Origin of the sequence: Amycolatopsis sp. cg9 (assembly GCF_041346945.1) — a bacterium.
Lineage (GTDB): Bacteria > Actinomycetota > Actinomycetes > Mycobacteriales > Pseudonocardiaceae > Amycolatopsis.
Genome location: NZ_CP166850.1, coordinates 2,588,092 through 2,642,678 on the forward strand (window position 1 = coordinate 2,588,092; position 54,587 = coordinate 2,642,678).

59 protein-coding genes and 3 tRNA genes (2 of these 62 only partly in view) are annotated in these 54,587 nt (G+C 70.4%); 33 read left to right on the plus strand and 29 right to left on the minus strand.

Translation table 11 applies throughout. From position 1 onward, the window contains the following. The 5 genes from gyrB to AB5J73_RS12125 all read left to right on the plus strand — a co-directional run. Nucleotides 1-63: the final stretch of a DNA topoisomerase (ATP-hydrolyzing) subunit B gene (gene gyrB, locus AB5J73_RS12105; protein ID WP_370969784.1), read on the plus strand. The gene continues 1,905 nt to the left of window position 1, outside the view; 63 of the gene's 1,968 nt are visible here — the last part of the coding sequence; its start codon lies beyond the left edge, outside the window; its stop codon occupies nt 61-63. A gap of 51 nt (nt 64-114) precedes the next feature. After that, nucleotides 115-2,691, plus strand: coding sequence for a DNA gyrase subunit A (gene gyrA / locus AB5J73_RS12110; RefSeq protein ID WP_370969785.1), 2,577 nt, complete (start codon nt 115-117; stop codon nt 2,689-2,691). A 49-nt stretch (nt 2,692-2,740) separates the two neighbouring features. After that, nucleotides 2,741-3,424, plus strand: coding sequence for a DUF3566 domain-containing protein (locus AB5J73_RS12115; protein ID WP_370969786.1), 684 nt, complete (start codon nt 2,741-2,743; stop codon nt 3,422-3,424). A gap of 49 nt (nt 3,425-3,473) precedes the next feature. After that, nucleotides 3,474-3,547: transfer RNA gene (locus tag AB5J73_RS12120), tRNA-Ile, on the plus strand. Between the two features lie 126 nt (nt 3,548-3,673). Continuing rightward, on the plus strand, nt 3,674-4,252 hold the full coding sequence (locus AB5J73_RS12125; RefSeq protein WP_370969788.1) for a hypothetical protein: 579 nt from the start codon (nt 3,674-3,676) through the stop codon (nt 4,250-4,252). A gap of 2 nt (nt 4,253-4,254) precedes the next feature. Here the strand turns inward: AB5J73_RS12125 and AB5J73_RS12130 are convergent, their stop codons facing one another. Further along, nucleotides 4,255-4,530 carry a PepSY domain-containing protein gene (locus tag AB5J73_RS12130; RefSeq protein ID WP_370969789.1) on the minus strand — a complete coding sequence of 92 codons (276 nt, stop codon included), beginning with the start codon at nt 4,528-4,530 and terminating at the stop codon, nt 4,255-4,257. 409 nt (nt 4,531-4,939) lie between these two features. Between AB5J73_RS12130 and AB5J73_RS12135 the strand changes: the two genes are divergently transcribed. The 6 genes from AB5J73_RS12135 (at nt 4,940) to AB5J73_RS12160 (ending at nt 7,981) form a co-directional block, all read left to right on the plus strand. Then, a complete protein-coding gene (locus AB5J73_RS12135) occupies nt 4,940-5,107 on the plus strand; it encodes a DLW-39 family protein (protein ID WP_020642567.1) in 168 nt (55 codons plus the stop codon). Nucleotides 5,108-5,139: 32 nt separating this feature from the next. Then, nucleotides 5,140-5,212 (plus strand) — tRNA-Ala (locus AB5J73_RS12140). A gap of 133 nt (nt 5,213-5,345) precedes the next feature. Then, the gene (locus AB5J73_RS12145; RefSeq protein WP_370969790.1) at nt 5,346-5,783 is read left to right on the plus strand and encodes a VOC family protein; all 438 of its coding nucleotides are present in this window, start codon (nt 5,346-5,348) and stop codon (nt 5,781-5,783) included. Between the two features lie 11 nt (nt 5,784-5,794). Continuing rightward, nucleotides 5,795-6,241 (plus strand): nitroreductase family deazaflavin-dependent oxidoreductase, encoded by a 447-nt coding sequence (locus tag AB5J73_RS12150; protein WP_370969791.1) that lies wholly within the window; start codon nt 5,795-5,797, stop codon nt 6,239-6,241. A 64-nt stretch (nt 6,242-6,305) separates the two neighbouring features. After that, nucleotides 6,306-7,241 (plus strand): ATP-binding cassette domain-containing protein, encoded by a 936-nt coding sequence (locus AB5J73_RS12155; protein ID WP_370969792.1) that lies wholly within the window; start codon nt 6,306-6,308, stop codon nt 7,239-7,241. Next, nucleotides 7,238-7,981 carry an ABC transporter permease gene (locus tag AB5J73_RS12160; RefSeq protein WP_370969793.1) on the plus strand — a complete coding sequence of 248 codons (744 nt, stop codon included), beginning with the start codon at nt 7,238-7,240 and terminating at the stop codon, nt 7,979-7,981. Before AB5J73_RS12155 ends, AB5J73_RS12160 begins: the two co-directional genes overlap by 4 nt. On the opposite strand, the gene AB5J73_RS12165 is transcribed toward AB5J73_RS12160, so the two are convergent. Then, nucleotides 7,965-11,081, minus strand: coding sequence for a BTAD domain-containing putative transcriptional regulator (locus AB5J73_RS12165; RefSeq protein ID WP_370969794.1), 3,117 nt, complete (start codon nt 11,079-11,081; stop codon nt 7,965-7,967). The two genes, AB5J73_RS12160 and AB5J73_RS12165, sit on opposite strands and share 17 nt — an antisense overlap. 98 nt (nt 11,082-11,179) lie before the next feature. On the opposite strand from AB5J73_RS12165, the gene AB5J73_RS12170 reads away from it, so the two are divergent. Then, the gene (locus tag AB5J73_RS12170; protein WP_370969795.1) at nt 11,180-12,406 is read left to right on the plus strand and encodes a cytochrome P450; all 1,227 of its coding nucleotides are present in this window, start codon (nt 11,180-11,182) and stop codon (nt 12,404-12,406) included. Here the strand turns inward: AB5J73_RS12170 and AB5J73_RS12175 are convergent. From AB5J73_RS12175 to AB5J73_RS12190, 4 genes are read right to left on the minus strand one after another with little or no spacing between them, the layout of a single operon-like run. Further along, nucleotides 12,390-13,781, minus strand: coding sequence for an alpha/beta fold hydrolase (locus tag AB5J73_RS12175; RefSeq protein ID WP_370969797.1), 1,392 nt, complete (start codon nt 13,779-13,781; stop codon nt 12,390-12,392). The two genes, AB5J73_RS12170 and AB5J73_RS12175, sit on opposite strands and share 17 nt — an antisense overlap. Before the next feature lie 44 nt (nt 13,782-13,825). Beyond that, nucleotides 13,826-14,965, minus strand: a complete 1,140-nt coding sequence (locus AB5J73_RS12180; protein ID WP_370969798.1) for an SMP-30/gluconolactonase/LRE family protein — start codon at nt 14,963-14,965, stop codon at nt 13,826-13,828. Between the two features lie 52 nt (nt 14,966-15,017). Further along, a complete protein-coding gene (locus tag AB5J73_RS12185) occupies nt 15,018-15,656 on the minus strand; it encodes a pyridoxal 5'-phosphate synthase (protein ID WP_370969799.1) in 639 nt (212 codons plus the stop codon). 1 nt (nt 15,657) lies between these two features. Then, a complete protein-coding gene (locus AB5J73_RS12190; protein WP_370969800.1) occupies nt 15,658-16,344 on the minus strand; it encodes a hypothetical protein in 687 nt (228 codons plus the stop codon). A 115-nt stretch (nt 16,345-16,459) separates the two neighbouring features. Between AB5J73_RS12190 and AB5J73_RS12195 the strand changes: the two genes are divergently transcribed. Then, nucleotides 16,460-16,987, plus strand: coding sequence for a DUF2020 domain-containing protein (locus AB5J73_RS12195; RefSeq protein WP_370969801.1), 528 nt, complete (start codon nt 16,460-16,462; stop codon nt 16,985-16,987). Nucleotides 16,988-17,134: 147 nt separating this feature from the next. Then, on the plus strand, nt 17,135-17,587 hold the full coding sequence (locus tag AB5J73_RS12200) for a hypothetical protein (protein WP_370969802.1): 453 nt from the start codon (nt 17,135-17,137) through the stop codon (nt 17,585-17,587). Nucleotides 17,588-17,650: 63 nt separating this feature from the next. Here the strand turns inward: AB5J73_RS12200 and AB5J73_RS12205 are convergent, their stop codons facing one another. Continuing rightward, nucleotides 17,651-18,187 (minus strand): hypothetical protein, encoded by a 537-nt coding sequence (locus tag AB5J73_RS12205; RefSeq protein ID WP_370969803.1) that lies wholly within the window; start codon nt 18,185-18,187, stop codon nt 17,651-17,653. 89 nt (nt 18,188-18,276) lie between these two features. Here AB5J73_RS12205 and AB5J73_RS12210 point away from each other — a divergent pair, with 89 nt between their 5' ends. Continuing rightward, entirely contained in the window at nt 18,277-18,795 is a 519-nt protein-coding gene (locus AB5J73_RS12210; protein ID WP_370969805.1) for a peptidylprolyl isomerase, read from the plus strand. A 197-nt stretch (nt 18,796-18,992) separates the two neighbouring features. Then, nucleotides 18,993-19,787 carry a rhomboid family intramembrane serine protease gene (locus AB5J73_RS12215; protein ID WP_370969806.1) on the plus strand — a complete coding sequence of 265 codons (795 nt, stop codon included), beginning with the start codon at nt 18,993-18,995 and terminating at the stop codon, nt 19,785-19,787. Here AB5J73_RS12215 and AB5J73_RS12220 read toward each other — a convergent pair. Together AB5J73_RS12220 and crgA are read right to left on the minus strand one after the other, a co-directional pair. Next, nucleotides 19,784-20,161 carry a PH domain-containing protein gene (locus tag AB5J73_RS12220; RefSeq protein WP_370969807.1) on the minus strand — a complete coding sequence of 126 codons (378 nt, stop codon included), beginning with the start codon at nt 20,159-20,161 and terminating at the stop codon, nt 19,784-19,786. The genes AB5J73_RS12215 and AB5J73_RS12220 overlap by 4 nt on opposite strands. 112 nt (nt 20,162-20,273) lie before the next feature. After that, the gene (gene crgA, locus AB5J73_RS12225; RefSeq protein ID WP_033261030.1) at nt 20,274-20,540 is read right to left on the minus strand and encodes a cell division protein CrgA; all 267 of its coding nucleotides are present in this window, start codon (nt 20,538-20,540) and stop codon (nt 20,274-20,276) included. A 192-nt stretch (nt 20,541-20,732) separates the two neighbouring features. On the opposite strand from crgA, the gene AB5J73_RS12230 reads away from it, so the two are divergent. The 4 genes from AB5J73_RS12230 to AB5J73_RS12245 all read left to right on the plus strand — a co-directional run bounded on the left by AB5J73_RS12230 (nt 20,733) and on the right by AB5J73_RS12245 (nt 23,444). Continuing rightward, complete coding sequence (locus tag AB5J73_RS12230; RefSeq protein WP_370973108.1) at nt 20,733-21,803, plus strand: class E sortase; 1,071 nt, start codon at nt 20,733-20,735, stop codon at nt 21,801-21,803. Continuing rightward, the gene (locus AB5J73_RS12235) at nt 21,803-21,958 is read left to right on the plus strand and encodes a hypothetical protein (RefSeq protein ID WP_086865498.1); all 156 of its coding nucleotides are present in this window, start codon (nt 21,803-21,805) and stop codon (nt 21,956-21,958) included. Before AB5J73_RS12230 ends, AB5J73_RS12235 begins: the two co-directional genes overlap by 1 nt. Nucleotides 21,959-22,074: 116 nt before the next feature. Next, nucleotides 22,075-22,458 (plus strand): protein phosphatase, encoded by a 384-nt coding sequence (locus AB5J73_RS12240; protein ID WP_370969809.1) that lies wholly within the window; start codon nt 22,075-22,077, stop codon nt 22,456-22,458. Further along, nucleotides 22,455-23,444 (plus strand): LLM class flavin-dependent oxidoreductase, encoded by a 990-nt coding sequence (locus tag AB5J73_RS12245; RefSeq protein ID WP_370969811.1) that lies wholly within the window; start codon nt 22,455-22,457, stop codon nt 23,442-23,444. The genes AB5J73_RS12240 and AB5J73_RS12245 overlap by 4 nt, the downstream gene beginning before the upstream one ends. Here the strand turns inward: AB5J73_RS12245 and AB5J73_RS12250 are convergent. The 3 genes from AB5J73_RS12250 to AB5J73_RS12260 all read right to left on the minus strand — a co-directional run bounded on the left by AB5J73_RS12250 (nt 23,413) and on the right by AB5J73_RS12260 (nt 25,350). After that, nucleotides 23,413-23,805: an SCO5389 family protein gene (locus AB5J73_RS12250; RefSeq protein WP_370969812.1), complete on the minus strand. Its 393-nt coding sequence runs from the start codon at nt 23,803-23,805 to the stop codon at nt 23,413-23,415. The two genes, AB5J73_RS12245 and AB5J73_RS12250, sit on opposite strands and share 32 nt — an antisense overlap. 100 nt (nt 23,806-23,905) lie before the next feature. Further along, a complete protein-coding gene (locus tag AB5J73_RS12255) occupies nt 23,906-24,640 on the minus strand; it encodes an ABC transporter permease (protein ID WP_370969814.1) in 735 nt (244 codons plus the stop codon). After that, complete coding sequence (locus AB5J73_RS12260) at nt 24,637-25,350, minus strand: ABC transporter ATP-binding protein (protein WP_370969815.1); 714 nt, start codon at nt 25,348-25,350, stop codon at nt 24,637-24,639. The genes AB5J73_RS12255 and AB5J73_RS12260 overlap by 4 nt, the downstream gene beginning before the upstream one ends. 170 nt (nt 25,351-25,520) lie before the next feature. Between AB5J73_RS12260 and AB5J73_RS12265 the strand changes: the two genes are divergently transcribed. After that, entirely contained in the window at nt 25,521-27,341 is a 1,821-nt protein-coding gene (locus AB5J73_RS12265; RefSeq protein ID WP_370969816.1) for a histidine kinase, read from the plus strand. Then, nucleotides 27,281-27,940 carry a response regulator gene (locus AB5J73_RS12270; protein WP_370969818.1) on the plus strand — a complete coding sequence of 220 codons (660 nt, stop codon included), beginning with the start codon at nt 27,281-27,283 and terminating at the stop codon, nt 27,938-27,940. The genes AB5J73_RS12265 and AB5J73_RS12270 overlap by 61 nt, the downstream gene beginning before the upstream one ends. On the opposite strand, the gene AB5J73_RS12275 is transcribed toward AB5J73_RS12270, so the two are convergent. Beyond that, complete coding sequence (locus AB5J73_RS12275; RefSeq protein WP_370973111.1) at nt 27,937-29,256, minus strand: FAD-dependent oxidoreductase; 1,320 nt, start codon at nt 29,254-29,256, stop codon at nt 27,937-27,939. The genes AB5J73_RS12270 and AB5J73_RS12275 overlap by 4 nt on opposite strands. 251 nt (nt 29,257-29,507) lie before the next feature. Between AB5J73_RS12275 and AB5J73_RS12280 the strand changes: the two genes are divergently transcribed. The 5 genes from AB5J73_RS12280 (at nt 29,508) to AB5J73_RS12300 (ending at nt 32,346) form a co-directional block, all read left to right on the plus strand. Further along, nucleotides 29,508-29,825 carry a hypothetical protein gene (locus AB5J73_RS12280; protein WP_370969820.1) on the plus strand — a complete coding sequence of 106 codons (318 nt, stop codon included), beginning with the start codon at nt 29,508-29,510 and terminating at the stop codon, nt 29,823-29,825. A gap of 41 nt (nt 29,826-29,866) precedes the next feature. After that, nucleotides 29,867-30,511, plus strand: a complete 645-nt coding sequence (locus AB5J73_RS12285; RefSeq protein WP_370969821.1) for an aminodeoxychorismate/anthranilate synthase component II — start codon at nt 29,867-29,869, stop codon at nt 30,509-30,511. Further along, nucleotides 30,508-31,299, plus strand: coding sequence for an ABC transporter ATP-binding protein (locus AB5J73_RS12290; protein ID WP_370969822.1), 792 nt, complete (start codon nt 30,508-30,510; stop codon nt 31,297-31,299). Before AB5J73_RS12285 ends, AB5J73_RS12290 begins: the two co-directional genes overlap by 4 nt. Continuing rightward, nucleotides 31,287-31,928 (plus strand): hypothetical protein, encoded by a 642-nt coding sequence (locus AB5J73_RS12295; protein ID WP_370969824.1) that lies wholly within the window; start codon nt 31,287-31,289, stop codon nt 31,926-31,928. The genes AB5J73_RS12290 and AB5J73_RS12295 overlap by 13 nt, the downstream gene beginning before the upstream one ends. A 100-nt stretch (nt 31,929-32,028) precedes the next feature. Further along, complete coding sequence (locus tag AB5J73_RS12300; RefSeq protein WP_370969825.1) at nt 32,029-32,346, plus strand: hypothetical protein; 318 nt, start codon at nt 32,029-32,031, stop codon at nt 32,344-32,346. Between the two features lie 53 nt (nt 32,347-32,399). Here the strand turns inward: AB5J73_RS12300 and pknB are convergent, their stop codons facing one another. From pknB to AB5J73_RS12335, 7 genes are all read right to left on the minus strand, one after another. Continuing rightward, complete coding sequence (pknB, locus tag AB5J73_RS12305; protein ID WP_370969826.1) at nt 32,400-34,370, minus strand: Stk1 family PASTA domain-containing Ser/Thr kinase; 1,971 nt, start codon at nt 34,368-34,370, stop codon at nt 32,400-32,402. After that, the gene (locus tag AB5J73_RS12310; protein ID WP_370969827.1) at nt 34,367-35,692 is read right to left on the minus strand and encodes a serine/threonine-protein kinase; all 1,326 of its coding nucleotides are present in this window, start codon (nt 35,690-35,692) and stop codon (nt 34,367-34,369) included. The genes pknB and AB5J73_RS12310 overlap by 4 nt, the downstream gene beginning before the upstream one ends. 3 nt (nt 35,693-35,695) lie before the next feature. After that, entirely contained in the window at nt 35,696-37,165 is a 1,470-nt protein-coding gene (locus tag AB5J73_RS12315) for a peptidoglycan D,D-transpeptidase FtsI family protein (RefSeq protein ID WP_370969829.1), read from the minus strand. Further along, on the minus strand, nt 37,162-38,649 hold the full coding sequence (locus tag AB5J73_RS12320) for an FtsW/RodA/SpoVE family cell cycle protein (RefSeq protein WP_370969830.1): 1,488 nt from the start codon (nt 38,647-38,649) through the stop codon (nt 37,162-37,164). Before AB5J73_RS12320 ends, AB5J73_RS12315 begins: the two co-directional genes overlap by 4 nt. Next, the gene (locus AB5J73_RS12325) at nt 38,649-40,046 is read right to left on the minus strand and encodes a PP2C family serine/threonine-protein phosphatase (RefSeq protein ID WP_370969831.1); all 1,398 of its coding nucleotides are present in this window, start codon (nt 40,044-40,046) and stop codon (nt 38,649-38,651) included. The genes AB5J73_RS12320 and AB5J73_RS12325 overlap by 1 nt, the downstream gene beginning before the upstream one ends. After that, nucleotides 40,043-40,504, minus strand: coding sequence for an FHA domain-containing protein (locus AB5J73_RS12330; RefSeq protein ID WP_003079002.1), 462 nt, complete (start codon nt 40,502-40,504; stop codon nt 40,043-40,045). Before AB5J73_RS12330 ends, AB5J73_RS12325 begins: the two co-directional genes overlap by 4 nt. A 100-nt stretch (nt 40,505-40,604) precedes the next feature. Further along, nucleotides 40,605-41,837, minus strand: a complete 1,233-nt coding sequence (locus tag AB5J73_RS12335; RefSeq protein ID WP_370969833.1) for a DUF3662 and FHA domain-containing protein — start codon at nt 41,835-41,837, stop codon at nt 40,605-40,607. Nucleotides 41,838-41,967: 130 nt separating this feature from the next. On the opposite strand from AB5J73_RS12335, the gene AB5J73_RS12340 reads away from it, so the two are divergent. Then, nucleotides 41,968-42,050: transfer RNA gene (locus tag AB5J73_RS12340), tRNA-Leu, on the plus strand. A 194-nt stretch (nt 42,051-42,244) separates the two neighbouring features. On the opposite strand, the gene AB5J73_RS12345 is transcribed toward AB5J73_RS12340, so the two are convergent. The 7 genes from AB5J73_RS12345 to AB5J73_RS12375 all read right to left on the minus strand — a co-directional run bounded on the left by AB5J73_RS12345 (nt 42,245) and on the right by AB5J73_RS12375 (nt 45,541). Continuing rightward, nucleotides 42,245-42,529, minus strand: a complete 285-nt coding sequence (locus tag AB5J73_RS12345; RefSeq protein WP_370969834.1) for a helix-turn-helix domain-containing protein — start codon at nt 42,527-42,529, stop codon at nt 42,245-42,247. Continuing rightward, entirely contained in the window at nt 42,526-42,876 is a 351-nt protein-coding gene (locus tag AB5J73_RS12350) for a type II toxin-antitoxin system RelE/ParE family toxin (RefSeq protein WP_370969835.1), read from the minus strand. The genes AB5J73_RS12345 and AB5J73_RS12350 overlap by 4 nt, the downstream gene beginning before the upstream one ends. Before the next feature lie 67 nt (nt 42,877-42,943). Beyond that, nucleotides 42,944-43,675, minus strand: coding sequence for a trypsin-like serine protease (locus tag AB5J73_RS12355; protein WP_370969837.1), 732 nt, complete (start codon nt 43,673-43,675; stop codon nt 42,944-42,946). A 105-nt stretch (nt 43,676-43,780) separates the two neighbouring features. Next, nucleotides 43,781-44,533 carry a trypsin-like serine protease gene (locus tag AB5J73_RS12360; protein ID WP_370969838.1) on the minus strand — a complete coding sequence of 251 codons (753 nt, stop codon included), beginning with the start codon at nt 44,531-44,533 and terminating at the stop codon, nt 43,781-43,783. Nucleotides 44,534-44,622: 89 nt separating this feature from the next. Continuing rightward, the gene (locus AB5J73_RS12365) at nt 44,623-44,766 is read right to left on the minus strand and encodes a hypothetical protein (protein ID WP_370969839.1); all 144 of its coding nucleotides are present in this window, start codon (nt 44,764-44,766) and stop codon (nt 44,623-44,625) included. A 32-nt stretch (nt 44,767-44,798) separates the two neighbouring features. Continuing rightward, on the minus strand, nt 44,799-45,095 hold the full coding sequence (locus AB5J73_RS12370; RefSeq protein WP_370969840.1) for a trypsin-like serine protease: 297 nt from the start codon (nt 45,093-45,095) through the stop codon (nt 44,799-44,801). 71 nt (nt 45,096-45,166) lie between these two features. Then, nucleotides 45,167-45,541, minus strand: coding sequence for an FKBP-type peptidyl-prolyl cis-trans isomerase (locus AB5J73_RS12375; protein ID WP_370969841.1), 375 nt, complete (start codon nt 45,539-45,541; stop codon nt 45,167-45,169). 140 nt (nt 45,542-45,681) lie between these two features. Between AB5J73_RS12375 and AB5J73_RS12380 the strand changes: the two genes are divergently transcribed. The 4 genes from AB5J73_RS12380 to AB5J73_RS12395 all read left to right on the plus strand — a co-directional run bounded on the left by AB5J73_RS12380 (nt 45,682) and on the right by AB5J73_RS12395 (nt 51,401). Next, nucleotides 45,682-48,900, plus strand: a complete 3,219-nt coding sequence (locus tag AB5J73_RS12380; protein WP_370969842.1) for a penicillin acylase family protein — start codon at nt 45,682-45,684, stop codon at nt 48,898-48,900. A gap of 73 nt (nt 48,901-48,973) precedes the next feature. Further along, nucleotides 48,974-50,014 (plus strand): PLP-dependent aspartate aminotransferase family protein, encoded by a 1,041-nt coding sequence (locus AB5J73_RS12385; protein WP_370969843.1) that lies wholly within the window; start codon nt 48,974-48,976, stop codon nt 50,012-50,014. A gap of 59 nt (nt 50,015-50,073) precedes the next feature. Continuing rightward, a complete protein-coding gene (locus AB5J73_RS12390; protein ID WP_370969844.1) occupies nt 50,074-50,826 on the plus strand; it encodes a hypothetical protein in 753 nt (250 codons plus the stop codon). Next, nucleotides 50,823-51,401 (plus strand): class F sortase, encoded by a 579-nt coding sequence (locus AB5J73_RS12395; RefSeq protein WP_370969845.1) that lies wholly within the window; start codon nt 50,823-50,825, stop codon nt 51,399-51,401. The genes AB5J73_RS12390 and AB5J73_RS12395 overlap by 4 nt, the downstream gene beginning before the upstream one ends. Here the strand turns inward: AB5J73_RS12395 and AB5J73_RS12400 are convergent. Together AB5J73_RS12400 and AB5J73_RS12405 are read right to left on the minus strand one after the other, a co-directional pair. After that, complete coding sequence (locus AB5J73_RS12400; protein ID WP_370969846.1) at nt 51,387-52,427, minus strand: patatin-like phospholipase family protein; 1,041 nt, start codon at nt 52,425-52,427, stop codon at nt 51,387-51,389. The two genes, AB5J73_RS12395 and AB5J73_RS12400, sit on opposite strands and share 15 nt — an antisense overlap. 10 nt (nt 52,428-52,437) lie before the next feature. Next, a complete protein-coding gene (locus AB5J73_RS12405) occupies nt 52,438-53,184 on the minus strand; it encodes a FadR/GntR family transcriptional regulator (protein ID WP_370969847.1) in 747 nt (248 codons plus the stop codon). A gap of 66 nt (nt 53,185-53,250) precedes the next feature. On the opposite strand from AB5J73_RS12405, the gene AB5J73_RS12410 reads away from it, so the two are divergent. Further along, on the plus strand, nt 53,251-54,587 hold the 5' portion of the coding sequence (locus AB5J73_RS12410; RefSeq protein WP_370969848.1) for an ABC transporter substrate-binding protein. It continues 154 nt past the right edge of the window; 1,337 of the gene's 1,491 nt are visible here — the first part of the coding sequence; it begins with the start codon at nt 53,251-53,253; the stop codon falls past the right edge of the window.

A 54,587-nucleotide genomic window follows, 5' to 3' on the forward strand; every position in this document is an offset into this window, starting at 1 on the left:
GTCGAGGCTCGCCGCTCGTTCATCACGCGCAACGCGAAGGACGTGCGCTTCCTGGACGTGTAGGCGTCCCCCGCTCTCGTCCCGCCAGGACCACCCGCACCCGAGAAGGACCCCATGACGGAAACCCTCCCGCCGGCTCCGGAGAACGACCGGATCGAGCCGGTCGACATCCAGCAGGAGATGCAGCGCTCCTACATCGACTACGCGATGAGCGTGATCGTGTCGCGCGCGCTGCCCGACGTCCGCGACGGCCTCAAGCCGGTCGCCCGCCGGATCCTGTACTCGATGTTCGACTCCGGCTTCCGGCCGGACCGCGGGTACAACAAGTGCTCCCGCGTCGTCGGCGACGTCATGGGCAACTACCACCCGCACGGCGACTCGGCGATCTACGACGCGCTGGTGCGACTCGCCCAGCCGTGGTCGCTGCGCTACCCGCTGATCGACGGCCAGGGCAACTTCGGCTCGTCGGGCAACGACCCCGCGGCCGCCATGCGGTACACGGAGTCCCGGCTCGCGCCGCTGGCCATGCAGATGCTGGCCGACATCGAAGAAGACACCGTCGACTTCTCCGACAACTACGACGGCCGCACGCAGGAGCCCGACGTCCTGCCGTCGCGGTTCCCGAACCTGCTGGTCAACGGTGGTTCCGGGATCGCGGTCGGGATGGCGACGAACATCCCGCCGCACAACCTGCGCGAGGTCTCCGAGGGCGTCGTCTGGGCGCTGGAGAACCCGGAGGCGACCGACGACGAGCTGCTGGCCGCGCTGCTGGTCCGCGTCAAGGGCCCGGACTTCCCGACCAGGGCGATGATCCTCGGCACCTCCGGTATCGAGGACGCCTACCGCACGGGCCGCGGCTCGATCCGGATGCGCGCGGTCGTCGAGGTCGAAGAAGACGCGAAGGGCCGCACGATCCTGGTCGTGTCGGAGCTGCCATACCAGGTCAACCCGGACAACCTGGTCGAGAACATCGCGAACCTGGTCCGCGACGGCAAGCTCACCGGCATCGCCGACATCGCCGACGAGTCCAACAGCCGCTCCGGCATGCGGATCGTCGTCACGATCAAGCGGGACGCGGTCGCGAAGGTCGTGCTGAACAACCTGTTCAAGCACACCCAGCTGCAGCAGAACTTCGGCGTCAACATGCTGGCGCTGGTCGACGGCGTGCCGCGCACGCTGCGGCTCGACCAGATCATCCGGCACTACGTGAAGCACCAGGTCGAGGTCATCGTCCGGCGGACCAAGTTCCGCCTGAAGAAGGCCGAAGAGCGGGCCCACATCCTGCGCGGTTACGTCAAGGCGCTGGACATGCTCGACGAGGTCATCGCCCTCATCCGGCGCTCGCCGTCGGCGGACGAGGCCCGGCCGGCCCTGATGGAGCTGCTGGACGTCGACGAGATCCAGGCCACCGCGATCCTCGACATGCAGCTGCGGCGCCTCGCCGCACTGGAGCGCCAGCGGATCATCGACCAGCTGGCCGAGATCGAGCTCGAGATCGCCGACCTCAAGGACATCCTCGAGAAGCCGGAGCGGCAGCGCGCGCTGATCCGCGACGAGCTGATGGCGATCGTCGAGAAGTACGGCGACGACCGGCGCACGCAGATCGTCGGCTTCGGCGGCGACGTCACCGACGAGGAGCTCATCGCGGTCGAGGACGTCGTCGTCACCATCACCCGCACGGGGTACGCCAAGCGAACGAAAACGGATCTGTACCGCTCGCAGAAGCGCGGCGGCAAGGGCGTGCAGGGCGCGACGCTGAAGCAGGACGACATCGTCCAGCACTTCTTCGTCTGCTCGACGCACGACTGGATCCTGTTCTTCACGAACAAGGGCCGCGTCTACCGGACCAAGACCTACGAGCTGCCCGAGGCCAACCGCAACGCGCGCGGCCAGCACGTGGCGAACCTCATGGCGTTCCAGCCGGACGAGCAGATCGCCCAGGTCATCCAGATCAAGAACTACGAAGTGGCGCCGTACCTGGTGCTCGCGACGAAGCGCGGCCTGGTGAAGAAGACCAAGCTCACCGACTTCGACTCCAACCGCTCCGGCGGTCTGATCGCCATCAACCTGCGCGAAGGCGACGAGCTGGTCGGCGCGGTGCTCGCGGCGGCCGAGGACGACCTGCTGCTGGTGTCGGCCGAGGGCCAGTCGATCCGCTTCCACGCGACCGACGAGGCACTGCGGCCGATGGGCCGCCCGACGTCCGGCGTGATGGGCATGCGCTTCAACGACGGCGACGAGCTGCTCGGCGTCAGCGTCGTCAAGGAGGGCAAGTTCCTGCTGGTGGCGACCGACGGCGGCTACTCCAAGCGCACGCCGATCGAGGACTACCCGGTCCAGGGCCGCGGCGGCAAGGGTGTGCTCACCATTCAGCACGACCGCAAACGTGGCAGGCTGGTGGGAGCGCTCATCGTCGACGCCGAGGACGAGCTCTACGCGATCACCTCGAGCGGCGGCGTGATCCGCACGCCGGCGGGCGACGTGCGCAAGGCAGGACGGCAGACGAAGGGGGTCCGGCTGATGAATCTCGGCGAAGGCACCACTCTTCTCGCCGTCGCACGCAACGCGGACGAGCCCTCGGACGTCGCCAACGGTGACACCCCCGAGGACGCGCCGGAGACGGAAGCGGACGCGCCGGCTTCGGAAGCACCTGACGCGGGTGAGGAAACGACGGCCACGCCGGAGCAGTAAATTGGCTCTCCGACGGCGGCCCCACGGCACGGGTAAGGACTGACTCTTCGTGACACCATCCGAGAAGCCCGAGGCAGCGGGTTCGAACGGGACTCCGGCGAGCCCGCCCTGGCAGCGGGTCGACAAGGAAGGCGACTCCGAAGCGACGGTCAAGCTGGCCACGGAGGACGCCGCGCTGTACAAGCCGGAGGCACCGGCCGGGGAGACCCAGCCGGTCTCCCCGGAGCAGCGCCCGGTGGTGACCGGAAGCGCCGCCCCCCGCCTCTTCGGCGGCGGCGGCGAAACCCCACCGGGCGGCGAGCAGGCGGTCCCGTCGGCGTCGAGCCAGCGAGCCCGCCCGAGCGCGTTGCGCCGCCCCGGCCGCGGCCCGCGTCGCGCCTCGTTGCAGGTCAAGCGGTTCGACCCGTGGTCGGTCCTCAAGCTGAGCCTGGTCCTCGGCGTGGCGATGTTCTTCGTCTGGCTGGTCGCGGTCGGCGTCCTGTACACGGTCCTCGACGGCATGGGCGTCTGGGACAAGCTGAACGGCACGTACTCGTCCCTGGTCGGCGGCGAAGGCGCGAACGCGTCAGCGGAGCCGCTGATCAGCGCGGGCCGCGTCTTCGGCATCGCGGCCATCCTCGGCGCGATCAACATCGTCCTGGTGTCGGCACTGGCCACGGTGAGCGCGTTCATCTACAACGTGTCAGCCGACCTGGCCGGCGGTCTCGAAGTCACGCTGTCGGAACGGGAGTGACCCGGTTGCAGGGCCCCTTCGGGGGTCCTGTAAAGTTCTCCTCGTTCAAGGGCCTATAGCTCAGGCGGTTAGAGCGCTTCGCTGATAACGAAGAGGTCCCAGGTTCAAGTCCTGGTAGGCCCACGCAAGATCAAGCCCGGTTCGCGAGATGCGAGCCGGGCTTTCTTCATGACCTGAGTGACTATCCCCCTGTTCGCACGAGCAAAGACCTCCGTGTCGTTTCGGCAGGTCCGGGCCTAGCTTCAAGCGGTGGCGAACGAACTGACCATCCCGCTCCTGCCCTGTCCCTCCATCGACGAGATCGCGTCGTTCTACGAGATGCTCGGCTTCGAGATCACCTATCGGCAGACGCGGCCGAACCCGCACGTCGCGGTGCGCCGGGAAGACATCAACCTGCACTTCTTCGGAATGGACGGCTACGACCCGGCGCAGTCGTACAGCACGTGTCTGGTCATCGTGCCGGACACCAGTGAGCTGTTCGAGGCTTTCGCGGCGGGAATGCGTTCGGTGCACGGAAAACTGCTCATCTCCGGCATCCCGCGCATGACCCGGCCGCGGCTGCGCAACGACCGGTACACCGGGTTCACCGTCGTCGATCCGGGCGGCAACTGGATCCGGATCACCAAGGCCGCCAAGGAACCCGAGGCGCGGACCAAGCTCGCCAAAGCCCTGGAGAACGCCGCGAGGCAGGCGGACGCCCACGGCGACGAACGCCAGGGGCTGAAGATCTTGGAAGGCGCGTTGAAGCGGGCGAGCGGCGACGAACCGGAGTTCCGGGCGGTGCAGGAGTACCGCGACGAGCTCGTCGAACGGATCGGGGGAGCCTGAGGTCAGTCGCGCTCCATGGTCAGCACCGCGCCGGTCTGCTGGGCGACGTCGACCTCGATGCGGCCCTGGTTGCTGTCCGCGATCTCGACCTCCCAGCTCGGCTGGCCCTGCGCGGTGTCCTGCTCCACGCCCAGCGAGCGCCCGCCGTACTTGTCCGTGGCGATCCGGGCTGCCTGGGCTTGGTCGACCGCGTGAGACGTGGCCGGCGGCGTCGGGGAACTGCACGCGGCGGACACAACAAGCAGGGCAGCGGCACCGGCGATCAACGCGGCACGCATACGAGAACTCCTTCCGTTGACGACTTTCCTCTCCGAGGGTGTCTTGGGTGGCAGGTGACGACATCGGGGCTCGACCCTGAGATGTCCCGGATACAGGTCAGCCCTGCCGGGAAGAGAAGACCGGCAGGGCTGAGCGATCACGGTCGATGCGCGCCACGGTCGCCTCTCGGCGATGAGGCGCATCGCGGCTCCAGCCGAACGGAACTCCGCGAAGGCGGTGGTTGAGGCCCGGGGGACACGGTGGGCGCACCGACCAGTGGGTACAACAGGGCGGCCGCCTTCGGTATTTCCCTGGGCGTGTGACGTCGATTACCGGTGGTTCCACGTGGAACCACCGGCACCCGACGTCGCCTCGGGGCGGTGCAGTAACATCGCGGGGTAAGGGAAGCAAGCTGAGAAGGGGGCTTCGGTGAAGAAGCTGCTGGCACTCGCGGTCATCGCGGGCGGCGTCCTGTTCGTCGTGAAGCGCAACAAGGCGGCCAAGGCGGAAGCCGACCTCTGGCGCGAGGCGACCGCGCCGGTCCCCTCGAGCAACGGCACCACCCCGGCCAAGCCGGCGGGCGCGTCCCACAACTGAGGTTTTCCGCGGGCGGTGCGCCGTCCGCGTCCGGGGCTGTAGCTCAATTGGTAGAGCACCGCCTTTGCAAGGCGGGGGTCAGGGGTTCGATTCCCCTCAGCTCCACATCACCGACGACGAAGGCCAGGTCCGAAAAGACCTGGCCTTCGTCGTACCGGGAACGTGTCGAAAACCCGGAGCCGGCTCCGTCCCAGGCGTACGAGCGGCTGCGGAGGCCGCCTGACACAGGAGGCACATCATGGCGATCCACCGGCTGGACCACACCGGTTACGTGGTCGAGGACCTCGCGGCCGCCGTCGCGTTCTTCGTCGAGCTCGGGATGGAACTCGAAGGTGAAGCCACCGTCGAGGGGGACTGGGCCGACAAGCTCATCGGGCTGGACGACGTCCGGGCGGACATCGCGTTCTTGAAGACGCCCGATGGCCACGGCCGGGTCGAACTGTCGACCTTCGAGAAGCCCACCACCGCCGAGAACGCGCCGTGGGCGCCCGTGAACGTCCCAGGCATTCCGCGGATCACTTTCGTCATCGACGACGTCGACGACGTCGTCAAGCGCCTGCGCGAGCACGGCGGTGAGCTCGTCGGGGAAGTGGCGCGCTACCAGGACTACTGCCGGTACGCGTACGTCCGCGGTCCCGCCGGCGTCATCGTCGGGCTCGTCGAAGAACTCAACTGAAGGGAACTGCCATGGCCGTCGCCGATGACCTCGACCGCGCCAGCGACTCGGCGTGGGACTGGGTTGCCGAGCAAACCCGCACCTACCTGGCCTCCGGGGGTACCGAGGGGCACGAGTCGAACGGTGTCCACACGCTGATCCTCGCCACGACCGGACGTCGGACCGGGACGCCGCGACGCTGTTGCCTGATCTACGGGACGTCGGGGGACGATTTCGTCGTCGTGGCCTCGAAGGCCGGGGCGGACGAGGATCCGGCGTGGTTCAAGAACCTCGAAGCGAACCCGAGCGTCGGCGTCCAGGCCGGTACGCGCCGGTTCACCGCCCGCGCCCGGGTCGCGTCCGCGGCCGAGCGCGAGACGCTCTGGCCGCTGATGGCGGGCATCTTCCCGCTGTACGACGAGTACGCCGGGAAGACCGAGCGGGTGATCCCGATCGTGCTGCTCACGCCACAGGACTGACGTGACAGCGCCCGTGTCAGGTTGAGGTCAGGTCGGTGTCAGGCCGGCCGATGACAGTGCTCCCATGACAGAAATGGCGATCACGGCTTCCGGGCTACGGAAGGCCTACCAGGACAAGGTCGTGCTCGACGGCATCGACTTGCAGGTCCCCGCGGGGACGATCTTCTCCCTCCTCGGCCCGAACGGCGCCGGGAAGACCACGATGGTGAACGTCCTGACCACGTTGCTCAAGGCCGACGGCGGCACGGTCAGCGTCGCCGGGCACGACATCGCGGCCGAGACCAAGAAGGTCCGGTCCGCGATCGGGGTCACCGGGCAGTTCGCCGCCGTCGACGAGCTGCTCACCGGCGAAGAAAACCTCCAGCTGATGGTGGACCTGAGCGGGGTCAAGGACGGCAAGCGGGTCGTTGCCGACCTGCTCGAACGCTTCGAACTCACCGAATCGGCGAAGAAGCCGGCGTCGACGTACTCCGGGGGCATGCGCCGGAAGCTCGACCTGGCGATGACGCTCGTCGGCAACCCGCGGATCATCTTCCTCGACGAGCCGACGACGGGCCTGGACCCGCGCAGCCGCCGGACGATGTGGGCGATCATCCGGGGCCTCGTCGCCGACGGCGTCACCATCTTCCTCACCACGCAGTACCTCGAGGAAGCCGATCAGCTCGCCGACCGGATCGCGGTGCTCGACCAGGGCCGGTTCGTCGCGCAGGGAACCGCCGACGAGCTCAAGCGCCGGCTGCCCGGCACCCACGTCCGGCTCCGGTTCGCCACCGCCGCCGAGCTCGACGCCGCAGCGCGCGTCCTCACCGACGGCACCCGCGACGACGAAGCACTCACCCTGCGCGTGCCCGGCGACGGCAGCTCGAAATCGTTGCGGGCCCTGCTCGACCGGCTCGACGAATACGCGCTCAGCGCCGAAGAGTTCTCCGTCCACACCCCCGATCTCGACGATGTCTTCCTCGCCCTCACCGGCCACGCCACGGAGGTTGTTTCCCGATGAGCACCCACGCCACAGTCATGCTTCGCCGCAATTTCAAGCACATCGCCCGGAATCCGACGTCGGTCTTCAACGCCGTCCTGATGCCGATCGTGATCATGCTGATGTTCGTCTACATGCTCGGAGACGCGTTCGACGTCGGCGTCGATTACGTCGACTACGCCACGCCGGGCTTGATGCTCCTCGCCATCTGCTACGGCCTCGGCGCCACGGCGACATCGGTGAACTCCGACATGACGAAGGGGATCATCAACCGCTTCAAGGTCATGGACGTCTCGCGCGGCGCGGTGCTGACCGGGCACGTCGTCGCGAGCGTGCTCACGAACCTGATCGCCATCGCCGCCCTCGTCGGCGTGGCTTTCCTGCTCGGGTTCAGCCCGTCCGCGAGTTTCCTCGACTGGCTCGGCGTGGTCGGCATGGTCGTGCTGCTCGGTTTCGCGGCCGGCTGGTTCACCGTCGCGCTGGGCCTGGCCGCGAAAACGCCGGAAACGGCGGGAATGGCCGCCGTGCCGCTGGTGATGCTGCCGTTCTTCAGCAGCGCGATCGTGCCCGCCGACAAAATGGGACCCGGTCTCCGGGAATTCGCCGAGTACCAGCCGTTCACGCCGATCATCGAAACCGTGCGCGGGCTGCTGACCGGCACACCGTCCACCGGCTACGCGATCGCCGCGATCGCCTGGTGCGTCGGGATCGCCGTCATCGGCTACGTCTGGGCGCGGGCGAAGTTCACGAAGCGAGCGTGACGCCGACCAGCTCGGCCCAGCTCGCCGCCGTCCCCTCCCGCGTCGCCTCGGTGAACCCCTCGTCACCGAGGCGACGCCGGGTTTCCGCTTCGATCCGGGCGACGTCCGGGTGGGACCGGTCCGGCAGCCCGCGCAGGGCAGCGCTCGCCGCGAGCAGGCGGGCGGCCTGCGCGGGCTCTTCGCTGCGCAGCGCGAGGTCCGCGATCCCCACGATGACCTGCGCGAGCGTGAGCGGGTGGCCCGTTTCGGACGCCGCGCGGAAGGCCTCGGCCCGGTGCTCGCGGGACTCGCCGGCGTCCGTGGCCAGGTAGCCGAGCAGGTCCTCGGTCACCGCGCGGACCGTCGGCAGACCGGCGTCGTCGCCCAGCATCGTGGTCGCGACGTCGAGCTGGCGGCGGGCCTGTTCGACGTCGCCGCGCCAGCGCGCGAGTTCCGCCTTCGACAGCGCCAGCTCGGCCAGCGCGTTCGGCCAGGCGACCCGTTCCGCGGCTCGCTGGGCTTCGGCCAGCGCGGTCGCGCTCGCGTCCTCGTCGCCGAGCAGCCAGTACAGCTGGGCCTGCCGCATCCGCATCCGCACGACGTCTTCGATGGCCCCGACCTCGGTGACCACCACGACCGCTTCCCCGTAGTACGCGCACGCGGCGGCGAACTCGCCGCGCACGGCGATGCGGTCGGCCAGCTCGGTCAGCGCGAACGACGTACCCCACCGCTCGCCGATCGCGCGGAACTCGGCGAGCGCCGTCTCGAGGTGCTCGTCCGCTTCGCGATCGCCGTGGCCCAGCTGGATCCGCATCTTGCCGAGCTGCAGCCGGGCCACCGCGCGGGCCCACGGGTCCTCGTCGGCGAGCAGCGGTTCGAACGCGGTCAGCGCCGCGTCCGGCCCGTGCAGCAGGCGTTCCAGCGCGGGGGCGAACCGCAGTTCCAGCTCGGGGTCCGCCGTCCGCCGTCCGATTTCGTAGGCCTTGCGGATCCAGTCGACCGCCTGGGTTTCGTCGCTCTGCTGCCCGGACGTCACGAACTGGACGACGAACGAGTAGACGGTGCCGCGGAGCTCGTCCGGCACGTCGCCGGGCACGGCCGTGGCGGCCAAGATCAGCTCGTTGCCCTCCGCCCGGTGGCCGCCGAGCCACCAGTACCAGGCGGTGCCGGCCGCCAAGCGCATCGCGGCTTCGGCTTCGGTCGCCGCGAGTGCACCGCGCATCGCCGCCGCGATGTTGTCGTGCTCGGCTTCGAGCTTGGCCAGCCAGTCCAGCTGGCCGGCACCGCGCAGGTGCGGCTTCGCGGTCTCGGCGAGCTCGGTGAAGTACGCGAGGTGCGCGTGCCGCGCCTGCCGCGTTTCGTCCGCTTCCGCGAGCCGCTGCTCGGCGTACTCCTTGATCGTGCCGAGCATCCGGTACCGCTGCGCGCCGTCGCGCTCGCCGACCACCACCAGCGACTTCTCGGTCAGCGCGGTCAGCAGCTCGAGGACTTCCCACTCCTCGACGGCGTCCCCGCCGCACACCCGTTCGGCCGCTTCCAGGCTCGCGCCGCCGGCGAACACCGAGAGCCGCCGCAGCACGACGCGCTCGGCGTCGGTGAGCAGTTCCCAGCTCCAGTCGATGACCGCGCGCAGCGTCCGGTGCCGGGGCAACGCGGTGCGGCTGCCGCCGGTCAGCAGGCGGAAGCGGTCGTCGAGCCGGTGGGCGAGCTGGTCGAGGGACATGGTGCGCAGCCGCGCCGCGGCGAGTTCGATCGCCAGCGGCATCCCGTCGAGCGCCCGGCAGACGCGGGCCAACGTCGGCAGCGCCGTGTCGTCGGTCGCGAGCTCCTTGCGCACCGCACCGGCCCGGTCCCGCAACAGCCGGACGGCCGGGGCGGCCTCGATCTCGGCGGGATCGGCGTCCGGGGCGGGCAGCACGAGCGGCGCGAGCTGCCACAGCGCCTCACCGGTGATGCCGAGCGGTTCCCGGCTGGTCGCGAGGATCCGCAGCCGCCGGCACTCCCCGAGGACGCGGTGGGCGAACGCCGCCGCCGACTCGATGACGTGCTCGCAGTTGTCCAGCACCAGCAGCATCGACCGCTCGCGGAGCGCGGCGATGACCCGGTCCGTCGGCTCCGCGTCCGGTGCCTCGCCGAGCAGCGCGTCCCGCAGCTTGAGCGCGCCCAGCGTGGCCTGCGCGACGTCGCCGTCGGCGCCGATGCCCGCGAGCTCCACCACCCAGGCGCCGTCCGGCAGGTCGCCGAGCAGCTGCCGCGCGGTTTCGGTGGCCAGCCGGGTCTTCCCCGAGCCGCCCGGGCCGATCACGGTGGTGAGCCGGTGGTCGGAGATGAGCTCGGCGACCGCGGTGACGTCGGCGTCCTTGCCGACGTAGCTGGTGAGCTCGGCCCGCAGGTTGGTCTTCCGGTTCTCCTCCGGCCGCACCAGCTCGCCCCGCAGCAGCGCGACGTGCAGGGCCGAGAGCTCCGGCGAGGGGTCGACGCCCAGCGAATCGGCGAGCGCGTCCTTCGTGCGCTGGTACACCAGCAGCGCTTCGGTGTCGCGGCCGCTCGCGACGAGGGCGCGCATCAACGCGGCGACGAGCCGTTCGCGCATCGGGTTCGCGGCCACCAGATCGGTCAGCTCGGTGACCACCTTCGCGCCGTGACCGAGGTTGAGCTCCGCGTCGAAGTACTCCTCCATCGCCGTCAGGCGCAGGGCTTCGAGACGGGTCACCGCCGCCTCGAGCGCGGCGCTTTCCGGCAGGTCGACGTCCTGCATGGCCGAACCGCGCCACAGCTCGAGCGCTTCCCGGAGCCGGTTGGGATCGCCGGCGAGGCGTTCGAACCGCACGGCGTCGACGTCGTCGGGACCGATCAGCAGCCGGTAGCCGGTCGGCTGCCCGTCGACGGACCCGTCCGGCAGCGCTTTCCGCAGCCGGGAAACCAGGCGTTGCAACGCGTTCGCGGCGTCGGCCGGCGGCTGCTCACCCCAGATCCAGTCGACCAGCGTCGCCTTCGGGACGACGTGTCCCGGGTCGAGCGCGAGGGCGGCCAGCAGGCCGCGCAACCGGGCGCCCGGCACGTCGGCCAGTGCGCCGTCGTCCGTCCGGACCTCGAATGGGCCCAGTATCCCGATCTGCACCAGGCAGATCTTGCCACGGGCGCCGGTGTCCGAGCGGTGTCAGGCCCGTGTCAGCCGGTCCGGCGATGGTGGCGGCATCCACCACGAAAGGAAATCCGATGAGCAACCCGGCCGACGTCCCGCACGGTCTGCCCATGGAGCGCGACGCGGGCCCCTTCGACCCGCCTCGCGAGATCAGCCGGCTGCGCGACACGCGCCCGGTCAGCCCGCTCGTGTTCCCCGACGGGCACGAAGGCTGGCTCGTCACCGGCTACGAAGAGGTCCGGCAGATGATGGCCGACACCCGGTTCAGCTCCCGCCTGGACCTCGACGTCGTCCACGTGCCCTACGAGACGGGCATGCCCGCCGCCACCGAGCCGTCGCCGCAGCTCCCGGGCATGTTCATCGCCATGGACCCGCCGGACCACGGCCGGCTGCGGCGCAAGCTCACCGGCGCCTTCACCGTAAAGCGGATGAAGACGCTGGAGGAGCACATCGTCGAGATCGTCGAGCGGCAGCTGGACCACCTGGCGAAGCTGACCCCGCCGATCGACCTGGTCGCGGAGTTCGCGCTCCCGGTGCCGTCGCTGGTCATCTGCGAACTGCTCGGCGTCCCCTACGCGGACCGGGAGAGCTTCCAGGCGAACTCGGCGCAGTTCATGGTCCGCGACCAGCCGCTCGAGAAGAAGATGGGCGCGTACATCGCGCTGAACACGTACCTCACCGAGCTGGTCACGAGCAAGCGCGCCGAGCCGGGCGACGACATCCTGTCCGACCTGGCCCGCCACGAAGACCTGACCGTCGAGGAGCTGACCGGCGCCGCGTTCCTGCTGCTGCTCGCCGGTCACGAGACGACCGCGAACATGCTGTCGCTGGGCACCTTCGCGCTCCTGGAGCACCCGGAGCAGGCCGCCGAGCTGCGCGCGAACCCGGAACTGGTGCCGGGCGCCGTCGAGGAACTCCTGCGCTACCTGTCGGTGGCCGACATCTTCTTCCGCTACGCCACCGAAGACCTGGAGCTGGGCGGCGAAACGATCCCCAAGGGTTCGACGGTCGTGGTCTCGCTGCTGGCCGCCAACCACGACCCCCGCCGCTTCGAAAACCCGGACACCCTGGACGTCCACCGCAACGCCCGTGGCCTCCTCTCCTTCGGCCACGGCGTCCACCAGTGCCTCGGCCAGCAACTGGCCCGCATCGAGATGCGCGCCGGCTTCGAGTCCCTGCTGCGCCGCTTCCCGACGCTGGCGCTCGCGGTGCCCGCGGGGGAGGTGAAGCTGCGGACGGACATGAACATCTACGGCGTTCACGAACTGCCCGTGACCTGGTCGGCTAGCGAAGGAAGCTGAGCACCGCGTCCCGGCCGGCGTGGCCGCGCTCGCGGTTCTGGATCGAGTGGGACTCGCCCGGCACGACCACGAGCCGGCCACGCGGGGCCTGGGCCGCTTCCTCCTGCGCCCACTCCAGCGGCGTCGACAGGTCGCGGTCGCCGTTGAGCAGCAGGACCGGGACGTCCGGCAGTTTCCCGGCCGGGTTCGAGGCGGGGCGTTCGGCCGGCCAGGGGAGGCAGCTCTGGATGAAGCCCTGCCGCGTAGCCACTTCCGTGGTGTACGGCCAAGTCGCGCGAGCCGGCAGCGTGCGGGCGGCCAGCGAAAGCAGCGGCTGCCGAAGTGCCACCGGCGTCGAAGCGGAACCCCACGGGAAGCGCTGGTCCGCGCACAGCGTCGCCGCGTGGAGGCCGGAGCTGAACGACGCCGGGTCGTCGCCGCCGGACTTGTAGGCCTCCAGCAGGCCGTCCAGGTGGGCCGGGGCGCCGCCGCGGGCTTCGTGGAGGGCGCCGATGACGTCGCCTGCCTCCGCGTTGCGGTACGTCGGGTCGACGAACTCGTACGTGACGACCAGGTCGAAGATCCGCACGCCGTCCGCGGCACTGCGGTGGCGGACCACCCACGCCAGGTCGTCGGCCGGGTCGTAGCCGCAGGCCGGGGCCACCGCGCACGCCGCTCGCAGCACGCGGGCCTCGGCCGTCAGCCCGGTCAGGTACAGCGAGGCCGACGCCGTCGCGTGGTGCGGCAGGACCGAATCGAGGACGACCTTGCTGACGTTGGCCGGGTGCGCGATCGCGTACCGCGCCGCCGTGAACGAGCCGTACGAGACGCCGTCCACCACCATCTTCGGTACGTCGAGCGCGCGCCGCAGCTGGTCGAAGTCCGCGACCGTCTGGTCGGTCGAGTACAGCGGTGCCGTGTCGCCGAGGAGCTGCGCGCATTCGAGCACGGCTTCGCGGGAAGGTGTCGCGATGTCCGAGCTGCCCATCTGCTCCTGCAGCCCCGGGCACTTCAGCGCGCCCGACGGCCCGGTGCCGCGCTGGTCGAGCATGACGAACCGGTAGTCCTTCGCGATTTCCGGCAGGCGTTGCTTCGCGATCCGCGTGATGGTGCCGACGCCGCCCTGGCCGGGCCCGCCGGTCAGGAACAGCAGCACGCCCTTGGGTGCGTCGGCGTTGTCGGCGGTCGCCACGGCGAGGTCGAGCGTGCCCGGCCGCCGGCCGGTGTGGTCGAACGGGACGGTCAAGGTCGAGCAGGTGAAGCCCGGTTGGCCCGGGCACGGGTGCGGATCCGTCAGCTTCGGTCGTCCCCCAGGACGCGCGTCGGCCGAGGCCACACCCCCGAGTGCGGCGGTCAGCGCCAGGACCAGCCCGGCGGTCAGGATCTTCGAGCGCATGGCTGCATCATGCGCACAGCCGCCTGCGCGCGGGATACCCCCGATCAGGGCTTGACGCAGGAAACCTTCGCCCGAACCGGACCAACGGGACTGGCTTCGCCCGCCGTGTTCGGCGCGTTGTCGCGGCGGTTGCCGTCGGACTGCGTGACGCACAGGCGGCCGTCCGGCAGCAGCACCGGGCTGGTCGGGAACTCCAGCGGGCCGCCGTTGCGCAGCTTCGACGCCGGGTCGGCCGGGTTGCGGAAGTACTCGGTGACGCGGCCGTCGCGCCGGGCCACGACGATCGCGTTGCGTTCGTTCACGGCCGTCCAGACGCCGCCCGCGCGGTCGAGGACGATCCCGTCGGCGCCTTCGAGGTACGGGTGCTGCACTTCGAGGTCGTCCAGGCAGAGGGTGTTCGCGGGGAACGCGGCGTCGCAGCCGGTCGCGGCACGCGGGTTGCCCGCGCGGTCCATCGGCACCCGCCAGAGCGCGCCGCGGGCGGTGTCGGCGATGAGCAGCGTGCCGTCCGCGGTGAAGGCCAGGCCGTTCGCCACGATGTGCTGCGAGCCCGCGGTGTCCGCGGCCGTGCGGCCGGCCGGCGTGATCGTGACCGTGCCGGGTGGCAGGCCGCGCACGTCCCGGCCGATGCCGCCGACGCCGTTGACCGCGTTGACGTCGCTGACCATCGGCTGCACGCGGAACTGTTCGCGGGCGACACCGTCGGCGCCGGCCCGCCACACGCGGCCTTGGCCGGTGCCGCCGTCGGAGATCCACAGCGCGCCCGCGCGGTCGAAGGCCAGGCCGTTCGCGCCGGGGACGCCGGCGGCGAACACGGTCGCGGCCGGCGGGTTCGCCGCGTCCGGCACGAACGAGACGACGGTGTCGGCGTTGGCCACGTACAGCCGGCCACTGCGGTCGAACACGAGCCCGGCCGGGTTGCACGGCGCCGGGATCGTGCCGACGACCGCGGCCGGGCCGCCGGTGGCCGCGACGCGGTAGACGGGGCAGGGATCGGCGCCGCGGGCCGGTGTGTAGAGGTTGCCCCGCCCGTCGGTGGTCAGGCCTTCGAGACCGAGCGGTGCCGCGAACACCGTCTCGAAGACGGCGGGGTGCCGCGGCGAGGCCACTTCACCGGCGGAAGCGCCGGACAGCAGGCCGGCGGACAAGGCGGCGGTGGCAGCGATGACGACGGTGCGGCGCATGCAGGGCCTCCGATTTGTCGGATTTCCTGCCTACGCCGCCGCGTCCGGCCCGTCAAGGCCAGAGGCGCTCGCGGACCCAGCCGCCGTCGGACTTGCGGTACCGCAGCCGCACGTGCCGCCGGTCGTGGCTGGCCTGCCAGAACTCGACGACGTCCGGGTCGACGAAGTAGCGCGTCCACGTTTCGGGCGCGGTGCCGGGGTTTTCCTCGACCCAGCGTTCCGCTTCCGCGGCCGCGGCGTCGAGGTCCGCGGGGTCCGCCAGCACCTGCGACTGGCGCCCGATGAACGCTTCGACGCGGGAAGCGGGCGGCCGGGCCAGGAAGTCCGCCGCGGAAACCTCGGGCTCGGCGGGGGACACCGGGCCGCGCAGCCGGACCTGACGGCCGCGGCCGGGCCAGAAGAACGTCAGCGCGGCCCGCGGGTCCTTCTGCAGTTGCAGGCCCTTCGGGCTTTCCGAGCTGGTCGCGACCGCCCAGCCGGCCGGCCCGACGTCCTTGAGGATCACGACCCGGGCGTCGGGTGCGCCGTCGGCGTCCACTGTGGACAGTGTGACGGCGTGCGGCGCGAGCACGTGCTCGCCGGCTTCGGTCAGCCACTCCAGGAACAGCGCCCGCGGGTCCGGCGGCGCCGTTTCCGGCGTGAACACGGGGAGTTCTTCGGGGAACGAGGGCCAGCCGCGCAACCGCACCATGTCAGTAACCGTACGGCCCCTGCTGCGGGTGGTGCCCCGGCGGCGGGTAGACCGGCGGCTGCGGACCGGCCGGGCCGACCACCGGCGGCGGCGGGACCTGCGGCATCGGGGGCTGCTGCTGCCAGCCCGGCGGCGGCTGCTGGGCGGGCGGCTGGTGCTGTTGCTGCTGTTGCTGCGCCTGCTGCCACTGCACCTGCTGGTAGACCTCGGCGGGCTGCGGGAAGCAGTACGTCAGCTTGGCGTTGACCGAACCCTGCACCGCGGCGCCCCAGAACTTCCCGCCGACGAACGCGAACATCTGCCCGGCCGAGAGGTCGACCGCGACCATTCGCGTCTCGCCGCCGAACTGGTTGCCCGACTTCGCCGACGCGGCCTGCGCGGCGTCCGGGTACACGCGCTGGCCGACGAGCCCGGCGATGACGACCGAGGCCGCCGTCCAGCCGGCGGTGCCGATCATGTTCGCGCGGGCGTGCTGCGTGGCCCGGCCGGTGAAGTCGTACAACGCGGCGGCGCTGACCTCCGGGACGGCGGCGGCGACCACGCAGTAGTTCATCGTCGAGAGCATCACCGACTCGGTGAACAGGCCGACGACGGCGGTCGCGGGCCCGATCTGCACGGAGTTCAGCCGGCCGCCCGAGCGCTGGATGCGCTCGGCCACCGCGCCGAGGTACTGCTCGGGGGTGAGCACGCCGGGACCTCCTGACCGCGAACTGGACACCTCGCGGCCATCGTCGCACGCCCCGGCGTCTCGGCGACTTCAGCCAGCGGTTTTCACACACGCCTCATGGTTGACTGTGCGCGCTATGCGACGACTCGTACTTCTCGCGCCCGCCGTGGTCCTGCTGGCCGGCTGCGGCCCCACCATCGTGTCCGGTACCGCGACGCCCAGCTCGCCGTCCGCCGCCTCCGCGGCCGGCACCGGCCTGCCGCCGGAACCGCAACCGGGCGCGACCGAGGACTGCCCGTACCTCGGCAGCGAATTCGTGGCCGACTCGAACGGCCAGCACGTCTCGAAGGTGCGCGTGTCCGCCGACCAGCCCCACCCGGCGTGCTTCTTCTATCGCCCGGACGGGAAGGTCCAGCTCACCGTCCGGGTGTACGTCGGGGACGCGAAGACGGCGACGGCGCTGGTCAACCAGGCGGCGCCGGTGGACTCGTCGAACCCGGCGAGCGACCCTTCCGGCTGGAAGGGCGGCTATTTGTCCACCGACGACGGTGCTGTCTACGCTGTCGCCAAGGGCTCGGCGGCGGTCATCGCGACCACCAACCAGAAGCAAAGCGTGAAGGCACGCACAGTGGTCAAGAAGGCTATCGCTGCCCTGAAGCTCTAGGTAGCGGGCTCCACACGGGTGAGTGATGTTGATCTTGTATTACCCTGTGCGTCACGCGCAGGCTTCGTGGACTCGCGCACCGCAGCCACCGGGGCATCCCCACCCCGGGGCGGGGCACCAACTCTGCAACGACAAAGGACAAGATTCGTGGCTGACACCCTCAAGGAAATCCTGCTCGACTCCAGCCGTCGCCCGGCGGTCGTGACCGACTTCGAGACCCTCGTCGACGCCGAGGTCTCGGACAAGGGCGGCGTTTCGGGTGCCGTTGTGAAGACCGGCTTCGCCGCCGTCAAGAAGATCAAGCCGGGCATCATCCCCTCGGCCGTCGACACGCTGCTGCCCGACTTCGTGGTCGCGCTCGAGCCGTTCTACGGCGACTACCGCGCCAAGGGCGGCAACGACTTCGGCGCCTACCTGTCCAGCCGCTCGGACGAGGCTTCCGACGCGCTGCTGAGCGTCACCGACTCGCGCGCGGAGAAGAGCAGCCGCGACAGCATCAAGAAGGTCTACGGCAAGCTGCGCCCGAACGGCAAGAAGAACGTCGAGGAGGCGCTGCCCCGCCTGGGCGCGCTGGTCGACAAGCACGCCGCCAACGCGTGAGCTAGTCCCGAGCAAGACTGAAGAGGCCCCCGGTGCACCCCCGGGGGCCTCTTCGCGTCCCGCTCAGTTCTTCTTTTCGGCGGGCGCCGGCGAGGGCGCCTTGCCGTTCGCCTGCGGGGTCGGCTTCGCCGCTTCGGCGGGCTTCGGCGCGGGCGGGGTGGCCTTCGGCGGCGCGGGCGCGACCGGCGGCTCCTGCTTCGAGCGGAGGGCGTAGGCGGCACCTGCGCCGACCACGACCAGGCCGAGCAGCCACGGCCACTTGCGACGGCTGCGGGTGCCCTTGGCGGCCGACTTGGCCTCGGTCAGAGCGGCGTAGAAGTCCTTCTTCGCCGCCTTGAAGTCCTTCTTGCCGCGGCGCTTCGACTCGCCGGCCGCCTTCGCGGCCTTGATGGCGGCCTTCTTCGCCTTGCGACCCGGCTTGCGCAGCTCGGCCAGGCGCGCGAGCGCCTCCTGACGAGCGGCCTTCGAGCTCTTCTTGAGCTCCTTGCGGGTCAGTTCCGTCTTCTTCGCGAGCTTCTTCTGCGCGCGCCGCCCCTGCTTGACACCCTCGGTGACGAGTTTGTCGGCGGTCTCGACGGCCTGGGCTGTCGCCCGGGACATGGGCTTCACCTCATCATTCGTTTTGACACTGCTCTGTTACCCGTAACCTATCGTGCCCCTTTTTCGAGCCGCCCGCCGCAGATGGCACGATGAGGTACGTGAAAGCTACGCTGCACACCAACCAGGGTGACATCCACCTGAACCTGCTCCCCGACCACGCGCCGAAGACGGTCGCGAACTTCGTCGGGCTGGCGGAAGGCACCAAGGAGTACACCCAGCCGAACGCGGCGGGCACGAACTCCGGGCCCTTCTACGACGGTTCGATCTTCCACCGGGTCATCGACGGCTTCATGCTGCAGGGCGGCGACCCGACCGGCACCGGCCGCGGCGGCCCCGGCTACAAGTTCGGCGACGAGTTCCACCCGGAGCTGCAGTTCAGCAAGCCGTACCTGCTGGCCATGGCGAACGCCGGGCCCGGCACCAACGGCTCGCAGTTCTTCATCACCGTGGCGCCGACCGCCCACCTGAACTTCCGCCACACGATCTTCGGCGAGGTGGCCGACCAGGAGTCGCGCAACGTCGTCGACGCGATCGCGCGCACGGCCACCGGTCCGGCGGACCGCCCGCTGACCGACGTCGTGATCGAGAAGGTCACCGTCGAGCACTGACGGCTGAGTCGGTGAGGTTTCGGTAGGTTGGTTCCATCGTGAACCAACCGCCGAACCCCGCCGCCGAACAAGCCGCGCTCCCCGGGTGCTGGTGGCACCCGAACCGCCCGACCGGACTGAGCTGTTCCCGGTGCGGGCGTCCGGCGTGCCCGGATTGCCTCCGCGAAGCCCCCGTCGGCTTCCAGTGCACCGACTGCGTGCACACCGGGGGCCAGCAGCAGCGCCGTCAGCACCGCGACTACCAGGAAGCCGGCTTCGGCCAGCGGACGGTCTTCGGCGCGCGCCTCTCGCAGTCCGTGCTCGTCACCCAGGTCATCCTCGCGGTGAACGTCCTGGTCTTCCTCTTCACGGTCTTCCAGGCGCAGAGCCTCAACGACAACGACTTCTCGTCGCTGTTCCAGTACGGCAAGCTCTACGGCGACGCGACCCTCGGCCACGGTGAGTGGTGGCGGGTCTTCACCAGCGGTTTCCTCCACTACGGCCCGATCCACGTCGCGGTGAACATGTTCTCGCTGTGGATGATGGGCCGGTCGCTGGAGCAGGTCTGCGGCCGGGGCCGCTACCTCGCGCTCTACTTCATCTCCATGCTCGGCGCGTCCGCGGCCGTACTGCTGTTCGACGACCCGCAGAAGTCGACCGCCGGCGCGTCGGGCGCGCTGTTCGGCCTGATGGGCGCCTACGCGGTGATCGTGCTGAAGCTCCGGCTGAACCCGACCGGGCTGATCATCACCCTCGCCCTCAACGCCTTCATCACCTTCGGCATCCCGGGCATCTCGATCTACGCGCACGTCGGCGGCCTGGTCACCGGCGCGCTGGTGACGGTGGCGCTGCTCTACGCCCCGGAGGCGAACCAGCTGCGCTGGCAGGCGATCGGGCTGGCGATCATCGTGCTCGCCATCGTCGGCCTGCTGGCGTTCCAGGCCGGCCAGTTCGGGCCGGAGACCTGCGGGTTCGTCCAGTACCGCGGGGTGCAGCTCTACAGCTGCGCCTAGCTGCGCGCGCGCAGCGTGCTGAGGACGTCCAGGACGTCCCGCGGGTCCTCGCCGAGGTCCAGCCACCCGAAGACGTACAGCTGCTCGTCGTGCTCGATCTCGAGGGTGACGCCGTCGCGGCCCAGCCGGCGCGTGGTGCGCAGCCGGGTGCGGGTGTGCGCCCACGGCAGCCGGTGCGTGCCGCCCAGCGTGCGGGCCACCAGGCCCTCGGCGTCGGCCGCCAGCCGCGGCCGGACGAGCGTGGCGTGGGCGGCGAACGCGCCGACGGCCACCGCCGCGAGTGCGAACAGCACCAGCCCGCCGCGGTCGCCGAGCAGCACGTCGGTCACCACGCCGGCCAGCAGCAACGCGGTGACCGCCCAGGCCGATACCACAACGGCTTGGCGGGGCGCCCAAGAGGTGGGGTAGTTATCCACAGGGGTTATCCACACTGGGGATGAGTCACACCGGTGTAATTCGGCGTCAAGCCGCCAATCGGAGTAATAATCAGCGCCAGCGCATCGTCATCAGCAGACCCGCGATCATCAACGCGAAACCGCCGGCGAAGTTCCAGTTGCCCAGATCGGCCATCCAGGAGATCTTGTCCCCGGCGATGTAGTTGACCAGCAGCCACACCAGGCCCACGAGCATCAGCCCGAACATGGGGATCTTCCAGGCGAGGCCGGTGGGGCCGGCTGCCCGCACCTTCACCGGCGTGCGCCGGTCGGCAGGCGGGGTGTAAGCGGTCTTCTTGCGGACCTTGGACTTGGGCATCGTGTGTTCCTCGCGGTGCTCTTCGGGCTCGTCTGGTGGCGATGTCCCGCTGAGGGTGCGCAACCAGCGCCACGTGCACACGTTAACGTAAACGACCGCAGGAAAGCAGCGGCCGGACTGGTCGGATTTTCCCGCACCGTGACAACGGCGTCACCCAGGGTTCGGCGCGGCTTGAGAGGAGCTTGCGTGGAGATGCGCGAAGGACCGGATGACGACCGGCGCAGACACCCGGGGCAGCGGCCGGTACCGCCGCGCCGTCCCGCCACGCCCCCTCGCGGCCAGGTGCCGCCCCGGCCGCCCCAGCGCGGCCCCCAGGGCCAGCCGCCCCGGCGCTCGCCGTCGCCGGCGCCCCGCCGCTACGCCAGCCCGCCGCCGCCCGGCGCGAACGAAGAGACCGTCGTGTTCGCCCCGGTCGGGAAGGGTGGCGCCGCGACCAAGGAGAAGCCCGCCCCGGCCCCGCTGGGCAAGGGCGGCGTCGCGATCCGGACCGCCGGGGAGGTCCTCATCACGCTGGGCCTGGTCGTGCTGCTGTTCATGGTCTACGAGCTCTACGTGACCGACCTGTTCTCGGCGGGCAAGCAGTCCGAGGCGAGCGACCAGCTCGACGGCGAGTGGGCGCACGACCGGACGCTGCACCCCGAGCTGATCGACGGCAAGGCGTTCGCCCGGATCCACATCCCGACGTTCGGCGTCGACTACAACTTCACCATCCAGGAGGGCACCGACGAGGCCGCGCTGGAAGTCGGCCCTGGCCACTACAAGGGCACGTCGCTGCCCGGCGAGCCCGGCAACTTCGCCGTGGCCGGGCACCGCGTCGGCAAGGGCGCCCCGTTCAACGACCTGGACAACCTCTCCTCTTGTGACCAGATCGTGATCGAAACCTCGACCGACTTCTACATCTACAAGGTGCTTCCCTACGACGACGAGATCGAGAACTGGGCGGGCGGCAAGGGCGCCGACCCGAAGTGCAAGGGCGTCTCGACGCTGCGCGACGGAGGTGCCGAAGACGGCGGGGCGTACAGCGAGACGTTCGGCCGCAAGGTCGTCCTGCCCAGCCAGGGCACCGCGGTGAACCCGGTCCCGTACAAGGACGCCGACACGCTCCCGAAGGCCCAGCAGGCGGCGCTGCTCACGCTCACCACGTGCCACCCGCAGTTCTCCGCCCGCGAGCGGCTCATCATCACCTCGGTGCTGACCCAGCAGGTGCCGAAGAACCAGGTCAAGGACTACGGCGACCTGCTTTCGAAGATCGGGGAGGCCTGATGTACGCCTGGCTCTGGCGGAAGTTCCCCGGCCCGTTCGCGGTGAAGCTGACGATCGCGGTGGTCCTCGTGCTCGGCGTCGTCGCGCTGCTGATGTTCGTCGTGTTCCCGTGGCTGGAGCCGCGGCTCTGGTTCAACGAGGTCGCGGTCAACTGAAGACACGGGGGAAGCACCGCGACGAGCCACCGCCGGAAGACCCGTGGAACGAGATCGGGCCGCGGCTGTGGCTGGGCGGGCACATCCGGACCGGAGCCGCGGGCGAGGAACCCGTGGTGGTCCGGCGCGAGTTCGACCTCGTGCTGAGCCTTTACCGGCGCGAAGGCCACGGCCCGCCGCCGCACATCGAGCACCACTTCGCCGAGCTGCCGGACGGGCCGCTGACCGCCGCGCAGATCGCCGACGTCGAGCGGTTCGCCGTGCTCGCGGCCGAGGCGGTCCGCGCCGGGCGCCTGACGCTCGTCCGCTGCCACACCGGGCTCAACCGGTCCGGCCTGGTCGGCGCGCAGGCGCTCGTCGAACTCGGGCTCGGCGTGCCGGCGGCGATCGACCGCATCCGGCAGCGGCGCTCGCCGCGGGCGCTGCACAACCGGCTCTTCGTGCAGTACCTGGAGAGCGGGCTGCCGACCGCGCGGCTGCTGGCGGAGCTCGACTCTTGAGGTTCGGGGTCTTCCTGGTCAGCGGCCGCTTCCCCGGCCAGTCGGACGGCGACGTCCTCCGCCGGTCCGTCCGCGCCGCCGAGCTGGCCGAAGAAGCCGGCTTCGACGACGTCTGGTTCGCCGAACACCACTTCATGCCCTACGGCGTCTGCCCGTCGGCGATCACGCTGGCCGCGCACGTGCTCGGGCGGACGTCGCGGATCGGCGTCGGGACCGCCGTGAGCGTCCTGTCGACGACGCACCCGGTGGCGCTGGCCGAGCAGTGGGCGCTGCTCGACGCCGTTTCCGGCGGGCGGCTGCGGCTCGGCGTCGGGCGCGGTGGCCCGTGGCAGGACCTCGAAGTCTTCGGGACCGGGCTGGACCGCTACGAGACGGGCTTCGAGGAGACCCTCGACGTCTTCCTGCGGGCCACCACCGGCCGGGCGCGGGCCGGGGGACGGCACTTCGCGTTCCGGGAGGTGCCCGTGGTGCCGGCGCCGGAGCGGACCCCGGACGTCGTCGTGGCCTGCGGTGGGCCGAAGTCGGAAGCGGTGCGCCAGGCGGCGGACCGGAACCTGCCGCTGCTGCTCGGGCTGCACGCGGACGACGAGGAGAAGGCGGCCACCGTCGCGGCCTACGGGAAGCCGGCGGCCCACGTCTCGACCGTGCTCTGCCAGGTGGGGGACGCCGGCGTCGTCCGAAAAGCGTTGCCCGCGTGGTTGAAGGACGGGCTCGGCGCGCACGTCACGGTCGACGGGCGGCCGGGGCCGTCGCGGCACCCGGGGGAGTACACCGAACGGCTGTGCGCGATCCACCCGGTCGGCGACGCGGACCACTGCGTCCGGACCCTGGAAACGAGCCTCCGGCGCACCGGTGTCTCCCACGTGCTGATGCTCGTGGAAGCGTCGGGTACGCCGGAGGGCACCTACGCGAACATCGCGCGGATCGGCACCGAGGTGCTCCCCGCGCTGCGGGCTAGCAGTCCCGCAGTTCCGGGCTCTGGTTGAGCAGCTGGCCGCGCGGCGAGACGAACGCGCGGTAGCGGTCACCGTCCACTTCGGACTTCTTGAAGACGGCGACCCGGTGGCAGTTCTGGAACGCCAGCTTGACGCCGAAGTGGCGCTCGAGGCCACCGCGGATCGCGTCCGAGGCCAGCGCCCGCAGCAGCTGCCCGCGGGCGGCCTCGCTCGGCGGGGGCGTCTCGTTGTCGGCGAAGCCGTCCGCGGCGCCCTCGGCGTCGGCGATGACGCCGGTGATGACTTCCCAGGCGTACGGCAGGGATTCCTTGACGCAGGTGACGAACTCGGCATCGGTGACCTCCCCGCGCTCGGCCTTCTCCAGCAGCGCGGGTGACACGTCCAGGGACATCGAACCTCCAGTTTGAGCAGGGCCACCCTCTTGGCTACCGGCCGGGTGGCCCCGCCACAAGAGAAAACGATGATCATCACCAATATGGCGGAAGGCCCGGTCACTCCCAGCGGAAGAGCTTCGCCGCCAGCGCCGTCCCGGCCACCGCGAAGGCGGCGAGCACGACCAGCTGCAGCGGCTGCACCCCGGTGCCGACCCAGGCGTCCTGCAGCGGCTGCGAACCCGGCGGCACGTAGTCGCCGATCCGGCGGACGACCTCCGGCAGCAGCGGCCGCGGCAGGTACACGCCGCCGAAGAACATGGTCGGCAGGAACGCGACCATCGCGACGCCGGTCGCGGCCTTCGACGTCCGGGCGACCGCGGCCGCGACCAGGCCCAGCGCGAACATCGAGACGACGCCGAGCAGCAGCGTCAGGACGAACGAGAGCGGGTGCTTCGGCAGCGGGACGTCGTAGACGGCGTTGCCCAGCCCCAGCACCAGCGCGATGCCCGCGAGCGCGACCACGACGTGGATGAGCAGTTGCGCGCCCAGGAGGTTCGCCGGGTGCACCGGCGTCGTGGCCAGCCGGCGCAGCACCCCCTGCTCGCGGTAGGCGGTGACGGCGGCGGGGATCGACTGCAGCGCGAGCATCGCGAGGCTGACGACGATCAGCGACGGCACCCACGCGTCGATGAACCGGAACCCGCCGGTCTTGTCGCTGGGTTCGGTCATGCCGGGGATGGCGCCGATGGCGAGCAGCAGGATCGACGGCAGCAGGACGCCGGCGACCGCCATGAACGGCGAGCGGAGGAAGAGCTTCGTTTCGGTGGCGGTGATCTTGGCGAAGGTGTTCACAGCGCACTCCTGGTCAGCGAGACGAACGCGTCGTCCAAAGTGGACGCATTGACGGATTGGCGGAGCTCGGTCGGGGTGCCGGTGGCGACCACGCGCCCGGCGTCGAAGATCGCGACGCGATCGCAGAGCCGCTCGGCTTCGTCCATGAAGTGGGTGACGAGCAGGACCGTGACGCCGGTGGCGCGCACGCCTTCGACGAGCCGCCACGTTTCGCGGCGGGCGTGCGGGTCGAGGCCGGTGGTCAGCTCGTCGAGGATCGCCAGCTCGGGGCGGCCGACGAGGGCCAGCGCGATCGAGACGCGCTGCTTCTGGCCGCCGGAAAGCTTCCCGAACGCGCTGCGGGCGTGGTCGCGGAGGTCGAGCTGGCCGAGCAGGACGTCGACGTCAGCCGGGTCCGGGTAGAAGGACGCGAACAGCTCCAGCGCCTCGCGCACCCGCAGTTTCGCGGGCAGCTGGCTTTCCTGCAGCTGGACGCCGACGCGGCGGGTCAGCGCCGCGCGGTCGGTCGCCGGGTCGAGGCCGAGCACGGAGAGCGTGCCGCCGTCGGCCCGGCGCAGGCCCTGGAGGCATTCGACGGTGGTGGTCTTCCCGGCGCCGTTCGTGCCGAGGATGCCGAAGATTTCGCCGCGCTCGACGGTGAACGAAACGCCGTCGACCGCGACCCGGGTGCCGTAGCGCTTGCGGAGGTCGGTGACTTCGATGAGTGGCATGCCGCCAAAGCTACGAACCGGCGGCGCCACTCGGAATGACGCTGAAACCCCAGCTCAGGTAGCGTTTTGCTGAAGCGGGGGTGGGGCTGGGCCCACCCCCGTTGTGGGGCTCCGGGCAGTGCGCCCGCGCCGGCGGTTCGGCGAAGATTCCGGGGGAAGGAGGTGCCGGGATGACGTACTCGCGGGCCCTCGGCCGGGCGCTGGCGCTGGCCGCGCGTGCACTGCTGAGCTGGTTCGACGTGCTGGTCGAGCTGATCGCGTTCGCGCTGCTGTGCGTCGGGCTGGTGTTCTTCCTCGGCCCCGCGGTCGAATGGTCCCGCGGCCGCTCGACGACGGCCCGTGTGCTGGCCGGGCGCTGGTGCGGCGTCGAAGTCGAACCGCCGTACCAGCCCGAGCCGCCGGAGCCGGTCCGCGAACGCGACGGCTGGTACCGCGACGGCAACACGCTCTACAAGCGGGCGTTCTGGATCCGCTGGCAGCACCGGCTCACCTGGGCGCTGGAGGACCCGGCGGCCGAGCGCGAGTTCGCGTGGCAGCTGGTGAACCCGCTCGTCACGCTGTTCCTGCCGGTCGCCGTGCTGTTCGGCGGGCCGTCGGTGCTGCGCGGCTACGGCCGGTGGACGCGCTGGTGGCTCGGCCCCCGGCCGGTCGTCGAACGCCGGGGGAACTGGCTGCACCGGCACCTCGAGGCGCTGGGGCACCAGATCGGCATCCTCGTGCTTTCCCTGGTGCAGTTCGTCTTCTCGGCGTGGCAGCTGGTCGTCATCGCTGTCGCGATGCCGGTGGCGGCGCCGGTCGTGCTGTGGAGCCGGACCATCACGGACACCCTGCGCCGCGAAGCCGGGAACTGGACCGGGGTGCGGATCACCCGCCCGTACCTGCCGCCGCCCGGGCTGCCGGTGCCGCGGCCGGACGGGCTCTACCAGGTCGGCAAGCAGCTGTACGAGGAGCCGTTCTGGCCGGTGCAGCACGCCCGGCGGCGGTGGATCCTCGGCGACCGGGCCACTTGGCGCGACCTCGCCGGCGGCGGCCTGATCCCGCTCGTCTCGCTGGCGCTGACCCTGCCCACGGTGGCGCTGCTCGGCTGGGGGTTCGTCGGCCTGGTGACGCTGTGGGGGTGGCGGCCGTTCGTGAGCTCGCCGGTCCGCTGGCTGTTCCTGCCCGAGGTGTCGACGCACCTGGGCGCGCTCGCGCAGACCCCGCTGGCGCTGGCGATGATCGTCGCCGGCCTGGTCCCGACCACCTGGCTCGCCCGGCAGCAGGCCCGCTTCGTCAAGGTGTGGCTGGGGCCGACCGAGTCGTCGCGGCTCGCCCGGCGCGTCGAACGGCTCAAGCAGACGCGCGCCGACGTCACGGTCGCGCAGGCGGCGGAGCTGCGGCGCATCGAGCGCGACCTGCACGACGGCATCCAGTCCCGGCTGGTCGCGATGGGCATGAAGCTCGGCGCGGTGGAAGCGCTGGTGGACACCGACCCGGCCGCGGCGAAACGGCTCGCGGCCGAGCTGCGCGCGTCGTCGTCGGAGGCGCTCACCGAGCTGCGGGTGCTGATCCGCGGCATCCACCCGCCGGTGCTGTCCGAGCGCGGGCTGGCGGACGCGGTCCGCGCGCTGGCACTGGACAGCCCGCTCAAGGTCCAGGTCACCGGCTCGCTGCCGGGCCGGCTCGAGGAGCCGGTGGAGGCGTGCGCGTACTTCACGGTGTCCGAGCTGCTCGGCAACGCGGCGAAGCACGGTGCGAAGCGGGCGGCGATCGAGGTTTCCTTCGACGAGGACCTGCTGACGCTGGTGGTGACCGACGAAGGCCCGGGCGGTGCCAACCCGGCCCTCGGTTCGGGACTCCGCGGAATCGAGCGCAGGCTGGGCGCCTTCGACGGTAGGTTGACGCTGACCAGCCCGATCGGCGGGCCGACAAGGGCGACCGTGGAGCTCCCGTGTCAGATCGACCCAGAACCGTCGTCGCCGAAGACCAGTATCTCCTCCGAGACGGTCTGACGCACTTGCTGGCAGCGCACGGCTTCGACGTCGTCGCCGCGGTCGGCAGCGGTCCCGAACTGGCGGACGCGTTGCGGGAACACCGCCCCGAAGTGTCCATTGTGGACGTCCGGATGCCGCCGACGAACACCGACGAGGGCCTGCAGGTCGCACTGGCGGCCCGCCGCGAAGTCCCGGGGCTGCCGATCCTCGTGCTGTCCCAGCACGTCGAGCAGCTGTACGCGCGCGAGCTGCTGGCCGACGGCACGGGTGCGATCGGCTACCTGCTGAAGGACCGCGTGTTCAACGCGGACCAGTTCATCGACGCGGTCCGCCGGGTCGCCGCCGGCGGCACGGTGATGGACCCCGAGGTGATCGCGAAACTGGTGGCGGGCAACCCGTCCGACCCGCTGGGCGCGTTGACGCCTCGCGAGCGCGAAGTGCTGGGCCTGATGGCGGAAGGCTGCTCGAACGCGGCGATCGCCACGAAGCTGCACTTCAGCGAAGGAGCGGTCGGCAAGCACACGGCGAACATCTTCGCGAAGCTCGGGATCACGGCTTCGGACGACACGAACCGCCGCGTGCTGGCCGTTCTCGCCTACCTCGGCGCGGACGCTTAGCCGCGCGAGACCCGCGTCATCTCGTCGCGCTCGACGACCTTGACCCGCTCCCGGCCCGCGGCCGAACCGAGCGCCTTCTCGTGCGCGTCCAGGCGGCCCCAGCCGTCCCACGTCGTGAACGGGATGCCGCGGGCGGCCAGGAAGTCGAGGATCGCGTCGGGCGACGGGAACTTCGGTGCCGTCAACGTGTCCGCGTCCGCCAGCAGGCTCGCGACGGTTTCCGCCGCGTCGCCCTTCGTGTGGCCGATCAGGCCGACCGGGCCGCGCTTGATCCAGCCCGTCACGTACACGCCGGGGAGCTGGTTCTCGTCCAGGTCGAGCACCCGGCCCGCCTGGTTGGGGACGACGCCCGCCACGTGGTCGAACGGGATCTCCGGCAGGTGCGACGACAGGTAGCCGACCGCGCGGTAGACCGCCTGGACGTCCCAGTCGTGGAACTCGCCCGTGCCGCGCACGTTCCCGTCGCCGGTCAGCTCGGTGCGTTCGGTGCGCAGCCCGGTGACCCGGCCGTCCGCGCCGACGATCTCCGCGGGGGAGTGGAAGAAGTGCAGGTGCAGCCGCCGCGGCCGGGTGCCGGGCTCGCGGATCGCCCACTCCTGCAGCGTCTTCACGACCATGTCGATCTGCTTCGACGCCCGCAGCGCCGCGATGCTGCCCTCGTCGAACTCGATGTCCTCGGGGTACACGATGACCTCGACGTTCGGCGAGTGGTCGAGCTCCCGCAGCTCCAGCGGCGTGAACTTCGCCTGCGCCGGCCCGCGGCGGCCGAACACGTGCACGTCGGTCACCGGGCTGGCCTTCAGGCCCTGGTAGACGTTCTCCGGGATGTCCGTGGTGAGCAGCTCGTCCGCGGTCTTCGCCAGGACGCGCGCGACGTCGAGCGCCACGTTGCCGACGCCGAGGACCGCGACCGAAGACGCGGTCAGCGGCCAGGTGCGCGGCACGTCCGGGTGGCCGTCGTACCAGGACACGAAGTCCGCGGCGCCGTAGCTGCCGTCGAGGTCGGCGCCCGGGACGTCGAGCGCGCGGTCGGCCGACGCGCCGGTGGAGAAGATCACCGCGTCGTAGAACTCGCGCAGCTCGTCGAGCTTGATGTCGGTGCCGTAGTCGATGTTGCCCAGCAGCCGGATGTTCGGCTTCGACAGCACCTTCTCCAGCGCGGTCACGATGCCCTTGATGCGCGGGTGGTCGGGCGCGACGCCGTAGCGGATCAGCCCGAACGGCGCCGGCATCCGCTCGAACAGGTCGATCTGCACGTCGGCGTCGGACTTGTCGAGGATGTCGGCGGCGTAGATCCCGGCGGGACCGGCGCCCACCACGGCTACGCGAAGAGTTCGGCTCACACCCTCCACCGTAAGTTAGGGTCACCTAACTTGAAATGTGACGTGCAGTACGGTCCACCTGGTGGGAGGGGTCGGGCCGGAGCAGTGCCCGATCGGGTGTTGAGGTCATGATCGACTCTTTGTTAGCTTCGGAACAGGGGAGGAACGCCTCCTTTCGACGAGTCGAAAGTGGTGTGGTGACAATGCTTTTCCGACGTATCAGTCGTGCCTTCTTCGTTTTCGCCGTGGCCGCGGGGGTGGTGGTTCCCGGGGTCGCGGGCGCGGCCACGCAGACGACGCCGCACTGCGGGTCGAACATCGTCTGCTGGTACCACGGCATCAACTTCACCCGTGGTGCCGACGCCTGGACCCCGATCGCGTCCGGCGACTGCCTGTCCTTCGCGGAGAAAGGCGCGGGGGTCGGCGAGTCCGCCGGGAACGGCAGCGATTACCCGGCCCGGTTCTGGTCGAACGGCAATTGCACCGGGATCAGCAAGATCGTGAATCCGCAGACCGAGAACCCCAATCTCGGGTTCCAGGCCTTTTCCCTCGGCGGAATCTAACGCGTGGAGGGCGGTCCCGGGTAGCCGGTAAGCTCGGCGCCATGCGCGTCCTCGTCGTCGACAACTACGACAGCTTCGTCTACAACCTGGTCCAGTACCTGGCCCAGCTCGGCGCCGACTGCACGGTCTGGCGCAACGACGTCGTGGACCTCGACCGCGTGCCCGAGTTCGACGCCGTGCTGGTGTCGCCCGGCCCTGGGACGCCCGAACGCGCTGGTCAGAGCATGGACGTCATCCGCAGGTGCGCCGAGACGCGCACGCCGATGCTCGGCGTCTGCCTCGGCCACCAGGCGCTCGGCGTCGTCTACGGCGCGACCGTCGACCGCGCGCCGGAGCTGCTCCACGGCAAGACGAGCCAGGTGCGGCACACCGGCGCCGGCATCCTCAAGGACTTGCCGGAGGAGTTCACGGCCACCCGGTACCACTCCTTGACCGTGCTGCCCGAAACCATCGCCGAAGACGTCTTCGAGGTCACCGGGCGCACCGAGTCCGGCATCGTGATGGGCATGCGCCACCGCGAGCTGCCGCTGGAAGGCGTCCAGTTCCACCCGGAGTCCGTGCTCACCGAGGGCGGCCACCGGATGCTGGCGAACTGGCTGGCCACCGCCGGCCACCCCGTCGACCCCGCCCGGGTGGACGAACTCGAGCGCGCGACCAAGGCGCTCCAGAAGGCCGCTGTTGCGTGATCCGGCTCGAGGGGGTCGGCAAGCGGTACGGGCGCGGTGACTTCGTCCTCCGCGACGTCGACCTGACCGTCGAGCCCGGCCACGTCGTCGGCGTCCTCGGCAGCAACGGCTCCGGCAAGTCGACGCTGCTGCGGATCATGGCCGGCGTCTCGCACCCGACCACCGGGTCCCTCACCGGCACCCCGCGGGTCGGCTACCTGCCGGACCGCTTCCCGGCCGGGCAGCGCATGGGCGCGCGGGCGTACCTGCGGCACATGGCGCGCATCCACGGGCTCACCGACCTCTCGATGATCGACCCGCTGCTCGACCGGCTGGCGCTCGTCGGCGGCCCGGCCGCGCCGCTGCGCACGCTGTCCAAGGGCAACGCGCAGAAGGTCGGGCTCGCGCAGGCCGTCATGGTGCGCCCCGACCTGCTGATCCTCGACGAGCCGTGGTCCGGGCTCGACGTCGGCGCGCACGCGATCCTCGGCGAGCTCGTCGCCGAGACGCGGGCGCGCGGGGCGAGCGTCGTGTTCACCGACCACCGCCCGCAGGTCGTGCACGACCACGCCGACGTCGTCCACCTCATCGACGAGGGCCGGCTGACGGCGGAAAGCACCGAGCCGACCACCCGGATCGTCCTGCGCGGCGGCGGCACCGGCTGGGCCGACGAGCCCGGCGTGCGGCACGCGGTCGTCGAAGGCGCCCAGGTGGTGCTCACGGTCGAGGTCGCTTCGGTGGACGCGGTGCTGCTGCGGGCGTTGAAGGACGGCTGGTCGGTGCGGGAGGTGGCGCCGTGCTCGCCATGACCCGCTACTACCTGGTGCTGCTCGGCCATTCGCAGCGGTACCTGCCCGCGCTGCTCGCCTACCTCGCCCTCTGCGTGATCCTCTACGCCGACCCGAATTCGCCGCCGCTGCCGCTGTTCGGCGTGAGCGCCGGCGGTCTGCTGGTCGTGTCGTGCTGGCTGACGATCGCGCTGCTCGACATCGAAGACCCGGTCCAGCGGCTGGTGACCCTCAGCCACGCCCGCCGGTGGCGGCGGATGATCACCGGTGCCGTCCTCACGGTGCTGGCCTGTTCGCTGGTCCTCACGGTGATCACCGAGGTGTGGTCGGCGCTCAAGTCGTTCAAGGTCCAGCCGTCGGCGCTCGGCATCGGGCTGCTCGCCCACCTCGCGTGCGCGCTGCTGGGCATCGCGATCGCCCTCCCGTGCTCGCGGCTGCTGGTGCAGCGGATCGGCTGGACGGTGCTCGCCGCCGTCGTCACGTTGATCGTCGTGCTGCTGGCGAAGATCCCGCTGGTCCACCCCCTGCTGCACGCCCTGACCGACGAGGAACCGGTCGCCGGCCCGCTGGCGCTCGCGCTCGGGACGTCGGTAGTGGTGCTGGCCGTCAGCTTCTTCGCCGTCTCGACGCTGGTTCGCCGCCGGTCTTGATTGCAAATTGCAGAATTCAATTTCCGGACCGGGCTTCCTGTGGGACCACGTGGCCGACTAAGGTTCGGGGCCTCTCCGGTTCTGGGTGAACGGAGAACGGGTGACGGCTGGGATCGTCGCGATCACCGTGCCAGACTCCGACGGCGAGCTCCCGGAGCTCGCCGCCTGGCTGCGCGGCGAGGACGAACTCCGTGGCCGCGTCCAGCTCTTCGACGCCGTCGTGGTCGGCGTGACGAGCAATTCCGCCGGCGTCTTCTGCAGTTCCCTCTTCGCGTGGCTGCGGCGCTGCCGCGAAGGCCGCGTCTCCCTGAAGGTGAAGCGCTCCGGCGCGGCCGAAGAACTCGAACTCGACTGCGGTCCGGCGAGCGACGCCGAGCAGGTGCTCGGCGCCGTCCGGGGATTCCTCGACAAAGCCTGAAGCACGAAGAAGGCCCGCACGGCGAACCGTGCGGGCCTTCTCGCTGTCTCGCGCTAACGCGTGCTCGTCGGCGGGGTGAACGTGAAGCTCGGGATCCCGTTGCCTTCGGACACGTTGACCGTGACGTTCTGGTCCTTGCTGATCTGCGAACCCGGCGTCGGGTTCTGGCCGGTGATCGTGCCTTCCGGCGCGTTGCTGTTCCGGTCGGCCTTCTCGCTCAGCTTGCCGGTCCAGCCCATGCTCTCCAGCTTGTCCTGCGCCTGCTCCGGGGTCATCCCGACGAGGCTCGGCATCTGGATCTGGTCGCTGTTCTCCGGACCGGTCGAAACCGTCAGCGTGATCGTCGACCCCACGGCCAGCGAGCCGCCGTTCGGGTTCTGCGTGATGACGCTGTCCTTCGGCACCGAGTCCGAAGCCTGCTCGACCTTCTTGGTCTTGAACCCGAGCCCGCGCAGCGCCGAATCGGCCTGCGAGTACGGCTTGCCGGTGAAGTCCTGGACCGTCTTGAGTTCCTTGGACTTCGCGACCGTGATCTGCACGCTGGTGCCCTCGTCGACCTCCGACGACGCCGTCGGCGTCTGCCCCTGCACCAGGCCGGCCTGGTTCGGGTCGTCGACCTCGACTTCCTGGACATCCGGGTTCAGCGTCAGCTTCGCGTCGGTCAGCAGCTTCTCGGCCTGGTCGCGCGTCTTGCCCTTGAGGTCCGGCACGCTGGCTTTACCGGGCGCGACGCCGACGTACAGCGTGATCTTCGTGGAAGTCGCGACCTGGGTACCGACACCGGGGTCGATCTTGATGACGTTGTTGATGTCGTCCTGGGTGCAGGACGGGCTGCCGTCGGTCGGCTGCACGCCGCAGGTGATGTTCTTCGTGTCGAAGGTCTTGAAGCCCTTGCCGATCAACGTTTCCTTGGCCTGCGGGACCCGCTGGTGCAGCACGTCCGGGATGGCCACGGTGGCGTTGTCGTTGCTCTTGAACGAGCCCGACAGCCACATGATCAGCAGCACCGCGCCCAGCACGAACACCGCCGCGAGCGCGGCGAGGATCGTCCGGCGGCGGCGCTTGGCCTTCGGGTCCTCGTCGTCCGGCTCGCTGTACTCCTCGTAGCGCTGCGGCTGCCGCCGGTCGGCGTTCATCACCTGCGTGCGCTCGTCCTCGGACATCACCATCGGCGCGGCCGGGCGCTGGCCCGACAGGGTGCGCACGAGGTCCGAACGCATCTCCGCCGCCGACTGGTAGCGGTTCGCCGGGCCCTTGGCCAGCGCCTTCAGCACGACGGCGTCGAGCTCCGGCGCCACCGCCGGGTTCACCGACGACGGCGGGTTCGGGTCCTCCCGCACGTGCTGGTAGGCGACCGCGACCGGGGAGTCGCCGGTGAACGGCGGCTCGCCGGTGATGAGCTCGTAGAGCACACAGCCCGCGGCGTAGACGTCGGAACGGGCGTCGACGGACTCGCCGCGCGCCTGCTCCGGCGACAGGTACTGCGCCGTGCCGATCACCGCGGCGGTCTGGGTCATGGCGGACTGGCCGTCGTGCATCGCGCGCGCGATGCCGAAGTCCATCACCTTGACCGCGCCGTTCTTCGTGATCATCACGTTGGCCGGCTTGACGTCGCGGTGCACGATGCCGTGGCGGTGCGAGAAGTCCAGCGCCGCGCAGACGTCGGCCATGACCTCCATCGCCCGCTTCTGCGACATCGGGCCTTCGGTCTTGACGATGTCGCGCAGCGTCCGGCCTTCGACGTACTCCATGACGATGTACGGCAGCGGCCCGAACTCGGTGTTGGCCTCACCCGTGTCGTAGACCGCGACGATCGCCGGGTGGTTCAGCGCGGCGGCGTTCTGCGCCTCGCGGCGGAAGCGCTCCTGGAACTGCGGGTCCCTGGCGAGGTCGGCACGGAGGATCTTGATCGCGACTTCCCGGCCGAGGCGCACGTCGTGGCCGTGATGGACCTCGGACATGCCTCCGTAGCCGAGCGTTTCGCCCAGCTCGTACCGGTTGGAGAGCAGTCTGGGTGTGCTCATCTCTGGGTGCCGTTCCATTCCGTCCAAGGTGTGGTCATGATGCCTTGCTGGCCATCGTCGGTCGTGCCGGGAGACTCCGCCGGTAGGACACTCGTAGCGGGCGGCTCTTCCGTGGGCGGCTGTCTGCCCGGGACCACCTGGCTCGTCGTCTGGCCGGTGTGCGGCGGGGAGCCGGAACTGCCGATCATCTTGGCGATCAGCACGATCCCCGCCACCAGGACAACGAGCAGGATCGCCGCGAGGAGCGCCCACCAGCCCCACTGGGACTTCTTCTTCGGGACCGGCATCATGACCGGCCGCACCGCGGGGCGGGACGGCGGGCCGATGACGACCATGGGGTTCACCGCCGGGGACGGCGGGCCGACCGGCATGTGCTGCTGCTGCGGCGGGACCGGCTGCGGCGGAACCTGCTGCTGCTGCGGCGGCTGTTGCTGCGGTTGCTGGCCGGTCGCGTAGGCGGCGTTGACCAGGCCGGACGGCGTCGGCAGCGGCAGCCCGGCGCGGACCGCGGCGACGGCGGCCGCGAACTCGCCGCCGTTGTTGTAGCGCTGCCGCGGGTCCTTGACCAGCGTCGCCTCGATCACCGCGCGCGCCGCGGGCGGCACGTCCGGTGGCAGCGGCGGCGCGATGTCGCGGATGTGCATCATCGCGACCGTGACGGCGTTCTCGGAGAGGAACGGCCGGTGCCCGGCGAGGCATTCGTACCCGCACACCGCGAGCGAGTAGACGTCGGACGCCGGCTCCGCCGGGTGCCCGAGCGCCTGCTCCGGCGCGATGTAGTGCGCGGTGCCCATGACCATGCCGGACCGGGTGACCGGGGCCGCGTCCGCGGCCTTCGCCACCCCGAAGTCGGTGATCTTCACCTGGCCCGCCGACGTCACCAGGATGTTGCCCGGCTTGACGTCGCGGTGGACCAGGCCCTGCTCGTGCGCGGCCTGCAGCGCGTTGCCCGCCTGCTCGAGCATGTCGAGCGTGAACTCCGCCGACAGCCGCCCGTGCTTGGCGAGCAAGCCGGCCAGCGGGTCGCCGTCGACGAGCTCCATCACGAGGTACGCGATCGACAGGTCGCCGTCGAACACGGTCTCGCCGTAGTCGTGCACCGCGGCGATGCCGGGGTGGTTGAGCGACGCCGTCATCCGCGCTTCGGTCCGGAAGCGGTGGAGGAATTCGGCGTCACCGGAGAGCTCGGCCTTGAGGATCTTGACGGCCACGGTCCGGTCCAGCCGGGTGTCGCTGGCCTGCCAGACCTCGCCCATCCCGCCGACGGCGATCCGGCTCGTCAGCTTGTACCTCTCGGCCAGCAGCTGGCCCGAGGACAGCATCCGCTATCCACCCCCGAGCTTGGCGTTGATCGCGGCGCGGCCGATCTCCGCGGCGACCGTGCCGCCGGTGGCCGCGAGCCCGCGGTTGCCGCCGTCTTCGACGATGACGGCGACCGCGATCTGCGGGTCGTTCGCCGGGGCGAAGCCGGTGTACCAGGCGTGCGGCGCGGTGTTCTTGGAGTCCGTGCCGTGCTCGGCGGTGCCGGTCTTCGACGCGATCTGGATGTCGGCGCGCTTGCCGCCGCCCTTGGTGAAGCCCTCGGAAGCGATCATCATGTCCTTGAGGATCGCGGCGTTCGACGACGAAAGTGCCGCCGTGCCGGTGAGCTCGGTGGGGCTGTAGTCCTCGATGGTCGACAGGTCCGGCGCCAGCACCGACTGCACCAGCTGCGGCTTCATCGCCATCCCGCCGTTGGCCACGGTGGCCGCGAGCAGGCAGTCCTGCAGGGGCGTCAGCCGGACGTCGCGCTGGCCGATGCCGCTCTGGTAGAGCGCGTCCTGCGAGTCGAGCGGGCCGACGGTCGAAGCGGCGACCTTCATCGGCACGGTCAGGTCGGTCTGCCCGATGCCGAAGTTCGCCGCCGTCTTCTTCATCTTGTCCGCGCCCAGCTGGCCGGAGAACTGCGCGAACGGCACGTTGCAGGAGTGCGCGAGCGCGTCCTTGAACGTGGTGCCGGGGCACGCCTGGCCCGCGTAGTTCTCCAGGGTCTTGCTGACGCCGGGGACCTTCGTGTTCGGTGCCGAGTCGATCTGGGTGTCCGGGCCCTTGCCGTCTTCGAGCGCCGCCGCCGCGGTGACGAGCTTGAACGTCGAGCCCGGCGGATAGGTCTCCGAGATCGCCCGGTTCAGCATGGGCTTCTTCGGGTCCTTGTTGTTCGCGTTCCAGGCGTCGGTCTGCGCCTTCGACGTGTGCGAGGCCAGCTGGTTCGGGTCGTACGACGGCGTCGAGACCATCGCCAGGATCCGGCCGGTCTTCGGCTCCATCGCGACGACGGCGCCGGTGTAGCCCTTCTGCGTCATCAGGTCGTACGCGGCCTTCTGCACGGCCGGGTCGATGGTCAGCCGGACGTTGCCGCCGCTGGGGTCGCGGCCGGTGACCATGTCCGACAGCCGCCGCACGAACAGCCGCGGGTCGGACCCGTTGAGGACGTCGTCCTCGGCGCGCTCGAGCCCGCCGGCCCCGTAGTTGATCGAGTAGTAGCCGGTGACCGGCGCGTACATCGGGCCGTCGGCGTAGGTCCGGATGTACTTGTACTTGTCGTTCGACGGGTCGACGCTGGCCAGCACCTCGCCGTTGGCCTGCGACACGATCTTGCCGCGCTGGCGGGCGAACTCGTCGTAGAGCACGCGGGCGTTGCGCGAGTCGGTGCGGTAGTCGTCGGCCTTCACCACCTGGATGTAGGTGGCGTTGGCCAGCAGCAGGACGACCATGACGAGCATCGCCATGCCGACCTTGCGGAGCGGGGTGTTCATGCCTGCGCGCCCCCGTCCGCCGGCGGGCGCTGCACGAGCACGGTGTGCGCTTCCGCGATCGGCGCCTGGGGCTGCTGCTGCGGCTTCGGGCGGGTGGCCGGCTTGCGGGCGGCGTCGGAGATCCGGAGCAGCAGCGCGACCAGGATGTAGTTCGCGAGCAGCGACGAGCCGCCCTTGGACAGGAACGGCGCGGTGATACCGGTCTCCGGGATGAGTTTCGTGACCCCGCCGACGACGACGAAGATCTGCATGACCATGGTGAACGCGAGCCCGCCGCCGAGCAGCTTGCCGAACGTGTCGCGCACCGCGAGCGCGCTGCGCATGCCCCGCATCGCGACCAGCAAGTACAGCATCAGGACGGCGGCCAGCCCGATGAAGCCGAGCTCTTCGCCGATCGAGGCGGTGATGAAGTCGGTGTTGGCCTCGGGCACCATGTCCGGCCGCCCGGCGCCGAGCCCGGTGCCGCCGACGCCGCCGGTGCCGAGCCCGAACAGGCCCTGTGCGAGCTGGTAACCGCCGCCCGCCTCGTCGTAGGTGGCCAGCGGGTCCAGCCAGTTCGCGACGCGCTGCTGGACGTGCCCGAAGAGGTTGTAGGCGATGACGCAGCCGACCGCGAAGAAGCTCAGGCCGAGGACGACCCAGATGGCCCGCTCGGTCGCGACGTAGAGCATCACCAGGATGACGCTGAAGAACAGCAGCGACGTGCCGAGGTCCTTCTCGAACACCAGGACGCCGATGCAGACGAACGCGGCGATGAGGATCGGGCCGAGGTCGCGGGCGCGCGGCAGCTCGACGCCGACGAGCTTCTTGCCCGCCACCATGAACAGGTCCCGCTTCGACACCAGGAACGAAGCGAAGAAGATCATCAGCAGGATCTTCGCGAACTCGCCCGGCTGGATCGAGAAGAACGGCAGCTTCAGCCACACCTTGGCGCCATTGACCTCGGAGAGGCTCGACGGCAGCAGCGCGGGCAGCGCCAGCGCGACGATCCCGACCAGGCCCGCGGTGTAGCCGTAGCGGGTCAGCGTGCGGTGGTCGTTGACCACGATCAGCACGACGACGAAGAACACCAGCGAGATCACCGTGAACAGCACCTGCGCGGTGACGGCCGGCGTGTAGTCCTTGCCGTTCTGCACCGCCCGCTCGGCCAGCGCCAGGTCGATCCGGTGGATCATCACCAGGCCGATGCCGTTCAGCAGCGCGACGCAGGGGAGCAGCACCGGGTCCGCGTACGGCGCCCACTTGCGGACGGCGAGGTGCGCACCGGTCAGCACGCCGAGGTAGGCGAGGCCGAGCCAGAGGATCGACGTGGTGAGTTCCTGCTCCTGGTTCGCTTCGACGAGCACCAGTGCGATCGTGACGATGAACGCCGCGAAGCCCAGCAGGACGAGCTCGGTGTTGCGGCGGGTCGGGACCTCGCGCGGCGGGTTCGTCTGGAACTGCGCGGCGAGCGGTTCGGCGGAACGCGCGACGGGCTGGCCCATCAGTTACCGCCTCCCGTCGTCGGTGCCGTCGAACTCGGCGTCGAGCAGTCCCTCCCCGCTGGCTGGTTCGCCGACGATGGAGCAGTGGAACCGGCCGGGACCGACGGCGTCGTCGTCGGCGTGACCGGGTTGGTCGGCGTCGGCGAGGTCTGACCGCCCGTCGGCGCGCAGTTGTTCAGGCGCTTGTGCAGCTGCAGGAAGTCGTCGATGTACTTCCGGGCGTCGTCGAGGCTGTCCTTCTTGACGCCGTTCTGCACGGCGAGCCGCGCGTCCTCCTGGAGCTGGGTGACGCGCAGCTTGTCCGTGCACACCTGGTTGGGCGGGCAGGAGCCCTGCTCGTAGGTGTGCAGGTCGATCCCGAGGATGCTGCCGGGGACGCCGCGGTAGATGACGACTTCCTCGTCCGCACCTTCGCCGACATAGTACTGACTCAGCACGAAGTACCGGGTGGCGATGGCGGCGGCGGCGAGCACCACGAGAACGACCAGCGCTCCGGCCAGCCAGCGGAACCGCTTCCGGCGCTTGGCTTTCGGGTCTTCGGACGGCTGCGGCAGTTCGGGCCGCTGCTGCGGCGGCGGCTGGGTCAGCGCCCTGGCCCGCGCCGCGGGCGAGTCGCCCTGGTGCAGCTCGTCGCTGCCGTCCCCGGCGGCGCCGCCCACGATGGGCGCGTCCTCGCCGAAGTCGACGTCGACCACGTCCGCGATGATCACGGTGACGTTGTCCGTGCCGCCGCCCTTGAGCGCCAGCTCGATCATCCGGTCCGCGCACTGCTGCGGGTCCGGGATCTGCACGGCCTCGGTCAGCGTCTCGTCGCTGACCATGCCGGACAGCCCGTCCGAGCAGATCAGGTACCGGTCGCCGGCGCGGGCCTCGCGCACGGTCAGGCTCGGCTCGACCTCGTGCCCGGTGAGGGCCTTGAGCAGCAGCGACCGCTGCGGGTGCACCGCCGCCTCTTCCGGCGTGATGCGGCCCTGTTCGAGAAGTTCGTTGACGAAGCTGTCGTCGCGCGTGATCTGCGCGAACTGGCCGCCGCGCAGCAGGTAGGCGCGCGAGTCGCCGACGTGCACCAGCCCCAGGCGCGTGCCCGCGAACAGCACCGCGGTGAGCGTCGTGCCCATGCCGTCGAGATCGGGGTCCTGCGAGACGAGTTCGGCGATGGCGGCGTTGCCGTTGGCCACCGCCTCCCGCAGCTGGGCGAGGAGGTCGTCGCGCGGTTCGTCGTCGTCGAGCGGGGCGAGCGAGGCGATGACGACCTTGCTGGCCACCTCACCCGCCGCGTGGCCACCCATACCGTCGGCGAGCGCGAGCAGGCGAGGGCCGGCGTACACGGAGTCCTGGTTGCTCGAACGCACCAGGCCCCGGTCGCTGCGGGCTGCGTAGCGGAGGACGAGAGTCATGGGCGAAGCTCGATCACCGTCTTGCCGATCCGGATGGGGACTCCGAGCGGGACCCGGAGGGGTGCAGTGACCTTAGCCCGGTCGAGGTAGGTCCCGTTCGTCGAGCCCAGATCTTCCACGTACCAGTCCTCACCGCGCTGGGCGATCCGGGCGTGCCGGGTCGACGCGTAGTCGTCGTCGAGCACCAGCGTCGAGTCGTCGGCCCGGCCGATCAGGATCGGCCGGCCGTCCAGCGCGATGCGCGTCCCCGCCAGTGCGCCGTGGGTGACCAGCAGCTGCTGCGGGGACTTGCTGTTGCGCGGCTTCTTCTCCTTCTTGCGCCCGAAGGTCGGCACCTGGACGCGCATGCCCGACGCCGCGTAGAGGTCCGACCGGACGACTCTGAGCGCGGCGAACACGAAGAGCCAGAGCAGCACGAGGAAGCCCACCCTGGTGAGTTGTACGACCAGCTCTGGCACTTGGTGTGTCCGCTCCCGACTCGTCCGTGCAGCCGCGACGCGGGTACGCCGCGGTCCCCCCGCACGTCAATTCTGCGGGAACAGTATTCCGTGCCCCGAGTCAGCCCTGTGTACGGAACACGAGGGACGAATGACCCACCCGGATGACGTCGCCGTCGGCGAGCTGCCAGGTCTGGACCGGCGTGCCGTTCACGGTCGTGCCGTTGGTCGAACCGATGTCGGCGAGCGTCGCGCTCTGGCCGTCCCAGGTGATCTCCAGGTGCCGTCGCGACACCCCGGTGTCCGGGAGACGGAAGTCCGCGTCCTGGCCGCGGCCCACGACGTTCCCGCCCTGCTTCAGCGAGTACGTCCGGTTCGAGCCGTCGTCCAGCTGCAGGCTCGCCGCGAGCTGGCGCCCCGCCGCGGGCTGGCCGTAGCCGCCCTGCTGCTGCGCGTACGGGTCGCCGGCCGGCTGGCCGTACGCCTGCTGCTGGCCGTACTGGTCGTAGCCCGCCTGCTGCTGGCCGCCGTACTGGTCGTACCCGGCCTGCTGCTGACCGCCGTACTGGTCGTAGCCGCCCTGCTGGTAGCCGCCCTGGTCGTAGCCGCCGCCCTGCTGGGGCTGGGCGTAGCCACCCTGGTCGTAGCCACCCTGCTGGTAACCACCTTGGTCGTAGCCACCCTGCTGGGGCTGGGCGTAGCCACCCTGGTCGTAACCGCCCTGCTGGTAGCCGCCCTGGTCGTAGCCGCCGCCCTGCTGGGGCTGGGCGTAGCCGCCTTGGTCGTAACCACCCTGCTGCTGGCCGTAACCCTGGTCGTACCCGGGCTGCTGGCCACCCTGCTGTCCGTAGCCGTACTGGCCCTGCTGGCCGTACGGGTCACCCTGGTCGTATTGGCCGTAGCCGGGGGGCTGGCTCATTGCTGGGTCTCCTGCGTTGCTGGGTCGTGCCGACCGCGGTGAACCGGCGCCTGAGGGGCGGGCGTCGGGATCGACGGACGAACGGGTCTTGAACTGTCCAGTATGCAGCGCCTCGTTGCGCTCGAGTGATACGACGACGTCACCATAGGTGTCCAGGCCTTCGGCGGCGAGGTGTTCCGCCACCGCCTTGGCAAGCACCTGGGTGACCCGTTGCTCGTCACCGGCCATGCGCTCGTGGTCAGCCGTCCCCAAGGACACGATGTAGTGATTCGGGGCGAGCTGCCGACCGCCTGCCAGCTCACGAACGTTCTCCTCACTCTCCCGCTCCAGGGCGATCGCCACTTCCTGCGTGACGACGTTGCCACCGAACATGCGCGCGAAAGTGTTCCCCACCAGGTTCTCGAGTCGCCTGTCGAATCTCTCGGCGCGGCCCACCGGGGAAAACCTCCTCACGCTCGTGCTTCCGCATCGATCCTATCCGGGTGAGCGAGCCTCTACACGGCCCCCGGTGAAACCCGTTCAAACGACCTGCTAGTCTTCTCCTCGCTGTCAGAGAGAAGCACTCGGGCGAGTGGCGGAATGGCAGACGCGCACGGTTCAGGTCCGTGTGTCCGAAAGGACGTGAGGGTTCAACTCCCTCCTCGCCCACGCTGTTCAGGGCCCCGATCGCTAGCGCGATCGGGGCCCTTTCCCGTTGGCCTGGTCTTTCCCGGGGGCCGAGCCCCCGGACCCCCCACGGTGCGGTCGCTTGCGGTCGGTCGCGTTCCGCGTGGTGCGGTGGGGAATGTCACGGGGTTTCGGGGGTGTTCGCTCTGGGAGAAGTTACGCCGTGTGGGTGGCGATCAGGCGGGGCTGAGGGCGATCGACAGTCGCATCTGCAGAGCCGCGGCCACGCGTTCCAGGACTGGCAGGGTCGGGATCGTGCCGCCGGCTTCGAACCTCGCCATCGCCGACTGCGTCATCCCCGCCCGCTCGGCCAGTTCGGTTTGCGTCCAGCCGCGCTCCTCGCGGAGCATCCGAACCTCCGTGCCCAGTTCGAATGCGATCCGAGCTGCCTCGTACGCGTGGTGGGTGCGGTCGACGCCGAGTTCCGCGCGCAGGTCGCCCCCCGAGGTTCGTTCGGTCATGACTCCTCCTCATCCACGGTGTGCCGCTCGTCCCGGCAGCGGCGCATTGCTCGCCTGGCTCGTTCGACCTCGCCGGCTTCGCGCATCTTCGTCTTCCGCCACACCGTCATCAGGATGATCCGCCTTTCCGGCGCGATCGAGCAGCTGATTCGCGTGGCTTGCTCGTCGAGCCAGAAACGGAGTTGGCGGAGCTTCCCGTCCAGCTGCCTCGTGTACGGCTCGCCGAGCAGAGGTCCGCGTTCGGCCAGGAGGTCGATGTAGAAGGCGGCGTGGTTGACCGCCTTCTTGTCCAGGCCTCTAAGCCAGTCGCGAACCTCTGGCTCGAGCTCGATGGTACCCCAATCCATAGCAAGGATGCTATAGGCGAGTGTTACGCTGTGTCACTTTGGGTCTAGTTGTAATAACGGAAAGTGCCTAAGGCGTGTGGGTGGCTATCCAGTCTGCGATCACGTCGGCTCGGCTCGTCGTTTCGATGCCCGCGTGGGGGCAGCCGGGGCCGGTGGCCTCCAGGGCGACCAGTTTGCCGTCCGTGAAGTAGGGGGCTCCCGAGTCGTACGTGCACGCGCTCGTCGTGATCTCCGGGGCCGCGCCGCGGACGCCCAGCGTCGTCGGGTCGACCTTCGCCACCGCGACCGTGCCCTGCTGCAGGCGGATGGCCGGCTTGGGGTCGGTGCCCGTCAGGCTGCCCCAGCCGGCCAGGGTCAGCTGCTGGCCGACCTTCGGGAGCGTGCGGTTCACCGCCAGCGGGGTCACCGCGCTCACCGGGCTGTCCAAGCGGATCAGCGCGACGTCGTTCTCCTTCGCCTGGAGGACCTCGGTCGCCTTGCGGGCGACGCCCGACTCGGTGGCTTCGTCGACCAGGCCGAGCGTCACCGTCGTCGGGTACGGGACCTTGCCCGAGACGCGGTTGCGGTGGGCGTCGTGGAAGCAGTGCCCGGTCGTCAGCACCCAGCCGGGCGCGATCAGGGCGCCGGTGCAGTAGCTGGCGTACGTCGAGCCGTCCGGGCGCGGGATCTTCGTCATCGAGAGCTTCGCGACGAACCCGAACTGCCCCGGTGGGACGTCGGTGCCGTGGGCGACGGCCCAGGCCGTCGGTGCGGTGGTGATGGTCAGGACAGCGGCGGCGAGCAGGGCGCGCAGGCGCATTCTTCCCCTTCGTCGAGCGAGTGGTCGACGTTCGAGGCTATTGCCGCCGCCGCGTGCTGGGAATTCCCTGGCCGGGCGTCACCCGGGTGACGCCCGGCCAAGCGGTCAGCCGACGTGCGAAGCGATCCAGTCCGCGACGACGTCCACCCGGGACGTGGTTTCGAGCTGGTTGTGGGGGCAGTCCGGCCCGGTCGACTCGACCGACACCAGCTGCCCGCCGGTGCCGCTCGCGACGAAGTAGGGCGCGCCCGAGTCGTACACGCACGCGCTCGTGGTCGTCGTCGGCGCGACGCCCTGGACGCCGAGCGTCGAGGCGGCCACCTGGCCGACCTTCACCGTGCCCTGCTGCAGCTTCGTCGACGGCGTGGGGTTGGTGGCGGTGAGGCTGCCCCAGCCGGCGAGCGTCAGCAGCTGCCCGACCGACGGCGTGACGCGGTTGACCGTCAGCGGCGTGATGCCGGTGACGTCCGCGTCGAGGGTCGCGATCGCGATGTCGTTGGCGCTCGCCTGGTACACGGTGACGACGTTGCGCGTCACGCCCGGCGTGCTCTGGCTGACCGTGCCGAGCAGCACCGACGTCGGGTAGGGCACCGGCCCGGAGACGCGGTTGCGGTTGGCGTCGTGGAAGCAGTGGCCCGCGGTGATGATCCACTTCGCGGCGATCAGCGCGCCGGAACACGCGCTGTTGTACTTCGTCCCGTCGGGCTTCGGGATGTTCGTCATGGTCAGCTTCGCGGCGAACTTGAACGTCCCCGCGGGGACGTCGGAACCGTTCGCCACGGCCGAAGCCGGCCCCGCCGTGGCGAGGCCGGCGGCCAGCGTCAAAAGGACAGCAGAGAACACAGCGCGTACGCGCATCGGTGGATCCCCCTTGTCACGCACCGGCGGTCGAAGGCCGGTGATCACTTTCGAGGGTAGTGACGCCACACCGCGCGGAAATACGCCGTTCAGCCCAAGTGCGAAGCGATCCAGTCCGCCACGACGTCGACGCGCGCGGTGGTTTCGGCCTGGTCGTGCGGACAGTCCCGTCCGTCGCTTTCGATGGACACCAGGCGGCCGCCGTTCTTGCCCGTCGGCGCGAAGCCCTTCACGCCCACTTACTGCGGGTCGACGGTGGCGACCTTCATGGTGCCTTGCTGGAGCTTCGTGCCCGGCGTGGGATCGACGGCGGTGAGGCTGCCCCAGCGATGTCGTTGCTCGGCGACTGGTACACCGTCACGACGTTGCGGGTGACGCCCGGCTGGTCCACGGTGGTGGTGCCCAGCAGCACGGACGTCGGGTACGGCACCGGGCCGGAGACCGGGTTGCGGGCCGCGTCGTGGAAGCAGTGGCCGGCGGTGATGATCCACTTCTTGGCGATCAGGGAGCCCGAGCAGGCGCTGTCGTACTTGCTGCCGTCGGGCTTCGGAATGTCCGTCATGTGCGCATCGGATCCCGCCCCCCCCAGTGCGGGTCGGCGGTGGCGAGCTCATCCCGCCACCGCCGGACAACCTAGTTCACGCCGACCAGGTCGACGACGAAGATCAAGGTTTCGCCGGGCTTGATGACGCCGCCGGCGCCGCGGTCGCCGTAGGCCAGGTGCGGCGGGATGACCAGCTTGCGGCGGCCGCCGATCTTCATGCCCGCGACACCCTGGTCCCAGCCGGAGATGACCTGACCGGCGCCGAGGCCGAAGCGCAGCGGCTCACCGCGGTCCCACGAAGCGTCGAACTGCTCGCCCGACGAGTGCGAGACGCCGACGTAGTGCACCGTGACGGTCTTGCCCGCCGTGGCTTCGGCGCCGTCACCGACCGTGATGTCGGTGATCTCGAGGTCGGCCGGGGCAGGTCCGTCCGGGCGGTCGATTTGGGGCTTTTCCAAGGTCATGGGCCTTACCGTACCCACGCGTGAGGGGCTGCGCCGATCGGCCTACGCCCAAGGAGGGAAAAACGCGAAAACTCTTCACACTTGTCCTACTGCTCGGTAGCGTGCGCTTCGTCACTCTTCTGAGCTGAGGGGAGCCCGGTATGCGACGAGGCATCCGAGCCTTGACCTTCACGGCGTTGGGGGCCCTCGTGGCCGGGCTGACCCAAGTCGCCGTCACCGCGCCGGCCGCGCAGGCGGCCGTGTCGCCCGACGACTACTGCGGCGGGCAGTGCAGCGACATCCTGCCGCCCGGCGAGAACGGCAACGCCACCCTCGCGGACATCCTGGCGCACAAGCTGCTGGGTACCCGCCCGGCGCACGCCGCCGACCAGCTCGGGAAGTACTCGTCGCTGGCGAACGGGTACAAGACGCTGACCACGAGCGCGATCAACCAGTACTTCAACGACTCGTCGTTCGGCGTCGCAGCCGACCAGGTCGCGAGCACGACCAAGCCGCGCTCGGACGTGACGATCGTGCGGGACAAGGCCCTCGGCGTCCCGCACATCACCGGCACGACCCGCGCCGGCACCGAGTTCGGCGCCGGGTACGCCGCCGCGCAGGACCGGCTGTGGCTGATGGACGTCCTGCGCCACGCCGCGCGCGGGCAGGTCACCCCGTTCGCCGGCGGCGCGGAAGCCAACCGCGAGCTGGAGCAGCAGTTCTTCGCGAACGCGCCGTACACCGAGGCCGAGCTGCAGCAGCAGATCGACCGCGTCGCGAGCAGCGGCCCGCGCGGGGCGCAGGGGCTCGCCGACGCGCAGGCCTACGTCGACGGCATCAACAAGTACATCAACGACTCCTACAACGGCCGGTACTTCCCGGGCGAGTACGTGCTGACCGGGCACGTCGACTCGATCACCAACGCCGGGTCGATCGACCCGTTCAAGCTGCCCGACCTGGTCGCGCTCGCCTCGCTGGTCGGCGCCGAGTTCGGCGCGGGCGGCGGCGGCGAGGTGCAGAACGCCATCGCGAAGCTCGCGATGCAGGAGAAGTACGGCGTCGTCCAGGGCGAGAAGGTGTGGCAGAGCCTGCGCTCCGAGGACGACCCCGAAGCCGTCAAGACGCTGCACGACGGCCAGACCTTCCCGTACGGCAAGACGCCGGCCAACGCGGTCGGGCAGGCCCTGCCGGACAAGGGTTCGGTGACCGGGCAGCAGCTCGTGTTCGACAAGACCGGCTCGGCTTCGACCGCGACGCCGTCCACTGTGGACGTCGCCGCGCCCGCCGACCAGGAGCCCGCCCGCGGCATGTTCGAAGACGGCGTGCTGCCGGGCAACATGCTGAGCGAAAAGCACGGCATGTCCAACGCGCTGCTCGTCTCCGGCGCGAAGACCGCCAGCGGCCACCCGGTCGCCGTGTTCGGCCCGCAGACCGGTTACTTCGCCCCGCAGCTGCTGCTGTTGCAGGAACTGCAGGGCCCGGGCATCAGCTCGCGCGGCGCGGCCTTCGCCGGCCTGAGCATGTACACGCTCCTCGGGCGCGGCCAGGACTACTCGTGGAGCGCGACGACGTCCGCGCAGGACATCATCGACACCTACGCGCTGACGCTGTGCGACCCGAGCGGCAAGGCGCCGACGAAGGACTCGAACTACTACACCTGGCAAGGCCAGTGCATCCCGATGGAGACCGTCGAGGTCAAGAACGCGTGGAAGCCGACCGTGGCCGACGGGACCGCGGCGGGCTCGTACACCCTGCGCAGCTACCGGACGAAGTACGGGCCGGTGCAGAGCCGGGCGACGGTCGGCGGCAAGCCGGTGGCGTACGCGGCGCTGCGCTCGTCCTACTTCCACGAGGTCGATTCGCTGATCGGCTTCCAGGAGCTGAACGACCCGGGCTTCGTCAAGTCCGCGACGGACTTCCAGAAGGCCGCGGCCGACATCAACTACACGTTCAACTGGTTCTACGCCGACTCCAAGGACATCGCCTACTTCAACTCGGGCAGCAACCCGTCCCGGCAGTCCAATGTGGACCCGAACATGCCGGTGTGGGGCGACCAGGGCCACGACTGGAACGGCTGGAACCCGGCGGGCAACGTCGCGACCTACACGCCGGCGTCGCAGCACCCGCAGTCGGTCAACCAGGACTACTACGTCAGCTGGAACAACGCGCAGGCCAACGGTTACGCGGCGGCGGGCGCGGACAAGTCCGCCGTGCACCGCGTCGACCTGCTCGACTCGCGCGTGAAGAAGCTGATCTCCAGCGGTACCAAGGTCACCCGGGTCAACCTGACCCAGGCGATGGAGGAGGCCGCGCTGGCCGACCTGCGCGCCGAGCGCGTGCTGCCGCTGCTGCTGCAGGTGCTCGACAAGACGCCGACCACCGGCGCCGCGGCGGACGCCGAGGTGAAGCTCAAGACGTGGCTTTCCCACGGCCAGCTGCGTACCGAGACGTCGGCCGGCAGCAAGGCGTACGCGGACGCCGACGCGATCCGCATCTTCGACGCCTGGTGGCCGCTGCTCGTCCAGGCCGAGTTCAAGCCGGGCATGGGCGACGACGCCTACAACGCGATGACCGGCGTGCTGGGCATCAACGAAAGCCCGTCCGGCTGGCAGAACGGCAACGGCCAGCACACCGGCCAGCCCAACAAGGGTTCGTCGTTCCAGTTCGGCTGGTGGGGTTACGTCAGCAAGGACATCCGGCAGGTGCTCGGCCAGCCGGTGGCCGGCCCGCTCGGCCAGACGTTCTGCGGCGGCGGCAACGTCACGACGTGCCGCCAGGCGCTCGTCGACTCGCTGACCACCGCCGCCGGCCAGGCCGCGAACACCGTGTACCCCGGTGACGCGAGCTGCTCCGCGGGCGACCAGTGGTGCGCCGACACGATCGTCCACAACCCGCTGGGCGGCATCACGCAGGACAAGATCAGCTGGCAGAACCGCCCGACGTTCCAGCAGGTCGTCGAGTACGCCGCGCACCGCGGTGACAACATCGCCAACCTCGCGCCGGGGAAGACGGTCAGCGCCACCAGCGCCGAGACCGGCCTCTACAACTCGCCGGCGTCGAACGCGATCGACGGCAACGCCTCGACCCGCTGGGCCAGCGACTGGAGCGACGACCAGGCGATCACCGTCGACCTGGGCTCGGTCCAGCAGGTCAGCCGGGTACTGCTGAGCTGGGAGAAGGCGTACGGGAAGAGCTACAAGATCCAGCTCTCTTCGGACGCGGTGAACTGGACGGACGCGGCTTCGGTCACCGACGGCGACGGCGGGCAGGACAACGTCTCGTTCGCCGCGACCCAGGCCCGGTTCGTCAAGCTGCAGGGCGTCCAGCGCGGCACGAAGTACGGCTACTCGCTGTACGAGTTCGAGGTGTACGCGCACTGAGACCAGGCCGGGCCGTCCGCGGACGCGCGGGCGGCCCGGCCTACCCACCTCGGCGCCGGGTTACCGTGATCGCATGGACGACTGGACGCCCCGCACCAAGGCCATCGCGGCCGGCCGCCCGCACGGCCCCGGCGAACCCCTGAACACTCCGCTTGTCGCCACCAGCACCTACCAGGCCGGTGGCGATTTCGTGTACGCGCGCGGGGACGGCACGCCGACCTGGCTGGCCCTCGAAGAAGCCGTCGGCGCGCTGGAAGGCGGGTACGCGACGGCGTTCGCGTCCGGGGTCGCCACCCTCTCCGCCGTGCTGGACCTGCTGCCGGTCGGGTCGCGGGTCGTCGTGCCGACATTCAGCTACGCCGTGACGCGCGGGGTGCTGGCCCACGCGCAGAAGCTCGGCAAGCTCGCCGTCACCGAGCTCGAGCCGACCGACACCGGCGCCTGGGTGGCCGAGGCCGCGACCGCCGACCTGGTCTGGCTCGAGTCGCCGACCAACCCCACCCTCGACGTGATGGCGATCGAGACCATCGCCGCCGCCGCGCGCGGGCGGGTCGTCGTCGACAACACCTTCGCGACGCCGTTGCTGCAGCGGCCCCTCGAACTGGGCGCGGACGTCGTCGTGCACAGCGCGACCAAGGCCATCGGCGGGCACAGCGACCTGCTGCTCGGCATCACCGTGGCCAAGGACCCGGCGGTGGCCGAGGAGCTGAAGGGTGCGCGGACCCGCGTCGGGTCGACGCCGGGCGCGCTGGAGGCGTGGCTCGCCCTGCGCGGGCTGCGGACCATGCCGGTCCGGCTGGCCGAGCAGTCCCGCACCGCCGCGCTGCTCGCCGAGCGGCTGGCCGGGCACCCCGCCGTCCGGCGCGTGCGCTACCCGGGCTTCGGGATGATGGTCGCGTTCGACCTGGCCGACGCCGAGACGGCCGACGCCTTCTGCGCGGCCGTCCGGTTGATCCGGTCGGCGACCAGTCTCGGCGGCGTCGAAAGCCTGGTCGAACGGCGGGCGTGGCTGGCCGGCGAGGAGCGCGTGCCGCCCGGGCTCATCCGGTTCAGCGTCGGTTTGGAGGATCCCGAGGACCTTTGGCAGGACCTGCGCTTCGCCCTCCCGGAGTAACGCGGACGGGTGACGCCTCGATAGTCCGGCATCGCAGTCCTCGCCGTTGGGAGTCCACCGTGGGTAGAACGCTGAGCCGGGTCGCGGGCATCGCCGCCGCGGGTGCGCTGATCACCGCCGCCACCGCGCCGGCCGCACTGGCCCAGACGGACACCACCACGCCGGAGACGACCACGACGACGTCGTCCGAAACGACGACCACCACGGCGCCGAGCACGACCGGGACCACCACGACGACGGCACCGTCCACGTCGGAGACCACGGGCACCACCACGACACCGTCGGTGACCGGCCCGGTGCAGACCGACGCCCCCGGCACGGCCACCACGACGGTGCCGAGCGAGCCGCCGAAGGACGACTACCAGGACAACGTCGGCCACGGGTTCGTCGGCCTCGGCGGCGAAGGCGTCCTGGTCATCGCCTGCGCGGCCGGACGGCCGGGCGCGGTCGCGACGCAGTACCTGAGCGTCACCGGCGGCCCCGACCAGGACGAGGCCGACGGCCGCTACTGGAACTACTCCGTGCGCGTGGTCGACGCCCCGGCCGGCACCACGACCGCGAAGTTCAGCTGGACCTGCGACGGCGTCGAGGGCAACGGCCTGGTCGAGTTCGAGCAGGAGCAGCCGCCGGTCACCAGCACCAGCACTTCGTCGTCGAGCACCGTGCCGTCCAGCACCGCGCCGGTCACCACGGCGACGTCCGCCACGACTACGCCGACGTCGGCCGCGCCGGGCAACAGCGCCCCGAAGGCCCAGGTCAAGGTCGCGCCCAAGGGCGGGGTCGAGACGGGCTTCGGCGGCACGGCCTGGTGAGCGCCCGGCGGGCGGGTGCCGCACTCGCCCTCGTGCTGGCGCTCGCCGCCTGCAGCACCCCGGAGCAGCCGAAAGCCGCCGCCCCGGTGCCCCCGTCGGCGCCGGTGACGGTGCCGTTCAAGGGACTCCGGCCGACGTCGGTGAAGATCCCCAAGATCGGCGCGGAGTCCAGCCTGCTCGCGGTGGCGGTCAAGCCCGACGGCGCGATCTCCGTCCCGTCGGTGCACACGCCGATGCAGGCGGCCTGGTACAAGCTCTCGCCGGTGCCCGGGGACGTCGGCCCGGCGATCGTGCTCGGGCACGTCGACGGTGACAAGAAGCCCGGCATCTTCTACAAGCTCAAGGACCTCGTCCCGGGCGACGAAGTGGACGTCGACCGCAGCGACGGCAAGAAGCTGAAGTTCGTCGTCGACCGCGTCACGCAGGTCCCGAAGGACACGTTCCCGCGCGACGCCGTCTACGGCAACAGCGACAAGCCCGAGCTGCGGCTGATCACCTGCGGTGGCGCGTTCGACCACGCCGAACACTCCTACCGGGACAACATCGTCGTCTACGCGAACCTAGCCGACGCCTGAGCCGGGGTACGGGAACTCCGGCTGCAGCGTGGTTCCCGGGCAGACCCAGCGGCGCATGCCGGCGTCGCACACCGCGTAGCCCCAGTTGATCAGGTGGTCCTGCGTCTTCTCCGACATCCGGGCGAGCCGCGTCTTCGTCACGGCCAGCGCGCGGGTCCGCTCGACGGGCGCCGGCAGCGCGTCGGGCAGGTCGAAGTGCGAGATGTCGCTGTAGGTCGCCCAGTACGTCCCGGCGAAGAGCTTGTCCTGGTAGGACTTCAGCAGCGAGCCGGTGCGCAGCTCGCGGACCTGGTTGTCCATCACGGTCAGCACGCGGAACAACTGCATCGGCCAGTTGTGCCGCGGCTTTTCCTCGTGCTTCATCTTCTTGCCCGCGTCGCTGACCAGGACGGTCGCGCGCTGGTTCTCGATCGGGTCCAGGCCGAGGTTGTCGTACACGCCGGCGTCGCTGAGCACGATCCTGCGGTCGGGCTGGTGCGGATCCGGGATGACGACCGGCGAGAGCAGCGGCGGGAAGGCCGAGGACGCGGCGACCGCGGTCGCGAGGGGGATCTGCCCGTGCGGCCCGGCTTGGCGGAAGAACCACCACAGCGAACCGTCCTGCAGGCTGGTCGCGGTGAACACGAAGTTCGGTCCGCCCGGGTCGAGGTCCGCGAGGCGCCAGTCGCCGAAGAGGTGTTTCGCGTAGCGGCGCGCGAGTTCTTCGCCCGCGCTGCGCCACGGCATGGCCAGCGCTTTCAGCGTCACCGGGATGTCGAGGTTCGTGCGGGCCAGTTTCCGCAGCGGCTGCACGACTTCCTTGCCGAAGTTCTCCGCGACGCCGTCGTCGCCGAAGTACAGCTTGTGCCACGCGTGCGCCAGCACCCCGGCCGCGATCGACCCGCCGGAGACGCTGGAGACGGTCGTCAGCTTCGGCAGCCAGCCGAGTTCGTTGAGCCGCCAGAGCGCGCCGGCGTGGAAGAGCATCGCCCGGTAACCACCCCCGGAGAGCGCGAGCCCGACACCGTCCCGTTTCGCCGCGTCCACCCGGCCGAGTCTAGGGCCGCAGCAACGGCGCCAGCAGCGGGCGTTGCGGTGCTGGGACGTATTCGGCGTAGTTGTCGTACAACGCCTGTTTGGCCAGGTGCGCCGCACCGGCGCCGTCGGCGGACCGGATCGCGTCGAGCACCTCGGCGTGGTGCGCGAGCCAGGTGCGCATCAGCGACGTCCGGTTGCTGGCGTGCTCGAGCTTGTCCTCGATCAGTTCCAGCACGACCCCGCGGACGACTTCTTCGCTGACCACCAGCAGGGGGTTGCGCGAGATCCGCGCGATGACCTCGTGGAACGCGACGTCGGCGCGGCTGAACTCCGCGTACCCGCGCGAGACGCCTTCGCGCATGGACTCCAGCGCCGTGTCGAGGCCGGCCAGGTCGTCTTCCGTGCGCAGCTCGGCCGCGAGCAGGTGGGCCGAGCCGTCGAGGATCATCCGGAACTGCAGGAGTTCGGCGAGCCCGACGTGGTTCGCCCGCGCGAGCCGGTGCATCGAGCGGTGCAACGCGGCCGGGGACGCGGCCAGCACCTCGGGTCCGCGCGGGTCGCCGGGCCGCGAGCGGATCATCTCGGCGGCCTGCAGCACGCGCAGGGCTTCCCGGATCGTCGAGCGGCCGACGCCGAACTGCGTCATCAGCTCGCGCTCGCTCGGCAGCCGTTCGCCCGGCTTGAGCTCGCCGCTGATCACGGCCTGCTCGATCTGCTCGACGACCCGCTCGTACGCGCGGACCGGAGCCACCGGTTCGAACCGCATCCCTTGACCTCGACGTCCGTCGCGTGCAGGCTACTGGTCAGACCAGTGTACCGACCTGGAGGCCCGATGAAAGCCCGGATTCCCGTGCTGGCAGCGGCGCTGCTGCTCGTGGTGTCCGGCTGCTCGGCCGGCTCGTCCGCCAGCGTTTCCGCTGGTCCGGACACGCTTTCGGTCGGCTTCACGGCGGAACCGGCGAACTTCGACTTCACGCGCACGGACGGCGCCGCGATCCCGCAGGCGTTGCTCTACAACGTCTACGAAGGCCTGGTGAAGCTCGATTCACAGGGTCGCGTGGTGCCGTTGCTCGCGAAGTCGTGGACGATCAGCCCGGACCGGAAGACCTACGACTTCCAGCTGCGACCGGGCGTCAAGTTCAGCAACGGCGCGCCCTTCACCGCCGAGGACGTCAAGTTCTCGCTGCTGCGCGTGAAGACCGACTGGACGATCTCCATCAAGTCCACGATGGACGTCGTCGACCACGTCGACGTCGTGGCGCCGGACCACGCGCGGGTCGTGCTCTCGAAGCCGTCCAACGGCTGGCTGTTCAGCCTCACCAGCCGGCTCGGCGCGATGTTCAGCCCGACCGGGGTGGCCGATCTGGCGACCAAGCCGGTCGGCACCGGGCCGTACGTCGTGGCGGCGCGCAAGCGCGGCGACTCCGTGGTGCTGAAGGCGAATCCCGCGTACTGGGGCCGGAAACCGGCGTACTCGACGGTGGTCCTCAAGTACATCAAGGATCCGACCGCGCTGAACAACGCGTTGTCCAGCAACGGCATCGACGTCATCTCGGCGATCACCGCGCCCGACTCGATCCCGCAGTTCCAGGCCGACGACCGGTTCCAGGTCGTCCAGGGCACCTCGAACTCCGAAGTCACGCTCGCCATGAACAACGCGCGGGCGCCGCTGAACGACGTCCGCGTGCGCCAGGCACTGACGTACGCGATCGACCGCAAGGCGTTGCTGGACACGGCGTGGGCCGGGCGCGGCACGCTGATCGGCAGCATGGTCCCGCCGACCGACCCCTGGTACGAGGACCTTTCGAACGTCTACCCGTTCGACCCCGGCCGCGCCAAGGCGATGCTGACCGAAGCCGGCGCGACGAACCTGAACCTGCGGCTGCGGATCCCGAACCTGCCGTACGCGGTGTCGGCCGCGCAGGTCGTCCAGTCGCAGCTCGCCGACGTCGGCGTGCGGACCACGATCGAGCCGCTCGACTTCCCGGCGGTGTGGCTGAAGCAGGTGTTCACCGACCACGACTACGACCTGTCGATCATCCAGCACGTCGAGGCCCGCGACATCACGACGTTCGGGAAACCGAAGTACTACTGGGGTTACGACAGCAAGCGCGTCCAGCAGCTGCTCGCCGACGCCGACAGCGGCACGCCGGAGCAGCAGGTCGCGGA

Excerpts from the sequence above, each read along its gene's own strand:
- AB5J73_RS12170 (WP_370969795.1), top strand. The coding sequence starts at position 11,180 with ATGAGCAACCCGGCCGACGTCCCGCACGGTCTGCCCATGGAGCGCGAC.
- AB5J73_RS12385 (WP_370969843.1), top strand. The coding sequence starts at position 48,974 with ATGGACGACTGGACGCCCCGCACCAAGGCCATCGCGGCCGGCCGCCCG.
- AB5J73_RS12205 (WP_370969803.1), bottom strand. The coding sequence starts at position 18,187 with ATGTCCCGGGCGACAGCCCAGGCCGTCGAGACCGCCGACAAACTCGTC.
- crgA (WP_033261030.1), bottom strand. The coding sequence starts at position 20,540 with ATGCCCAAGTCCAAGGTCCGCAAGAAGACCGCTTACACCCCGCCTGCC.
- AB5J73_RS12175 (WP_370969797.1), bottom strand. The coding sequence starts at position 13,781 with ATGCGCTCGAAGATCCTGACCGCCGGGCTGGTCCTGGCGCTGACCGCC.
- AB5J73_RS12350 (WP_370969835.1), bottom strand. The coding sequence starts at position 42,876 with ATGGATTGGGGTACCATCGAGCTCGAGCCAGAGGTTCGCGACTGGCTT.
- AB5J73_RS12370 (WP_370969840.1), bottom strand. The coding sequence starts at position 45,095 with ATGACGGACATTCCGAAGCCCGACGGCAGCAAGTACGACAGCGCCTGC.
- AB5J73_RS12380 (WP_370969842.1), top strand. The coding sequence starts at position 45,682 with ATGCGACGAGGCATCCGAGCCTTGACCTTCACGGCGTTGGGGGCCCTC.
- AB5J73_RS12260 (WP_370969815.1), bottom strand. The coding sequence starts at position 25,350 with ATGCCACTCATCGAAGTCACCGACCTCCGCAAGCGCTACGGCACCCGG.
- AB5J73_RS12155 (WP_370969792.1), top strand. The coding sequence starts at position 6,306 with ATGACAGAAATGGCGATCACGGCTTCCGGGCTACGGAAGGCCTACCAG.
- AB5J73_RS12345 (WP_370969834.1), bottom strand. The coding sequence starts at position 42,529 with ATGACCGAACGAACCTCGGGGGGCGACCTGCGCGCGGAACTCGGCGTC.
- AB5J73_RS12250 (WP_370969812.1), bottom strand. The coding sequence starts at position 23,805 with ATGTCCCTGGACGTGTCACCCGCGCTGCTGGAGAAGGCCGAGCGCGGG.
- AB5J73_RS12325 (WP_370969831.1), bottom strand. The coding sequence starts at position 40,046 with ATGACTCTCGTCCTCCGCTACGCAGCCCGCAGCGACCGGGGCCTGGTG.
- AB5J73_RS12355 (WP_370969837.1), bottom strand. The coding sequence starts at position 43,675 with ATGCGCCTGCGCGCCCTGCTCGCCGCCGCTGTCCTGACCATCACCACC.
- AB5J73_RS12265 (WP_370969816.1), top strand. The coding sequence starts at position 25,521 with ATGACGTACTCGCGGGCCCTCGGCCGGGCGCTGGCGCTGGCCGCGCGT.
- gyrA (WP_370969785.1), top strand. The coding sequence starts at position 115 with ATGACGGAAACCCTCCCGCCGGCTCCGGAGAACGACCGGATCGAGCCG.
- AB5J73_RS12195 (WP_370969801.1), top strand. The coding sequence starts at position 16,460 with ATGCGACGACTCGTACTTCTCGCGCCCGCCGTGGTCCTGCTGGCCGGC.
- AB5J73_RS12230 (WP_370973108.1), top strand. The coding sequence starts at position 20,733 with ATGCGCGAAGGACCGGATGACGACCGGCGCAGACACCCGGGGCAGCGG.
- AB5J73_RS12210 (WP_370969805.1), top strand. The coding sequence starts at position 18,277 with ATGAGGTACGTGAAAGCTACGCTGCACACCAACCAGGGTGACATCCAC.
- AB5J73_RS12235 (WP_086865498.1), top strand. The coding sequence starts at position 21,803 with ATGTACGCCTGGCTCTGGCGGAAGTTCCCCGGCCCGTTCGCGGTGAAG.
- AB5J73_RS12160 (WP_370969793.1), top strand. The coding sequence starts at position 7,238 with ATGAGCACCCACGCCACAGTCATGCTTCGCCGCAATTTCAAGCACATC.
- AB5J73_RS12130 (WP_370969789.1), bottom strand. The coding sequence starts at position 4,530 with ATGCGTGCCGCGTTGATCGCCGGTGCCGCTGCCCTGCTTGTTGTGTCC.
- AB5J73_RS12375 (WP_370969841.1), bottom strand. The coding sequence starts at position 45,541 with ATGACCTTGGAAAAGCCCCAAATCGACCGCCCGGACGGACCTGCCCCG.
- AB5J73_RS12150 (WP_370969791.1), top strand. The coding sequence starts at position 5,795 with ATGGCCGTCGCCGATGACCTCGACCGCGCCAGCGACTCGGCGTGGGAC.
- AB5J73_RS12310 (WP_370969827.1), bottom strand. The coding sequence starts at position 35,692 with ATGCTGTCCTCGGGCCAGCTGCTGGCCGAGAGGTACAAGCTGACGAGC.
- AB5J73_RS12185 (WP_370969799.1), bottom strand. The coding sequence starts at position 15,656 with ATGGTGCGGTTGCGCGGCTGGCCCTCGTTCCCCGAAGAACTCCCCGTG.
- AB5J73_RS12360 (WP_370969838.1), bottom strand. The coding sequence starts at position 44,533 with ATGCGCGTACGCGCTGTGTTCTCTGCTGTCCTTTTGACGCTGGCCGCC.
- AB5J73_RS12320 (WP_370969830.1), bottom strand. The coding sequence starts at position 38,649 with ATGGGCCAGCCCGTCGCGCGTTCCGCCGAACCGCTCGCCGCGCAGTTC.
- AB5J73_RS12180 (WP_370969798.1), bottom strand. The coding sequence starts at position 14,965 with ATGCGCCGCACCGTCGTCATCGCTGCCACCGCCGCCTTGTCCGCCGGC.
- AB5J73_RS12285 (WP_370969821.1), top strand. The coding sequence starts at position 29,867 with ATGCGCGTCCTCGTCGTCGACAACTACGACAGCTTCGTCTACAACCTG.
- AB5J73_RS12315 (WP_370969829.1), bottom strand. The coding sequence starts at position 37,165 with ATGAACACCCCGCTCCGCAAGGTCGGCATGGCGATGCTCGTCATGGTC.
- AB5J73_RS12145 (WP_370969790.1), top strand. The coding sequence starts at position 5,346 with ATGGCGATCCACCGGCTGGACCACACCGGTTACGTGGTCGAGGACCTC.
- pknB (WP_370969826.1), bottom strand. The coding sequence starts at position 34,370 with ATGAGCACACCCAGACTGCTCTCCAACCGGTACGAGCTGGGCGAAACG.
- AB5J73_RS12405 (WP_370969847.1), bottom strand. The coding sequence starts at position 53,184 with ATGCGGTTCGAACCGGTGGCTCCGGTCCGCGCGTACGAGCGGGTCGTC.